The organism is Agromyces sp. NPDC058064, from assembly GCF_042885275.1.
GTDB lineage: Bacteria > Actinomycetota > Actinomycetes > Actinomycetales > Microbacteriaceae > Agromyces.
The window spans coordinates 348971-405677 of the sequence record NZ_JBHVSE010000002.1; the positions used below are offsets into that span (position 1 = coordinate 348971).

Consider the following 56707-nt stretch of genomic DNA (forward strand, 5'->3'; position numbering starts at 1 on the left):
CGCATTCGGCGAGGCGAAGGCCGAGGCCGTGGCCGCGGCGGTCGAGGGCTGCGTCTCGGCGAGCCAGCCGGGTTCGGCGATCCAGCTGCACCCCCACGCGACCGTGATCGTCGACGCGGCGGCCGCGTCGCGGCTCGCGAATCTCGAGTACTACCGGCACGCCTGGGCGAACAAGCCGGCCTGGCAGGGCATCTAGCGACGGCGCTGCGAACGACGAGGATGCCCCGGGCGGGATGCCGCCCGGGGCATCCGTCGTTCAGTGGGGGAGCGTCGCCGGGAGCTCGGCGAGGTAGCCGTCCTCGTCGAAGTCGTCGAAGAGCTGGCGCTGGATCATGAAGCCCTGGCCGAGCGCCATCATGATGGGCAGGGTGCGAGCGAGCCGCACCTCGGCCTCGTCGGCCGGGTAGTTGGCGGCGAACCACGGCCGGATCGCGTCGCCGAAGGTCTCGCGGATCGAGCGGACCGGGCCCCGGATCGTGTCGCCGAGCTCGGTGTCGGTGGCCGCCGCGGCCCAGAGCTGCACCAGCAGCCGGGTGTCGAAGTGCGCGCGCATGCCGCGCAGCACGGTGGCGAGCACCTCGCCGGGCGTGAGCGGCGCCTCGCCCTCCGCCTGGCGCGCGTCGACCTCGAGGCGGCGCTGGCCGAGCGTGCGCTGGGCGACGGCCGCGAGGAGCTCGACCTTGCTCGGGAAGTGGCCGTAGATCGCGCCGGCGGAGAGCCCGGACTCGGCGATGATGTCGGCCATCGAGGCGCCGTCGAGACCCTTCGAGGTGAAGGCGCGCAGCGCGGCGTCGAGGATCTCGTCGCGCCTCGCCGCGCGGTACTCGTCGCTCACCTTGGGCATCGGCCGCCTTCCGCTCGGAAAACCGAATGATCGTTCTTGACAAGCATAGGAGTCCGGCGCATTCTTATAAAGAACGAATGTTCGTTTTTATTCGACTCCGGAGGAGACCATGGCGCACTCGGATGCCACGCAGTCCCACACCCCGCTCGCGCGCGTCGTCGGCGTGGGCCTCGCACTCGCGGCGGTCGTCGCCGTCATCGTGCTCGCGTTCGCCTGGCCCTCGGTGACGGCCGAGGCGAAGGACCTGCCGATCGCGATCACCGGGCCCGCCGAGGCCGTCGCCGCCGCGGAGGAGGCGGTCGACGCGCAGCAACCCGGCGCGATCGCCTTCGTCGAGGTCGACGACCGCACGGCCGCGGTCGACGCGATCGAATCCCGTGAGGTGTACGGAGCCGTCGTGCTCGGCGCCGAGCCCGAGGTGCTCAGCTCGTCCGCCTCGAGCCTCGTCGTCGCGCAGCTGCTGACCGGCATCGCGAGCGGGCTCGAGGAGGGCGTCAACGCCCAGGCGGCCGCAGCGGCGGCCGCTGCGGGTGCGCCGGCAGCCCCGCCGCACATCGACGTCGTCGTCACCGACGTGGTGCCGCTCGCCGAGACCGATCCCCGCGGCACGGGGCTCGCGGCCGCGCTGTTCCCGCTCGTGCTCGGCGGGATGCTCGGCGGGATCGCGATCTCGCTCGCCGTCATCGGCGCGATGCGCCGGGTGCTCGCCGTCGTCGTCTACTCCGTGGCCGGCGGGCTCGCGCTCACCGGGATCCTGCAGGGGTGGTTCGGCGCGCTGCAGGGCGACTACTGGGTGAACTCCGCGGCGATCGCGCTCGCACTCGCCGCGATCGCGGCGCCGATCACCGGGTTCGTCGCCCTCATCGGGCGAGCGGGCATCGCGGTCGGCCCGGTGGTCATGCTGCTCTTCGCGAACCCCATCTCCGCGGCCGCGATGCCGAAGGAGTTCCTTCCCGAGCCGTGGGGCGACGTCGGCCAGTGGTTCCCGCCGGGGGCTGCCGCCACGCTCGTGCGCGAACTCTCCTACTTCCCCGCCGCGGACACGACGTTCCCCTGGCTCGTGCTCGCAGGCTGGGCCGTCGGCGGGCTCGTGCTCTCGGTGCTCGGCCACTTCCGCACCGCGGGCGGCGCGGAGAGCGACGCCGAGGCCGATGCGGTGGCCGATGCCGAAGCCGCGGCGCGCGTCGAGGCCGCCTGACGCGCGCCCGGCGAGGTCAGCCCGCGAGTTCCTTGCGCCCGTTGATGATGCCGCTGACCGCGGCGACGACGGCGAAGACGATGGCCACGACGGGCTGGCCCAGCATCCACCACCCGATCGCCGCGGCCGAGAAGATCGCGATCTCGACGAGCGCCTTGCCGAAGGGGTCGATGCGGAAGACGGCCTTGGGCGACATGAACAACGCCCACGCGATGATCGCGAGCGCCGGCGCCCCGAGCCCGATCAGCACGCCCGGCCACGGCAGCGGGAACGCCATGAAGCCCCAGATGCCGAGCGACACGAAGGCGAACAGCTCGAGGAAGAATCGGAGGATGTCGTTGGGGCCGATCTTGGGCTGGGCCTGCTGCGGGGTCTCGGGTGCGGTGCTCACAACCCTCTAGCGTACCCGGGCCTCGGCGGGCGGCTCAGCGGAAGATGATGGTGCGGGCTCCGTCGAGCAGCACGCGGCGCTCGGCGAACCACTTCACCGCCTGGCTCAGCGTGCGGCTCTCCTCGTCCTGACCGATCGCGACGAGCTCGGCCGGGCTGCGCGAGTGGTCGACGCGCACGACGTTCTGCTCGATGATCGGGCCCTCGTCGAGGTCGCTCGTCACGAAGTGCGCGGTCGCGCCGATGAGCTTCACGCCGCGGGCGTGCGCCTGGCGGTACGGATTCGCGCCCTTGAAGCCCGGCAGGAACGAGTGGTGGATGTTGATGCACCTCCCGGCGAGGGCGTCGCACAGCTCGGGGGAGAGGATCTGCATGTAGCGGGCGAGCACGACGAGCTCGATGTCGTGCTCGTCGACCGCGGCGAGGAGGCGCCGCTCGAACTCGGCCTTCGACGCGGGGTCGGTCACGGCGGCGGCCTCGAAGGGCACGCCGTAGAAGTCGACGAGGTCGCGGAGGGTGCCGTGGTTCGAGAGCACCAGCGGGATCTCGACGGGCAGCTGGCCCGCGCGCTGCCGGAAGAGCAGGTCGTTCACGCAATGGCCGGCGGTCGAGGCGAGCACGAGGGTGCGCAGCGGCCGCCCGACCTCGTCGAGGTGCCACTGCATGCTCCAGCGCTCGGTGACCGGCGCGAGCGCCGCCTCGAACTCGGCGCGCGTCGCCCGCGACTCGACCTGCAGGCGCATGAAGAAGCGGCCGGTGTCGAGGCTCGCGAACTGCTGGCTCTCGGTGATGTTGCCCCCGGAGGCGACGATGGCGCCCGAGATCGCGTGCACGATGCCGGGTCCGTCGGTGCAGCTCAGGGTCACGACCCAGTGGTACAGGTGATCGGGGGCGGCATCGGTGGTCATCCGCCCAGATTACCGGTGCGAGGATGCCTCAGCCGACGAGCCCGTTCACCCACTCGCGCACGGTGCCCTCGCGGAGCGGTCCGACCCGGCCGTCGCTCGTGTACCGGATGCCGAGACGGTCGCTGTTGCGGATGCCCTGCACGTACCAGTCGGAGGTCCCGGCGCGGTCGAGCTCGACGATCCGGCTCGCCCACGGCACGGTGAGCAGGAGGCTCGCGCCGGGCCGGCCCGTGAAGGCGAGGTCGTAGCGCTGGCCCCGGCCAGAGACCTCGAGCCCCGGTGTCTCGAGCGAGAACGCAGCCTCGTCGGAGAAGGCCGAGACGTTGCCGGCGACGTCGATCTGCCGGGCCGCGACCGCGTGCCCGCCCGCGGCGAGCCCGTCGTACTCGTGCGACCACCGGCCGTCCGAGTCGGCGACGAGCGCCGTGGTCGCCCCGTCGAGCACGAGCTCGACGTCGGCTCCGGGCTCGGCGGTGCCCGAGACGATCGGGTCGACGAGTCCGCCGGCGGTGTCGATCGACGAGATCACGGGGGCGAGCGCCTCGGTGTCGCCCGGCGTCGGCGTCGGCGTCGGGGTCGGGGTCGGGGTCGGCGTCGGCGTCGGTGTGGGGGTCGGCGTCGGTGTGGGGGTCGGGGTCGGCTCGGCCGTCGGGGTGGGCGTCGGCGTCGGCGTGGCCTGGGGCGGCTCCGCCACGGGCGCGCCGGGGTCGACCGGGGTCGACGGCTCTTCGGCGACGACGTCGTCGATCACGGCGACGGGCGGGGCCGGCTGCTCGGCGAGCGGGGCGGGGTCGGCCGCATCGGCCGGTTCGGCCTCGGGCTCCCCGTCGACCACCTCGCTCGTGGGGGCGGCGATCGGCTCGTTCGTGGGGGCGAGGCTCGGGGCGACGACGGCGACCGCGACGACGGCGGCGGTGAGCACGAGCGCGCCGGCGCCGATGGCGACGCCGGTACCGCTGACGGCCCCCACGAGCCCGGTGCCCGCGGCACCGCCGCCCGCACCGCCTGCGCCGGCGCCCGAGGCACCCGCCCCGGCTCCGGCTCCGCCGGCTCCGGACGCTCCTGCGCTCCCGGAGACGCCCGCCGCGCCGGCGGCGATGCCGCCCGCGCCCATCGCGTACTCGGCGACGGGCACGCCCTGCGACAGCCAGGCGGAGTACGCGGTCGCGCCGCCGACCCCGGCGGCGAGCGGCAGCAGCACGAGTGCGAGCTTCGAGCCCACCTCCCTGGCCTCGGCGGCGACGATCGTGCAGCGCGCGCAGTCGTCGAGGTGCGACTCGAGCTTCGCGGTGTCGCGGGGGCGAAGCTTGCCGCGCGTGTAGCTGCCCAGGCGATCGATCGTCCACCGGCACTCGGGCTCGGTCGAGTTCTTGAGGTGCGCGCGGATCCACGCCTGGCGGAGGCCCTCGCGTGCGCGGTAGGCGAGCGCGGCCGTGCTGTTCGCGCTCATGCCCACGAGCGGTGCGACCTGCTGCGGGCTCATGCCCTCGACCTCGCTGTACCAGAGCACCTCCTGCCAACGGGTCGGCAGCGAGCGGAACGCCTGGGCCGTGGTCGACCGGTCGAGGGCGTCGAGCGTCGCCGCCTCGTTCGTCTCGGGATCCTCGAACGACTCGAGGGTCTCGAGGTTGGTCTCCTGGCGGGCCCGGCCCCAGCTCGCCGCGGTGTTGCGGATCGTGGTGAAGAGGTAGGGGCGGAACGCGGCCGTCGGCCCCTTGCCGGCGAGGATCGCGTCGTAGATGCGCGTGAACGACTCGGCGACGAGGTCGTCGGGGTCGAGCGAGCTGAACGAGCGGGCCACGGTGCGGCCGGAGGCCGCATGTCGCTGCCAGAGCTCGGCGTAGGCGGAAGGGTCGCCGCGGCGGGTCCGCTCGATGAGCGCGGCATCGGCGGTGTGATCGGTGCGCACGGTGGGCACGCGCGGCTCCTTCGGGGTTCGGGTCGGTCCACCTGAGAGACGCGTCGAGGCGGGGATCATGACGCGGATCGGGGGTTCCGGATCATTCCACCAGATTTTTCCGGGAATCGCGTCATAGATCCGCCCCGGTGACGTCTTCTCCTGTGAGGGCGTGCACTGCGCCCTCGCCTCCGCCGTCCCGGAGACCCGAACTCCGAGACGGAAGCCGGGTACCCGCCGGCGGGACGAGGCGCCCGGGGGAAAGGGCGGCTCGATTCGAACGGCCGGGCTCCGAGACGATGGGGAACACGTCTCGGGGCCGGCCCTTCTCCCAGTGCTCGCGCCGGGCGCGGCTCAGGCCAGTCGGCCGCCCGCCGCCCAGACCGCCTGCACGTCGAGCTCGTCGCCGAGCAGCACCGCGTCGGCGGCGTAGCCGCGGTCGAGCCGGCCGAGATCGTGCGCGCGACCGATCGCGGCCGCCGGCACGACCGTGAGCGCGGCGATCGCCTGGTCGAGCGGGATGCCGCTGTCGACGACGGCGCGACGCAGCGCCTCGTCCTGCAGGAGCGTCGATCCCGCGATCGAGCCGCCCTCGCGGAGGCGGGCGACGCCCTGGTCGACGACGACCTCCAGCGTGCCGAGGAGGTACTCGCCGTCGGCGGATCCGGTCGCCGCCATGGCGTCGGTGATGAGCGCGACGCGCCCCGGTGCACCGGCGAAGGCGAGCTTCACGACGTCGGCGTGGACGTGCACCCCGTCGTTGATGATCTCGAGGGTGACGTGGTCGGCGTGCATGGCCGCGACGACGGGGCCCGGCGCACGGTGGTGGATGCCCCGCATGCCGTTGAAGGCGTGCGTCAGGATCGTCGCGCCCGCACCGAACGCGGCGAGGGCGGTGTCGAAGTCGGCCCCGGTGTGCCCGACCGCGACCGCGACGCCCGCATCGACGAAGCGGCCGATGGCCTCCGTCGCCCCGGGATGCTCGGGCGCGATCGTGATCTGGCGCAGCGTGCCGTCGGCCGCGGCGAGGAGCCGATCGACGGAGTCGGCGTCGGCGGTGCGCAGCAGCGACGGGTCGTGGGCACCGCGGTAGGCGTCGTCGAGGAACGGACCTTCGAGGTGGGAGCCGAGCACGCGCGGGTCGCGACGCGAGAGGCCTGCGATCATCGCGACCTGCTCGGCGAGCCGGTCGACGGGTGCCGTGACGAGCGAGAGCACCGTGCGGGTCGTGCCGTGGGCGTTGTGCACGGCGAGCACGCGCTCGATCGCCGCCTCGCCCTCGTCGGCGGACGCGCCTCCGGCGCCGTGGCAGTGGATGTCGATGAACCCCGGGACGAGGAATCGCCCCGAGGCATCCGTCACGCTCGTGTCGGGGGTGAGGTGCTCGCGCCAGGCGTCGCCCAGCCCGCGCTCGGCGACGCTGCCGCCCTCGAAGCGCACCCAGGCGTCGGGCACCGTGTCGAACCCGCTCACGATCCGCGCCGAATGGATGATCGTGGACCCGTTCGGGGCGGAGGCGGGTGCGGTCGGGAGGACTGGGGTGCTCACCTAAGCAACGATAACGTCGTAGCCGTGGTCGGCCAGCCGCGCCAGCTGCGCCTCGGTCACGCCCGAGTCGGTGATCAGGGTCGAGAAGAGGCGCCGTGAGCCGATCGCGGCGAACGCCCGCTTGTCGAGCTTCGACGAGTCGGCGACGAGCACCGGATGGGTGGCGCGCGAGGCCATGAGCGCGTTCACCGCCGCCTCGCGCTCGTCGTGCGAGGTCGGGCCGATCGCCGGGTCGATGCCGTTCACGCCGATGAAGGCGTAGTCGAGCGTCACGCTGCCGAGCACCGCGTCGGTGTACGCGCCGACGAGCTCGTACGAGCGCGCATGCACGACGCCGCCGGTCACGACCGTCTTGATCTGGGGCCGGATCGCGAGCTGCATGGCGATGTTGATCGCGTTCGTCACGACTGTGAGGCTCGGGTCGTTCGCCGGCTCCATGATGTCGGCGCGCGACATGAGCGCCTCCACGATCGCCGTGGCCGTCGTGCCGCCGCAGAGCCCGATGACGGCGCCCCGAGGCACCATCGCGCTCGCCGCACGGGCGATCGCGGCCTTCGACTCGGGGTTCTGCTGGTTCTTGTAGCGGATCGGCAGGTCGTACGCGACCGAGTGGGCGACGGCGCCTCCGCGGGTGCGGGTGAGCAGCTGCTGGCTCGCGAGCGCGTCGAGGTCGCGCCGGGCCGTCGCCGGCGACACCCCGAGCTGGTCGACGATCTGCTCGACCTCGACCTGGCCGCCGTCGGCGAGCAGGTCGAGGACGGCGCTCAGGCGCTCCGCGCGATTCATCCGATCCCGTCCCTTCCGGTGGTGCCCGCCGTCGCCGGCGAGGCGAACAGCCTCAGCATGCGGCCCGCTTCGATGCGCACCGCGTCGCGGCCCGCCGCGAGGTACTTGCGAGAGTCTACGGCCGTGGGGTGCTCCGCGAGGTAGTCGCGGATCGCGCCGGTGAAGGCCGCATTCAGGTGCGTCGACACGTTGATCTTCGTGAGGCCCGCTGCGATGCCCGCGACGATGGTCTCGTCGGGCACCCCGGACGAGCCGTGCAGCACGAGCGGCACCGGCACGGCGGCGTGCAGCCGCGCGATGAGCTCGAGGTCGAGCGCCGCGACCCGCTCGGTCATCGCGTGCGACGAGCCGACCGCGACCGCGAGGGCGTCGACCCCGGTCTCGGCGACGAACTGCGCCGCCTCGGCCGGGTCGGTGCGGACGCCGGGCGCGTGCGCACCGTCCTTGCCGCCGATCTCGCCGAGCTCGGCCTCGACGAGCACGCCCGCCTCGGCCGCGTGCGCCACGACGCGCCGGGTGGTCGCGACGTTGTCGGCGAAGTCGAGCTTCGCGCCGTCGTACATGACCGAGCCGAAGCCCCCGTCGATCGCGCGGAGCGCGAGCTCCACGTCCTCCGCGTGGTCGAGGTGCACGGCGACGCGGGCGCTCGAGGCCTCGGCGACGGCGAGCGTCGCGCGAGCGATCGGCTCGAAGGCCCCGTGGTAGTTCACGCAGTTCTCGGAGAGCTGCAGGATGACCGGCAGGCCGGTGTCCTCCGCGGCGCCGACGAGGGCCTCGGCCGTCTCGAGGTGCAGCACGTTGAACGCGCCGATCGCGGTGCCGGCCGACGCGGCGGCCTCGAGGACGGTGCGGGTGGGGATGAGCGTCATGCGGTGGTCCTCGGGTCGGTCGCGGGCGCCTGCTGCGCCCGCTCGGTGTTCGCCTGGTCGGCGGCGGATGCCTCGTGGTCGCCCGTGACGACGACCTCGGCCTCGAGCCGCACGTGGTCGGGCGAGAGCGCGCCCGCGACGGGCATCAGCACGGCCGAGGCCGACCACGCCGTCGCGCGCCGCGCGAGCGCGGCCCGTGCGGCGACGCCCTCGCGGCCCGGGTCGCTCACGAGCGACGGGGTGGTGGCCACGGCGGCGGCGATCGCCGCGACGGCCGCATCGCCCGCACCGGTCGCGTTGCCGTGCAGCGGCCGGGGCAGCCGGGCGCGCACGCCGTCGGAGCGGTCGGCGTGCGAGAGCACGAGCAGCCCCTCGGTGCCGAGCGAGACGAGCACGAGCCGGGCGCCCGCGTCGAGCAGCGCTCGGCCTCCGGCGACCGGATCGTCGTGGCCGGTCACCTCGGCGAGCTCGTCGCGGTTCGGCTTCAGCACCGTCGCACCCGCGCGGGCGGAGGCGAGCAGCCCCGGTCCGCTCGTGTCGACGATCACCGGTGCGCCCGCGGCGACGAGCTCGGCGACGAGCCCGGCGAGCTCGTCGGGGCCGAAGCCGGGCGGCAGGCTGCCGCTGATGACGACGACGTCGGCGCGTCGCCCGAGGCGGGCCGCCTCGGCGAGGAGGGCGTCGGCCTCGGCATCGGCGAGGGGCGCGCCGTGCTCGTTGAGGATCGTGGTCTCGCCGCTCGACTCGTCGACGAGTGCGAGACTGCGTCGCGTCTCGCCGCGTACGGGAACGAGCCGGTGGGGGATGCCGCTGCGTTCGAGGTCGTCGGCCAGTCGCGTGCCGGCTGCGCCGCCCGCGGTCGTGAGCGCCAGCACGTCGTGCCCCTCGGCGGCGAGCACCCGTGCGACGTTCAGGCCCTTGCCGCCGGCGCGCGAGACGCCCGTCGGCACTCGGAGGGTCTCGCCCGGGCGCAGCTCGGCGAGGTGCCAGGTGAGGTCCTCTGCGGGGTTCGGGGTGACGGTGAGGATCACGGCGCCGCCGTTCCGGCCGCGCTCGCGGCCTTGGCCGCGGCGAGGTCGCGCGCGGCGAGGGCGGTGCCGAGCAGGCCGGCGTCGTCGCCGAGCTCGGCGCGCAGGAGCACCGGACGGCGGTGGAAGCTGAGGAGGGCGTCGACCCGCGCGCCGAGCGGCTCGAAGAGCGCGGGCCCGGCCTGCGAGAGGCCGCCGCCGATGACGATCGCCTCGGGTGCCAGGGTCGCGACGAGCCGGGCGATGCCCTCGGCCAGCGCCTCGATGGCGGAGGTCCAGATGTCGTCGGCGAGCGGGTCGCCCGCGCGTGCGGCCTCGAGCACGGCTCGGGCCCCCGAGACGTCGCGACCGCTCGCCGCACGGTACCGCCGGGCGATGGCGCCGGCCGAGGCGACCGTCTCGAGGCAGCCGATCGCGCCGCAGGGGCAGCGTTCGCCGCGGGGGTCGGCCAGCGAATGCCCGAACTCGCCCGCGTAGCCGCCGGCCGAGTACGGCTGGCCGCCGATGAGCATGGAGCTCGCGATGCCGGTGCCGATCGCGAGCACCACGGCGTCGTCGTAGCCGCGTGCGGCCCCCAGCCGGTGCTCGGCGTCGCCCGCGGCGCGGACGTCGTGGCCGAACGCGACCGGCAGTCCGAGCGCGTGCTCGGCGAGGTCGCGGATGGGGGCGTCGCGCCAGCCCAGGTTCGAGGCGAACAGGCCGAGCCCGCGCACCTCGTCGACGAGCCCGGGCACGCTCACGCCGGCCGCGACGACCTCGACCCCGGGGTGCTCGTCGCGCAGCGTCTGCGCGAGGCCGGCGAAGGAGGCGGCGACCGCGCGCGCGGAGTCGACGGGATCGAGCGCGGTCGGGGTGCGCCGGAGCCCGAGCACCCGCCCCGCGGCATCCACCATCGCCGACTTCGTGTCGGTGCCGCCGACGTCGAAGGCGAGGACGGCGGCGCCGGGGCCGAGCGGTGGCGCGAGGTCGTTCATCGGGTCAGCCTTCGAGGATCACCGAGCGCGTCAGGTTGCGCGGCTGGTCGGGGTCGAGGCCGCGCGCGAGGGCGCGGGCGAGCGAGACGCGCTGGGCGCGGACGAGGTCGGCCATCGGGTCGAGCGCGCTCGTCTCGAAGCGCGCACCGGTCGCGGCGACGTCGCCCGCGAGGCCCTCGGGGGCGGGGCCGAACTGCCAGGTCACCCGGCCGGGCGCGGCGATCGAGATCGGGCCGTGACGGTACTCCATGGACGGGTACGACTCGGTCCAGGACTGCGAGGCCTCGCGCATCTTCAGCGCCGCCTCGTGGGCGAGGCCCACCGAGAAGCCGCGGCCGAGGAAGGTGTACTGCTCGGCGTCGACGAGCGCCGGGTCGAGCTCTTCGGCGAGCGCCAGCTCGGCGTCGGCGATCACCGGCGCGAGGTCCTCGCCGAGCGAGGCGCGGAAGAGGGCGAGCGCCGTCGTCGCGAACCGGGTCTGCACGACCGACTGCTCGTCGGCGAAGGGGAGGGTGATCGCGTCGTCGACGAGCTCGACGAGGGGCGACTCCGCGTCGCCGATGACGCCGATGGTGCGGACCTGCCCGCGGACGTCGCCGACGAGCTGGAGCACCTCGGTCGTCGTGCCCGAGCGGGTGAGCGCCACGACGGCGTCGTAGCCGCGCAGCGGGAAGGCCTCGGACGCCGCGAACGCGTCGGTCTCGCCGTGGCCGCCGGACTCGCGGAGCCAGGCGTACGACTGGGCCATGAACCACGAGGTGCCGCAGCCGACGACGGCGACGCGCTCGCCGCGGCGCGGGAGTCGCGACTGCTCGTCGCGGAGCTCGGCCGCGCGCGCCCAGGTCTCGGGCTGCGAGGCGAGCTCGGCGGCCATGTGGGCGGCGGGGGCGGAAGCGGAAGGCAGGCTCACGTGGGCTCCAGTCGGGGTGGTGCGGCCGTCGAGTGACGACGATGACGCCTCAATGATTGCAGATGACTGCAATACGTGTCCAACGATCATGGAAAAGATCGTTTACTGCACTGTCCCGCATTCGAGGGGTTTAGTGAGGGATCCGAACAAAATCCGGTAACAAATGGCTCTCCAGCCTTGACGGCCGAGTGGGGAGCGGAATAGATTTCCCAGCGTCGAGTGAACGTACCTGATCGTTTGCTCGGTCAAACGTTCATCAAATTGCACGGATCTTCGAGATCGGTGCAGGATGGGCGATACGCATCGGCGCGTTGAGACCTGCTCTCGTCGATGCGCCACCCAACACAGTGAGGAAGCATCCAATGAAGAAGTCTCTGCGCCTCGGCGCCGCGGTCGCGCTCGCCGCCACCGCCTCGCTGACGCTCGCCTCGTGCGGATTCGGCGGCGGTGACAGCGGCGGCGACGCCGGCGGCAAGACCACGCTCGACCTGCTCGTGCCCAGCTACTCCGACAACACCGAGAAGCTCTGGAACGACGTCATCGACGGCTTCGAAGCCGAGAACGAGGACATCGACGTCAAGCTCGAGGTCCAGTCGTGGGACAACCTCGAGAAGGTCGTGACGACGAAGATCCAGGGCGGTGAGGCCCCCGACATCTACAACGGCGGTGCGTTCGGCGGCTTCGCAGCCGATGGCCTGCTGTACCCGGCCGAGGACGTGGTCTCGCCCGACACCTTCAGCGACTTCCAGGACTCGTTCATCGCGAACGCCGAGGTCGACGGCACCGCCTACGCCCTGCCGCTGATCGCGTCGGCGCGCGCGCTGTTCGTGAACAACACGCTGCTCGAGCAGGCCGGCGCGACCGCGCCGACCAACTGGGACGAGCTGCTCGACGCCGCGACGAAGGTCTCGGCGCTCGGCGGCGGCGTGGCCGGCTACGGCATGCCGCTCGGATCGGAAGAGGCGCAGGCCGAGGCGGCCGTGTGGCTCTGGGGCGGCGGCGGCACCTTCGGCGACGCGGACGCGATCACGGTCGACGACCCCGCCAACCTTCCCGGTGCCGAGCAGATCAAGAAGATGATCGACGCGGGCGCGACGCAGGCCGACCCCGGATCGACCGACCGTTCGCCGCTCATGGACATCTTCATCCAGGGCAAGATCGGCATGCAGGTCGGCCTTCCGCCGACCGTCGGCCAGATCGAGGAGAACAACCCCGAGCTCGACTACTCGATCGTGCCGATCCCCACGCAGGACGGCTCGCCCTTCACCCTCGGCGTCATGGACCAGCTCATGGCCTTCAACAACGACGACGGCGCGAAGCAGGACGCGATCACGAAGTTCTTCGACTACTACTACTCGGCCGACGTGTACGTGCCGTGGGTGCAGACCGAGGGCTTCCTCCCCGTCACGAAGTCGGGCGCCGAGGCGCTGCAGGGCGAGGAGGCGCTCGCGCCGTTCCTCGAGGTGCTGCCGAACGCCCAGTTCTACCCGAGCACCAACCCGAAGTGGCAGGCCACGGACGGCGCGTTCAAGTCGCTGTTCGGCCAGATCCAGACGAAGCCCGCTCAGGACGTGCTGACCGAGATCCAGGCGCAGGTCGACGCGAGCTGACGCTCGCTCGATGAAAGACGGAAGGGTTCGGTGATCCCCGCACCATGAGTTCCACGACCGAAGCATCACCGAACCCGGCGGGGGCGACCACTGGTCGCCCCCGTTCCGGGGGATCGGCCGCGGGCGGCGCCGCCCGCGGCCGGCCCGGCGGGCGCGACCTCCTCGTCGCCCTGCCCTGGATCGCGCCCGCGCTCCTGCTCATCTTCGGCGTCGTGCTGTTCCCGGCCGGCGTCATGTTCTACAACTCCACTCGAGACATCTCGCTCTCGGGCCTCGACAAGGGCTCGGTCGGCTTCGACAACTACGTCGAGGTGTTCAACTTCCCGTACTTCTGGCCGATCTTCTTCCGCACAATCGTGTGGGTGGTCGTCGTGGTGGCGTTCACCGTGCTGATCTCGCTCGGCCTCGCCCAGATCCTGAACAAGGCGTTCCCTGGCCGCCGGCTCGTGCGCCTCGTCGTGATCATCCCGTGGGCGGCCTCGGTCGTCATGACGACGATGGTCGTCTACTACGGCCTCGAGCCGTACTTCGGCATCATCAACAAGTTCCTCGTCGACATCGGCCTCGTCGACACCCCCGAGGGCTACGGCTGGACGAAGAACCCGACGACCGCCTTCATGTGGGCGATCATCGTCGCGATCTTCGTCTCCCTGCCGTTCACGACGTACACGATCCTCGCGGGCCTCGCCACGGTGCCGACCGACACGCTCGAGGCGGCCCGCATGGACGGTGCCGGCCCCATCCGCACCTACTTCACGGTCGTGCTGCCGCAGCTCCGCGGCGCGCTGAGCGTCGCCGTGCTGATCAACATCATCAACGTGTTCAACTCGCTGCCGATCCTGAGGGTCATGACCGGGTCGATACCCGGCTACGACGCCGACACGATCATGACGATGATCTTCAAGTACATCCAGAACCAGCACAAGGTCGACGTCGCGAGCGCGCTCTCGGTCGTCGCCTTCCTCATCGTCATCGTGATCGTCGCGGTGTACGTGAAGGTCGTCAAGCCCACGCGGGAGATCTGATGAGCGTCACCGAAACTCGCGCCATGCTCGCCGCCGACGCCGGCCGGGGGGCATCCCGCGGCACGGCCGCCCCTCGCAAGCGCCGCTACACGGAAGACCAGGTGCCGCTCGGCAGCGTACTGCTGCGCATGCTCGCCGGGCTCGTCGTGCTCGCGGTGTTCATCGTGCCGTACCTCATCATGTTCTTCGGCTCGGTGAAGACGAAGGCGCAGATCCGCTCGGTCGATCCCACCTACTTCCCCACGGAGTGGCACTGGGAGAACTACATCAACATGTGGTCGACGCCCGAGACGCCGCTGCCGCAGAACATGGTCTCGACGATCGTGATCTCGGTGTTCGCGACGCTGCTCGTGCTCGCCGTCGCGCTGCCCGCGGCGTACTACACGGCGCGGTTCCGCTTCCCGTTCCGCATGGTGTTCCTGTTCCTCGTGATCGTCACGCAGATGCTGCAGCCCGCGGTGCTCACCTCGGGCCTCTTCCGCCAGTTCACGACGCTCGGCATGATCGACACCTGGGCGGCGATGATCTTCATCAACGCGGCATTCAACCTGTCGTTCGCCGTCTGGATCATGCACTCGTTCTTCGCGGGCATCCCGAAGGAGGTCGACGAGGCCGCGCAGATCGACGGCGCCGGCCGGCTCACGGTGCTCTTCAAGATCAACCTGCCGCTCGTGTGGCCGGGCATCGTGACGGCGATCGTGTTCACCTTCGTCGCGTGCTGGAACGAGTTCGCGGCTTCGCTCGTCATCCTCTCGACGGCGGGCAACCAGCCGATGTCGGTCGCCCTCACGAAGTTCGTCGGACAGTACGAGACGAGCTGGCACTACGTGTTCGGCGTCTCGATCGTCGCGATCATCCCGGTGGTCGTGCTCTTCATGCTCATCGAGAAGCGCCTCGTCGGCGGCCTCACGGCGGGCAGCGTCAAGTAGCGCTCGATACGCGACACGACAGGCGGATGCCTCGGGCTCGACCCCGGGGCATCCGCCTTCGTCGTCCGTGCACGTCGTGCGACGGCCGACCGCCTGCGGCTCGGCGCGATGCGGTGCTTGACGGTCGTGCCGAGCGTCTCCTATGGTCGGGGGAACTTAGTTTACTCACTCACTGAAGTGGGGTTTCGAGACAAGGAGGTCTCCGTTGGACGACAGGATTCCACCCGGCACGATCCGGGCACGATTGCGGCGAAACACCGCGGTGGCGACGACGATCGCGACGGCGGGTGCGCTGCTCGCCCTCTCGCCGGTTCCGGCGCAGGCGGCGACGAACGCGGCTCCGGAGATCATCCCGGCCCTGCAGACCTGGACCGGCGGAGAGGGCGCGTTCGAACTCGCCCCGGGCGCCCGAATCGTCGCCGACCCGGAGCTCGAGGCCGTCGCGCACCAGTTCGCCGACGACCTGTCGTCCGTGACGGGGATCGTCGCGGACGTCGCGGTCGGCGGGGAGGCCCGAAGCGGAGACCTCCGGCTCGACCTCGACGCCGACCTCGAGTCCGCCGACGGCGGCGCCCTGTTCGACGCCGAGGGCTACCGCCTCACGATCGACCAGGAGGGCGTCGAGATCGCCGCGCCCGCCTCGCAGGGCGCGTTCTGGGGCACGCGCACGGTGCTGCAGGCGCTCGTGCAGTCGCCGCTGCGTCGCTCAGTGCCCGCGGGGGAGTCGATCGACTGGCCGAACCACAGCGTGCGCGGCTTCGCGCTCGACGTCGGGCGCCGGTTCTTCACCCCCGAGTTCGTCCGCGACTACATCACGATGATGAGCTGGTACAAGCTGAACCAGTTCCAGCTGCACCTCAACGACAACGAGATCGCGCGGCCGGCTGGCGGCTGGAAGGACGCGTACGACGGCTTCCGGCTGAAGAGCGACAACCCCGCGTTCGCCGGGCTCGCGTCCGAGGACGGCGCCTACGATCGCGCCGACTGGCAGAGCTTCGAGGACACCGCGGCCGCGCACGCCGTGACGATCGTGCCCGAGATCGACGCTCCCGCGCACTCCCGGTCGTTCATCCGCTGGAAGCCGCAGCTCGGCTTCAACGGCGGCGACTCGGACCACCTCGATCTCTCGAACCCCGAGTCCACCGAGACGATCAAGGCCGTCTTCGACGAGTTCGTGCCGTGGTTCGAAGGTCCCGACGTGCACTTCGGCGCCGACGAGTACCCGCGCTCGGGCGCGGACCAGTACCGCGAGTTCTTCAACACCATGGCCGAGCACATCCGCGGACTCGGCAAGCAGCCGCGCGCCTGGGGCAGCATGAGCGTGATGCACGGCTCGGCCGACGGCTACGACCGCGACGTCGTCATCAACTCCTGGAACAACGGGTGGTACGGCATGGCCAAGGCGGAGGCCGACGGCTACCGGTACATCAACACGAACGACGGCGACCTCTACGTCGTGCCGTTCGCGAACTACTACCACGGCAACGGCTTGAACAACGCCGGCCTCTACGCGACCTGGCTTCCCAACCGGCTCGGCTCGACGGCCGTCGTGCCCGAGGGGGCGCCCGAGGGGGCGATGTTCGCGGTCTGGAACGACCTCGTCCACGAGGACTACACCGAGCTCGACGTGCACGGGCTCGTCCGCGACTCGTTCCCCGTGATCGCCCAGAAGACCTGGGACTCGCAGACGCCCGCTCGTTCGTACGGCGACTTCGTCGACGTGCAGCGCCGGATCGGCTCGGGGCCGGGTCTCACGACGATCGACCAGACCGGAGTCGCCCGGCCGGGCGAGCTGAGCCTGGGCGCGACCGTCACCGCGTCGTCGAGCGACGACGGCATGACGGCCGCGTCGCTGACCGACGGACTCGCCCTCACGCGATGGGCGACGTCCGAGGACACGGCCGACGTCCGCATCGAACTCGCCGAGTCCGCGCCCGTCGGTCGGATCGAGGTCGAATGGGCCGGCGCGGCTCCGGCGAGCTACGACGTCGACGTCTCGGACGACGGCGTGTTCTGGCAGCGGGTCGCCGACGACGTCGACGGCGCGACCGCGTCGGTCGAGCTCGGCTCGCTCCAGGCGAAGTACGTCGCCGTCCGCGACATCCGGTCCGACGGGGCCGCCGGCGCCGTCAGCGCCTGGCGCATGTCGGTGTTCGCGCCCGAACCGCTCACGAGCGGCGCCACGGCGACCGCGTCGGGCGTCGAGGCCGCGGCGTTCCCGCCGAGCCTCGCGATCGACGGCGACGACAAGACCCGCTGGTCGGCGAACTACGTCGCGCAGCCGTGGATCGCCGTCGACCTCGGGGCGAAGCAGACGTTCGGCGAGGTCGTGCTGGCGTGGGAGGGGGCATCGGCGAAGGACTACGTCGTCGAGGTCTCCGACGACGGTGCGAGCTGGCGCACGGCCGCCACGAAGTCCGGGCAGGCCGTGGGAGCTCGAGTCGACACCGTGACCTTCGAGCCCGTCGAGGCCCGCCACGTGCGGGTGACCGTGACCGCGAAGAACCTGAGCCCGTACCTCAGCCTCTTCGAGCTGACGGTCCCGTCGACGGGCGGACCCGAGGCATGGATCTCGGCCGAGCTCGCCCCGGAAGCGCCCGACGCGGACGGCGGCTGGTACGCGACGGTGCCGACGGCGGAGTTCGCCGCGGGCGGCACGGCCGGCGAGGCCTCGGCGATCGAGTACCGGCTCGACGGCGGCGACTGGTCGCCGGCGGCCGGGGCCGTCGCGATCGACGGGCAGGGCGAGCAGCGGCTGGAGTACCGCGCGACCGTCGGCGACCGGCGCGTCTCCGGCTACGGCGTCGTCCGCGTCGACACCGCGGCGCCCTCGGTCGAGGTCGGCGCGAGCCGTCGGCCCGCAGTGAGCACGCCGAGCAACCCGGTGCGGTTCACGGTCGACGCGCGCGACGACGGCTCGGGCGTCGCCGGCGTGGAGGTCCGCCTCGACGGCGGTGCGTGGACCGCCTGGGACGGCGAGGACGTCGTCGTCGAGGCTCCCGGTCGGCACACCCTCGAGGCGCGGGCCACCGACGCGGTCGGGCACGTCAGCGAGATCGCGGCCTCGCCGGGGCCCGGTCGCGGCTGACCCGCGCGGCGCACTGCACACGGCGGATGCCTCGGGGCCGGCCCCGAGGCATCCGCCGTCGCCGTCCGAGGTGCGGGGCGTTCAGCCCTGCCAGTCGACCCCGCCGACCTTGCGGTAGGCGACGCCGAGCGCGTCGAGGTGCGCGCCGAGCGACACGAGCCGCGTGCGGAAGCCGTCCTCGTCGCGCGCGTCGGCGGGCGACCAGCCGACCTCGGCGATCGCGGCGATGCGCGGGAACACCATGAACTCGAAGTCGGGCACCGTCTCGATCGTCTCCGTCCAGATGGAGGCGGCGACGCCGAGGATGTCGGACTCCTCGAGCCCCTCGACCGTCTCCTCGGGGCGCCACGCGTAGGCCTCCTCGAGCGTGATCGTCGAGGCCCACCGCGTGCCGAGCTCGGTGCCGAGGGGACCGGCCGGACGGTCGGGGTACATCATGTCGAGGTAGGTCGTGTCGGCCGGCGCCAGCACGAGCCGGCCGCCCTGCTCGAGGAAGGAGCGCGCCTGCCCGGCCGACTCGGGGTAGGGGCGCACGGGCTCGTCGCGGCGGTTCGGCGCCATCTCGTGCGCGGCGGTGAGATCCCAGTAGTGCCCGATCGTGCCGGGCGGCAGCTCGCTCGACGCGCCCATCTCGTGGTACGCGATGACGGTCTTGCCGGTCGCCGCGGCCGCCGTCGTGATGCGCCCGACGAGGTCGAGGAAGTCGTCGTGCTCGGTGGCGAGCGGCTCGTCGCCGCCGACGTGGATCCAGGGGCCGGGCGTGAGCTCGGCGACCTCGGTCAGCACGTCGGTGAGGAAGCGGTCGGTGGCCTCGGCCCGGGCCGGATCGGCGCAGAGCGACGAGAAGCCGACGTCGACGCCCTCGTAGGGCTCGCGGGCGACCCCGTCGCAGTTGAGCTCGGGGTAGGCGCTGAGCGCGGCGTTCGTGTGCCCGGGCAGGTCGATCTCGGGCACCACCGTGATGAAGCGCTCGGCCGCGTGGTCGACGATGCGCCGGTAGTCGTCCTTCGTGTAGAAGCCACCGCCCCCGCCGCCGACCGACGTCGAGGCGCCGATGCCGGTGAGCTCGGGCCAGGCGTCGATCTGCAGCCGCCAGCCCTGGTCGTCGGTGAGGTGGAGGTGCAGCACGTTGAGCTTGAGCAGGGCCATGCGGTCGAGGTGGTCGAGCACGTCGTCGACCGCGATGAAGTTGCGGGCGACGTCGACGAGCGAGGCGCGATAGGCGAAGCGCGGCTCGTCGGCGATCGAGACCGCAGGCACCGGCCAGCCGCCGTCGGGGGAGCGCGTGGCATCCGTGTGCTCGATCTCGGCGGGCAGGAGCTGGCGCAGCGACTGCGTGCCCCAGTAGAGGCCGGCCGGCGCGCTCGCCGTGATGCGCACCCCGTCGGCCCCGCTCACGAGCGTGTAGCCCTCCTCGCCGAGGCCAGCCGTCGCGTCGATCACCAGTTCGACGTCGCGGCCGGTCGAGTCGTCGGATGCCCCGGCGTCGCCGTCGACCACCGGGAGCGGGAAGCCCGTGGCCGCCCTGGCGGGGGCCGCGAAGGTCTCGGCGACGGCTCGGGCGCCCTCGCCGACGGCGACGAGGCGCGCGGCGTCGGTGAGGGTGAAGGGGCCGCCGTCGGCGAGCTCGAACTCAGCCGGGGCGGGGACGATGCCGGTCACGACGACTCCGTTGCGGTCGGGTTCGCCGGTGCACGCCGTGAGGGCGAGCAGCGCTCCGACGAGCGCGGCGGCGACGAATGGGAAGCGGGGGAATGTGCTGCGGCGATGCATGCGACCTCGAGACCGAAAAGCAGGAAACTTGACGAATGGGGCGCACCACATCCTGCCACGTCGCCCGCCCGCGTGACAGCCCCCGTGGCCTTCCGAACCGCCGCACAACCCCGCCGAACCTCGTGGAACCGACCCCGAGGCGCCCGTGTCGCCGTGCGTCGCGGACGGCGGCGGCGCGGGGCATCCATTGCTATGCTTGCGATCGTCGCGACTGGCGTTGAGATGGATTCCCATCGGGGAGCGACTGCTACGGACCGACCGCACGCCTGGGCCGGTACGACTGCTTCCGCGCGAGTCGCGGAGGCAGCAACCCCACATAGGTCCGTATGTCATAAGGAGCCAGTCTTGGCCGAATCCATCTTCAACGCGCCCCTCTCCGAGGTCGACCCCGAGATCGCCGAAGTTCTCGAACTCGAACTCGGTCGTCAGCGCGACTACCTCGAGATGATCGCGAGCGAGAACTTCGTTCCGGTCTCCGTGCTCCAGTCGCAGGGCTCGGTGCTCACCAACAAGTACGCCGAGGGCTACCCGGGGCGCCGCTACTACGGCGGCTGCGAGTTCGTCGACGTCGCCGAGTCGCTCGCGATCGAGCGGGCGAAGTCGCTCTTCGGCGCCGAGTACGCGAACGTCCAGCCGCACTCGGGTGCGACCGCGAACGCGGCCGTGCTCTCGGCGATCGCCACCCCCGGCGACACCATCCTCGGCCTCGAGCTGGCCCACGGCGGCCACCTGACCCACGGCATGAAGCTGAACTTCTCGGGCAAGCTCTACAACGCCGTGTCGTACGGCGTCGACCCCGAGACCTTCCTCGTCGACATGGACGTCGTGCGCGACAAGGCCCTCGAGCACCGCCCGCAGGTCATCATCGCCGGATGGTCGGCCTACCCCCGCCACCTCGACTTCGCCGCGTTCCGCGCGATCGCCGACGAGGTCGGCGCGAAGCTCTGGGTCGACATGGCGCACTTCGCCGGCCTCGTCGCCGCGGGCCTGCACCCCTCGCCCGTGCCCTTCGCCGACGTCGTCTCGTCGACCGTGCACAAGACCATCGGCGGCCCGCGCTCGGGCTTCATCGTCTCGCGCGACACCGAGCTCGCGAAGAAGCTCAACTCGAACGTCTTCCCCGGCCAGCAGGGCGGCCCGCTCATGCACGTGATCGCCGCGAAGGCGACCGCGTTCAAGGTCGCCGCCTCGGCCGAGTTCAAGGACCGCCAGGAGCGCACCATCCGCGGCGCCCAGATCCTCGCCGACCGCCTCACCGCCCACGACTCGCGCGCCGCTGGCGTCGACGTGCTCACGGGGGGCACCGACGTGCACCTCGTGCTCGCCGACCTCCGCAACTCGAAGATCGACGGCCAGCAGGCCGAAGACCTCCTGCACGAGGCCCTCATCACCGTGAACCGCAACGCGGTGCCGTTCGACCCGCGCCCGCCGATGGTCACTTCGGGCCTGCGCATCGGCACGCCGGCGCTCGCGACCCGCGGCTTCGGCGACGCCGAGTTCACCGAGGTCGCCGACATCATCGCGCTCACGCTCCAGGGCGGGGCGGATGTCGCGGCGCTCCGCGGTCGCGTCGAGGCGCTCACGGCGGCGTTCCCGCTCTACCCCGGCTTGCAGCAGTAGGCCGCCGCCGGGCGGGGCGACCTGCCCCGCCCGGCCCCACTCCGTCGCATCCGACCGCCGCCCGCCACTCCAGGGAGCACCCATGACCGCCATCACGCTCGACGGGGTCGCCACGGCGTCCGCCGTGAAGCACGAGCTCGCCGCCCGCATCGCCCAGCTGAAGGCGAAGGGCGTGACGCCCGGCCTCGGCACGCTGCTCGTCGGCGACGACCCGGCCTCGCGCTCCTACGTCGCGGGCAAGCACCGCGACTGCGCCGAGGTCGGCATCGAGTCGATCCGCGTCGACCTGCCCGTCACGGCGACCGAGGCCGACGTGCGCGTGGCGATCCGCGACCTCAACTCGGCGGCCGAGGTGACCGGGTACATCGTGCAGCTGCCGCTGCCCGCCGGGCACGACGAGAACGCGATGCTCGAGCTCATCGACCCCGACAAGGACGCCGACGGCCTGCACCCGACGAACCTCGGCCGGCTCGTGCTCGGCATCGAGGGCGAGCTCCACTCGCCGCTGCCGTGCACGCCCGCGGGCATCGTCGAGATGCTGCAGCGCTACGACGTGCCGATCCGCGGGCGCCACGTCACCGTGATCGGTCGCGGCCTCACGGTCGGCCGCCCGCTCGGCCTGCTCTTCACCCGCAAGGGCCTCGACGCCACCGTCACCCTGACGCACTCGCGCACCCAGGACCTCGCCGCCGAGGTGCGCCGCGCCGACATCGTCGTCGCGGCCGTCGGCGTGCCGCACCTCGTGAAGCCCGAGTGGGTGAAGCCCGGCGCCGCGGTGCTCGACGTCGGCATCACCCGCGTGCAGGACGAGGAGACCGGCAAGGGCCGGCTCACGGGCGACGTCGACCCCGGCGTCGCCGCCGTCGCGGGCCACCTCTCGCCGAACCCCGGCGGGGTGGGCCCGATGACCCGCGCGATGCTGCTCGCGAACGTCGTGAAGGCCGCGGAGCTGCGCCTGGAGGCGTAACCCGCGCACCACCCGTTCACCCGACCGCAACGCGGGCGCCACCGGCGCGCCACCCGGGCTCCGTAGCCTGCCCGCATGGCCCTGCCGCACTCGGAACTGCATGACGTCGCCGTCGCGATCATCCCGGCGCGCGGCGGATCGAAGGGGCTGCCGGGCAAGAACCTGATGCGCCTCGGCGGGGTCTCCCTCGTCGGACGCGCGGTCGCCGCGGCGCGCGCAGCGCGCACGGTGGGCACGGTGCTCGTCTCGACCGACGACGAGGAGATCGCGCGGGTCGCCCGTGCGGCGGGCGCCGAGGTCGTCGACCGGCCGGCCGAGCTCGCCGGCGACGCCGCCTCCTCGGAGTCGGCGCTGCTCCACGCGCTCGACGAGCACTTCGACGGCGGAGCCGTGCCGCCGGTGACGCTCTTCATCCAGGCGACCTCGCCCTTCATCGACCCCTCCGACCTCGACGCCGCGGTCACGCGGGTCGCGAGCCACGAGGCCGACAGCGTGTTCGCCGCCGTCGAGAGCCACGCGTTCCTCTGGCGGGCCGCAGGCGACGGCGCGGTGTTCGGCGCGAACCACGACGCCGGGGTGCGCCGCCGCAGGCAGGATCGCGAGCCCGAGTTCCGCGAGACCGGGGCGTTCACCGCGATGCGGACCGCGGGTTTCCGGGCGGCGCGGCACCGCTTCTTCGGGCGCATCGCCCCGCAGCTCGTGCCCGCCCTGCACGGCGTCGACATCGACACGGCCGCCGACCTCGTCGTCGCGCGGGCCCTCGTCGAGCTCATCGACCGCCCCGCGGCCGTCGTCGACGTCGATGCGGTGGTCACCGACTTCGACGGCGTGCACACCGACGACACCGCCTGGGTCGACACCGACGGGCGCGAGCTCGTGCGCGTCAGCCGCAGCGACGGGCAGGGCGTGGCGCGCCTCCGCGCAGCGGGGGTTCCGGTGCTCGTGCTGTCGGCCGAGGAGAATCCCGTCGTCGCCGCGCGGGCGGCGAAGCTGCGGGTGGAGGTCCTCCAGGGGGTTCGCGACAAGGGGCCGGTGCTCGCCGAGTGGGCGGCGGCGCGGGGCATCCCGCTCGAACGCATCGCCTACCTCGGCAACGACGTCGGCGACCTGCCCGCGCTCGCCCTCGTCGGCTGGCCGGTCGCCGTCGCCGACGCCGTACCGGAGGTGCGCGACGCCGCGCGCGTCGTGCTCGAGGCCCGCGGGGGCGCGGGCGCCGTGCGCGAGCTCGCCGAGCTCGTCCTGGCGGCGCGCCCCGGCGCGCCCGCCCCGACTCCGTCACCACGAACCGAACACGAGGGAGCACTCGCATGACCGCCATCCGCATCGGCCGATCCGTGATCGGGCCGGGTCTCCCCGTCTACGTGATCGGGGAGATCGGCCTCAACCACAACGGCGACGTCGAGATCGCCAAGCGGCTCATCGACGTCGCCGCCGAGGCGGGCGCGCAGGCCGTCAAGTTCCAGAAGCGCACGCCCGAGATCGCGACGCCCGAGCACATGCGGGATGTCCCGCGCGAGACGCCGTGGGGCACGATGAGCTACCTCGACTACCGGTACCGGGTCGAGTTCGGCGAGGCCGAGTACCTCGAGATCGCGTCCTACGCGATCCGCGCTGGGCTCGACTGGTTCGCCTCCCCGTGGGACGTGCCGTCGGTCGAGTTCCTCGAGCGGCTCGACGTGGTCGCGTACAAGGTCGCCTCGGCGTCGGTCACCGACCTCGCGCTGCTCGAGGCCATCGCGGCGACCGGCAAGCCGGTCATCTGCTCGACGGGCATGTCGACGCTCGACGAGATCGACCGGGCCGTCGAGGTGCTCGGCACCCAGCGGCTCGTGCTGCTGCACGCGACCTCCAGCTACCCCATGCCGCCCGAGGAGGCGAACCTCCGCACGATCGACACGCTGCAGCGGCGCTACCCGGGCGTGCCCGTCGGCTACTCGGGGCACGAGCGCGGCCTCCAGATCTCGCTCGCTGCCGTCGCGCTCGGCGCGGTCGCCGTCGAACGGCACATCACGCTCGACCGTGCGATGTGGGGCTCCGACCAGGCGGCGTCGCTCGAACCGACCGGCTTCGAGCACCTCGTGCGCGACATCCGCGTCATCGGCGAGGCCATGGGCGACGGCGTGAAGCGCGTGTTCCCCGGCGAGGAGGCGCCGCGGGCGAAGCTCCGCCGGGTGCCCGCGCTGTGACGGCGCCGCGCCGGCGGCTCGTCGTCGTCGCCGACTCGGACTCGTACGTGAAGTGGGGCGCGGCGTTCGCCTCGCGCCTGCCCGACGGGTGGGGGTCCGAACTCGTCGTCCTGACCACACCCGTCCTGCCGAGCGATCGCCAGTTCGCCGCCGCGCTCGACGGCACCGGGTTCTCGGCGCGCTCGGTGCGACGGCTGAGCCTCGACGGGCTCGCCGCCCGGCTCGCGAGCCGCAGGCCCGACGCGGTCCTGCTCGCCCTCCGCGGTCCGCTCGTGCGGGTCGTCGCGCCGATCGTCGGGGCGCTGCCCGACCGCCCGGTGATCGTGAGCGGCTTCCCGGGGCTCACCATTCCGGCCGAGCCGAAGGCGATCGTCTACCGCGAGCAGGCCGACCTGCTCGTGCTGCACAGCCGGCGCGAGGTGCGCGAGTTCCGGGCGAACGCGCTCGCGCTCGACGTTCCGGTCGAGTTCTGCCTCGCGACGCTGCCGTTCCTGTCGGGGCGCGAGGCTGCGCTCGAGGCTGCCGACGTGGATGCCACGGGCCCGGCGCCTGCGGCGGCCGAGGGGCGGCACGGCGGCGACCTCGTGTTCGCGGCGCAGGCGAAGGTCCCCGCGCAGCGGGAGGACCGGATCCGGGTGCTGGGCTGGCTCGCCGAGGCCGCACGGAAGCGGCCCGGTCGCCGGGTGGTCGTGAAGGTGCGCGCTCGCCGCGGCGAGGCGCAGACGCACGCAGAGGCGTACGACTACGCCGAGCTCCTCGCCGACCCCGAGGTTCGAGCGGCCGTCGGCGGTGCGCCGCCGCCGAACCTGGTCGTGCTCGACGGTCCGATGGCGCGGTGCCTCGACGACGCGGCGATGCTCGTGACGGTCAGCTCGACCGCGGTGCTCGAGGCGGTCGCCGCGGGGGTTCCTGCGATCGTGGTCGACGAGTTCGGCGTCGAGCCGAAGCTCATCAACACGGTGTTCGCGGGCAGCGGCCTCTTCGCCGGGGCTGAGGCGATCACCGGATGGGCGCCGCAGCGCCCGGATCGGGCCTGGCTCGACGACAACTACTTCCACGGCGAGGCGGCCGACGACTGGGCCGAGCGGCTCGAGGAGCTCCTCCTGCTCCGGCAGGCCGGGGCCCTGCCGTTCCGGAGCCGTCGCTACAACCTGACCGGGGGTGCGCTGCGCCGCGCCTTCGAACGCAAGCGCATGCTCGGGCACTACGACCGATCGCTGGCGGGTTCGGTCTCGCTGGCGTTCGCGCTCCCGGCGCGCTGGGTCGTGCGGCGGGCGCGCGCCGCGCGACGCCTAGTCGCTCGCGGCGGTGTGCTCGTCGACGTGCGCGAGGTAGGCGGCGGCGTTGCGCCGGATGCCGTCGCGCTCCGCGTCGGTGAGCTCGCGGCGCACCTTCCCGGGGACGCCCGCGACCAGTGAGCCTGCGGGCACGACCGTGCCCTCGAGCACGACGGCGCCCGCCGCGACGAGCGAGCCCTCGCCGATGACGGCGCCGTTCAGCACGGTCGCGCCCATGCCGATGAGGCAGTCGTCCTCGACGGTGCAGCCGTGCAGCACGGCGCCGTGCCCGACCGAGACGCCCCGTCCCACGGTGAGCGGGTAGCCGGCGTCGACGTGGCACACGACGGTGTCCTGCAGGTTGGAGCCGGCGCCGAGCACGATCGGCTCGGCCTCGGCGCGCAGCACCGCGTTGTACCAGACGCTCGAGCCCTCCTCGAGGCGGACGTCGCCGACGATCACCGCGCCGGGGGCGACGAACGCCGAGTCGGAGATCACGGGCGCCGGGATGCCGGCGAGGGCGATGATGCGGGCGGAGGGGTCTGCGGCCATGCTCCGAGCCTATCGACGGCGGCGCGCCGCGGTGATGAGTCGCCAGCAGACGCCGACGATGAAGACGGCGACGCCGGCGACGATCGAGGTCGGCGGCAGGGTGACGACGAGCACGAGGCATCCGACCGCCCCGACCGCCGACAGCGCTCGGGGAACCCTGCGCTCGACGGCCGGCTGCGTGAGCGCCGCGAGGTTCGCGACGAGGTAGTAGCCGAGCACGCCGAACGAGGAGAATCCGATGGCCTCGCGGAGCTCGACGGTGAGCACGAGTGCGACGATGACGACGGCGACGACGATCTCGGCGACGTGCGGCACCCGGGTGCGCGGGTGAACGGCGGCGAGCCGGTGCGGCAGCTCGCCGTCGCGGGCCATCGCGAGGGCGGTGCGACCGATGCCCGCGATGAGGGCGAGCAGCGCGCCGAGCGCCGCCGCGGCCGCGGCGACCCGCACGAGGGGTGCCGCCGCCGGCCACCCAGCGGCCTCGACGAGGTCGACGAGCGGGGCGGTCGATGCCGCGAGGGCCGGTGCGCCGAGCGTGGCGAGCAGCACGAGCGCGACGAGCGCGTAGAGGAGGAGCGCGACGAGGAAGGCGATCGAGATCGCGCGCGGGATGGTGCGCGCGGGGTCGCGTACCTCCTCGCCGAGCGTGGCGATGCGGGCGTAGCCGGCGAAGGCGAAGAAGATCAGGCCCGCCGACTGGAGGATCCCGGGCCAGCCCGAGTCGAGGAGGCCCTCGAGCGGGATGCCGCGCTGCAGGACCTCGCCCGCGCCGGCGGAGACGACGAGGAGCAGCACGAGCACGACGAAGCCCACGATGATCGCCGCGACGCGTGCCGTCCGGGTGATGCCGCGCAGGTTGACCCCGGCCAGCACGACGACGGCGGCGGCGGCGAGCGGCCGCTGCCACTCGGTCGGCACGAGGTAGGCGGCGAAGGTCATGGCCATCGCCGCGCAGCTCGCCGTCTTGCCGATGACGAAGCCCCATCCGGCGAGGAACCCGGGCCACGCCCCGAGACGTTCGCGGCCGTATCGGTACGCGCCGCCCGACTCGGGATACCGCGCCGCGAGCTGGGCGGTCGAGCTCGCGTTGGCGAACGCCACGAAGGCCGCGATCGCGAGCCCGAGGAGGAGGCCGGAGCCCGCGGCCGCCGCGGCCGGTGCGAACACGGTGAACACCCCCGCGCCGATCATCGCGGCGAGTCCGATCACGACGGCATCGCGGGTGCCGAGGCGCCTGGCGAGTTCCGGTGTGGTCACGGGCGCACTCTACGCCACACGGGTATCGCGTCGGTGGCGCCCCTAGGATCGGAGGATGAGCTCGTCGACGCCCTCGTCCATGCCCTCGCACCCGGCGGTCGAACGCGTCGCCGCGTCGCTCTCCGCGCACGGCCTGGAGCCCGAGATCGTCTGGTTCGACGACGCGGTGACGACCGCGCCCCTCGCGGCCGCCGCGCTCGGGGTCGAGGTCGGCCAGATCGCGAACTCGCTCGTCTTCACCCTCGACGGTGAGCCCCTCCTCGTCCTCACCTCGGGTGCGCATCGCGTCGACACCGAGTGGCTCGGCGCCGAGCTCGGCGGAACGATCGGCCGAGCCTCGAAGGAGCTCGTGAAGCACGCGACCGGGCAGGTCATCGGCGGGGTCGCCCCACTCGGCCACCCGGCCCCGGTGCGCACGATCGTCGACACCGACCTCGCGGGTTACCCCGTCGTCTGGGCGGCGGCGGGCCACGCCAAGACCGTCTTCCCGACGACCTTCGACGAACTCGTGCGGATCACGGGCGGAACTCCCCGCCCGGTCGAGCCCGCCGCGTAGATCTCGAGGACCCGCTGCACGTGCTCTCTCGCCCGGCGTTCGCCCGCTCGCATGACCTGATGTCGAGTCGTTGGGCGCCGTGGCCCGCGGCCCCGGTGCTCTGACACTGAGTCGTCCGGTGGGTCGCCCCTGGCTCCCGCTCCCGTGGGCGTTCTGACACTGAGTCGCCGAACGACTCAGCGTCCGAGTCATCGGGTGCGGGCGTGAGCGCGAGGCTGAGTCGCCGGGCGGGTCAGTGTCGGAGTAGCGCGGACGTTGGTCGCCCGGGCGGCCGAAGGCCGCGATGCGGGCGCGTGATTCGAACCACGATGTCGGTGGTGCGGCCCACGATGGAGCTCCGTCGCCGAGGTCGGCGCGGGGGTGGAGACCGGAGGAGGCCGCCATGACGAACGAGGTCGCGAAGCATGGACAGCGGCTCGCGCGTGGGTGCCTCGACGTGGCGGGCCTGGTACTGCGTGTACGTCGCGCTGCGGACCTCAGCCAGCGCGAACTCGCAGCGGCCCTGGGCATCGGGCAATCGACGATCGCCCGGCTCGAAACCGGAAGGAGCGACCCCCGAGTCGGCGAGCTCGAGCGCGTGCTCGCGGTCGCAGGCATGCGCCTCGCCGTCGTCGACGCCGCGAACGAGCCTGTCGCCCCCGTCCCGTTCGACGAACTGCGCGATCACGGCGGTCGGCGCTCGCCTGCGCATCTCGATGCGCGGCCGCCGCACGATCCTCCGTGGCTTCGGTTGGCCGAGCCTCGTTACGACCGTCCGGAGCCGGGGGTCTGGTTCCACCACCGGCGTCGGCGCGACGAACGGAGGTCGGAGCTCGGTATCGGAGCCGAGCATGACCACCCGACGGCGCACGAGCTCCGCTCCCATCACGCGCGTTCACAGGCGGAGCGGTTGGAGCAGGCCCGACGACGAGGCCTTCGTGACTCGATCCGTCTGGACGACTGCGTGTGCATCGAGGCGTGCTGGCATGACGGGGAATGCGCCGCGGAGTGCGCCTGCGCCTGCGACGCCTGACCGCGACCGATCAAGCTCAGACGTCGCGGCGGGTTCCCTGCGAGGCGCGGACGGTGAAGATCGAGGGCTCGCGGTAGCCGTGCTCGGCGAACGCGGCAGCGACCTCGCGCGACACGATCGGCACCAGTGCGTCGATCATGAGCGCGATCGCCGAACCGCCGAACCCGCCTCCGGTCATGCGGGCGCCGATCGCCCCGTTCGCCTGGGCCGTGGCGACCGCGAGGTCGAGCTCGGGCACGGAGATCTCGAAGTCGTCGCGCATGGAGACGTGCGAGGCATCCAGGAGGGGGCCGATCGCCCCCGGCCCCTGCTCGTGCAGCGTGCGCACCGTGTCGAGCACGCGCTGGTTCTCGGTCACGACGTGCCGCACCCGGCGGAACGTCTCCTCGTCGAGCAGCTCGGCGGCACGTGCGAGGTCGCCCTCGTGGAGCTCGCGCAGCGACTCGACGCCGAGCGCCTCGGCACCCGCCTCGCACGAGGCGCGGCGCGCGGCGTAGCCGCCCGTGGCGTGCGCGTGCGACACGCGGGTGTCGATGACGAGGAGGCTCAGCCCCGCCGCGGCGAATCCGAGCGGGATCACCTCGGCGTCGAGGCTCCGGCAGTCGAGGAACACCCCGGAGTCGGCCTCGCCGAGCAGCGACGCCGACTGGTCCATGATGCCCGTCGGGGCGCCGACCACCCGGTTCTCGGCCAGGCGACCGACCTTCGCGAGCGTGGGGCGGTCGAGGCCGATCTCCCAGTGCTCGTCGAGCGCCAGGGCGACGGCGCTCTCGATCGCCGCCGACGACGACAGCCCGGCGCCGACCGGCACGTCGGACGCGACGTAGAGATCGACCCCGCGCACGGCCGAGAGGTCGGCGCCGAACTCGCCGAGCGCCCACGCCACGCCGAGCGGGTACGCCGCCCATCCGTCGACCGCCTCGGGCGTCAGCTGATCGAGGTCGATCTCGACCGCCTCGGGCGCGAAGCTCGTCGCGACGCGGAGCATCCGGTCGTCGCGCTCGCCGAGCGCGACCGCGGTGCGCTGCTCGATCGCGAAGGGGAACACGAACCCGTCGTTGTAGTCGGTGTGCTCGCCGATGAGATTCACCCGCCCGGGCGACGACCACACGCCGATCGGGCGCCGGCCGAACCACTCGGCGAAGCCGTGCTGCGCCTGCGCCACCGGGTCGATCGATCCCGTCGTCTCGCTCATTCCGATGCCCTCCCGATCGCGGCGCGCAGCGCCTCCGCCTGCGTCTCGGGGGGAACGTCCCCGATCCATGCTCCCATCGCGGCCTCCGAGCCGGCGAGGTACTTCAGCTTGTCGTGCCCGCGCCGCGGGCTCGTGAGCTGCAGCATGAGCCGCACCTCGTCGCGCCGCGTGTGCACGGGGGCCTGGTGCCAGGCCGCGATGTACGGCGTCGGGGTGTCGTACAGCGCGTCGACGCCGCGCAGCAGCCGCCGGTAGAGCACGGCGAGCTCGTCGCGCTCGGCGAGGCTCGTCCCCGCGAGATCGGGCACGTGCCGGTGGGGGAGCAGGTGCACCTCGATCGGCCAGCGCGCGGCGAACGGCACGAAGGCGCTCCAGTGCTCGCCCTCGAGCACGAGCCGGGGCCCGCCGCGCTCGCGCTCGAGCAGGTCGGCGAAGAGGGAGGGGCCGTAGGAGTCGATCGACGCGAGCAGCCGCTCGGTGCGCGGGGTCACGTACGGGTACGAGTAGATCTGCCCGTGGGGGTGGCCGAGGGTCACGCCGATCTCGCGCCCGCGGTTCTCGAACGGGAACACCTGCTGCACCCCCGGCAGTGCCGAGAGGGCCGCGGTGCGTTGCGCCCAGGCCTCGATCACGGTGCGCGCGCGCGTCACGGTCTGGGTGCCGAAGGAGCCCTCGTGCTCGGGGCTGAAGCAGACGACCTCGCAGCGGCCGACCGACGGACGGCGGCGTTCGAGCCCGACCCGGCGCAGCTCGCCGAGTGCACCCTTCGGGTCGGCGTCCCCGGCCGCACCGAGCTCGGGACCGAACGAGGGAGAGCGGTTCTCGAAGACGGCGACGTCGTAGCGGCTCGGGATCTCCGACGGGTTGCCGGGCGACTGCGGCGAGAGCGGGTCGAGCTCGGCGGGCGGCAGCACGACGCGGTGCTGGCGGGCGGCCGCGATCGAGACCCACTCGCCGGTCAGCGGATCCTGCCGCATCTCGGCCGTCGGGGGCCGTGGCGCGAGCTCGCGCGCGTCGATCGCGCGCTCGGCGGGCAGTCGCGTGCCGGCGTCGTCGAAGTAGATGAGCTCGCGGCCGTCGGCGAGGGTCGTCGGGCGCACGGCGATGCGCGGGTCGATCACGGTCGCGGATGCCTCGCCGCCGGGGTCGCTCGTCAGGGTCACGCGGCACACGATACGCGACTTTCGTTCTGCAAACAAACGCCTTTCGTATTGCAAAGTGGGCCTCGTGCCCGGATGATCGAACCATGGACGACGACCCGCAGCTCGACGCGCCCCGCCGGCGCGAGCTCGCCCTCGCGCTCGTCGCCGAGCGGGGGTTCGTGCGCGTCGCGGAGCTCAGCCGCGCCTTCGGCGTGACGACCGTCACCGCCCGCGCCGACCTCGACGCGCTCGAACGCCAGGGCGGCATCCGCCGCGTCCACGGCGGGGCCGTGCCCGTCGGCGCCGCCCTCGGCGATGCGCGCCCCGAGCGCGAACCGAGCTTCGAGGAGGCGCTCGAGGCATCCGTCGAACCGAAGCGGCGCATCGGCGAGCACGTCGCGGGCCTCGTGCGCAGCGGCCAGAGCCTCATCCTCGACGTCGGCACCACCACGCTGCAGGTCGCGCGGGCCCTGCGCCGGCGCACCGATCTCGACGACCTCGTCGTGTTCACCAACGGCCTCTCGATCGCGCTCGAGCTCGAGGCCGAGATCCCTCGATTCCAGGTCGTCGTGACCGGCGGCACGCTGCGCCCGCGCCAGCACTCCCTCGTCGACCCGCTCGCCGGTTCGCTGCTGCAGAGCGTGCACGTCGACCTCGCCGTGATCGGCTGCAACGGCGTCGACCCCGTGCACGGCGTCACCAACGCCAACCTCCCCGAGGCCGGGGTGAAGTCGCTCATGCTGCAGCGCGCGGCACGCGCCGTCGTCGTGGCCGACGGCTCGAAGCTCGGCGAGGTGCACCTCGGTCGCGTCGGCCCGGTCGACGCGTTCGACGCCCTCGTCACGGATGCCGCGGCACCCTCCGCGGTCGTGGCCGAGCTCGAGGAGGCCGGACTCGCGGTGGTCACCGCTCACGGCCCCGACGCAGCCCATAGAGTTGAGGCATGACCCAACCCACGGGCGAGCAGTTCGTGCTCGAGACGACGACGTCGAGCGGCCAGATCAGGGCCACCGTCACCGCGGTCGCCGCGGGGCTTCGCACGCTCAGCATCAACGGCATCGACCTCGTGCCGCCCTACGGCGAGGACCAGTCGCCGCCGATGGCCGCCGGCATCGTGCTCGTGCCGTGGCCGAACCGCATCCGCGACGGTCGGTGGAGCCACGACGGCGTCGAACACCAGCTCGCGATCACCGAGCCCGCGCGCGGCAACGCCATCCACGGGCTGCTCCGCCACACCGAGTACCAGCCCATCGCGCGCGACCGCGACTCGGTCACGCTCGCCGCCCGCATCTACCCGCAGTCGGGCTACCCGTACCTGCTCGGCACCGCCGTGCACTACGAGCTCGTCGCCGACGGGCTCAGGGTCACGCACTTCGTCGAGAACCTCGGCGGCGAGGCGGCGCCGGTGGCGATCGGCACCCACCCCTACCTCAAGATCGGCGGCGTGCCGACCTCCGAGCTGACCCTGCGCCTCGACGCCGCGAGCCACATCGAGGTCGACGAGCGGCTCCTGCCGACCGGCGAGGTGCCGGTCGACGGCACCGAGTGGGACTTCCGCGAGGGGCGCCGCGTCGGCGAGCTGCAGCTCGACGACGCGTTCGGCGAGCTCGCGAGCGACGACGGGCAGGTGCTGCACTCGCTCACCGCACCCGACGGACGCAGCGTCTCGGTGTGGGCGGACGACGAGTTCGGCTACGTGCAGGTGTACACCTCGCGCGCCTTCCCCGGCGAGGACGGCGAGATCGCGATCGCGATCGAGCCGATGACCGCGCCGGCCGAGGCGTTCAACTCGGGCCGCGGCCTGCGCTGGCTCGGTCCGGGCGAGGAGTGGCAGCTCAGCTGGGGCATCCGCTTCGAGGGCTTCAGCGCCGACTGACCCGGCTCAGGCCGCGCACGCCCCCGAGTCGACCGCCTCCGTGAGCGTCGGCGCCGTCTCTGCGAGCGGTGCGAGCGTCGAGATCGGGATGGCGAAGCCGACCGTCGCGACCGACTCCGATCGCGCGAAGACGACCCCCGCGACCTCGCCGTCGGCCGACAGCACGGGGCCGCCCGAGTTGCCGTGGTCGACGTCGGCCGAGAGCGTGAGCACTTCGCGGGTCGAGGTGCGTCCGCCCTCCTGCAGGGTGAGCGGGCCGCTCGCGGCCACTCGGCCCGGCCGGAGCTCGAGCGGCCCGCCGAAGGGGTAGCCGGCGACCGCGACCTCGTCGCCGAGCGCGGGCTCGTCGAGCGGGAGCGGCGCCGCGGCGAGCCCGTCGACCGCGATCACCGCGAGGTCGTGCTCGGCGTCGAACGCGACGACGCGGCCCGCGACGGCCGGCAGCCCGGGCGCCTCGACGATCGGCTCGTCGACCCCCGCGACGACGTGGGCGTTCGTGACGATCCGGTCGTCGGCGACGACGAACCCGCTGCCCGAGAGGTTCGCACCGCATTCGAAGGCCGTGCCGGTGATGCGCACGACCGAACGCGAGGCCGCGGCGAGGGCCGGGCTGTCGATCGTGCCGCTCGGCGGAGGTTCGGTCGGCAGGGGGGTGTCGAGCACCTGGACGAGCCAGGGCAGCGCCTCGCCGAGCGCGGCGGTGCGGAGCTCGGCCATCACCGACTTGGCGGGGGCAGGGGTCACCTGGTCGAGTGCGCGCAGCACGTTCGAGCCGGCGACCGCGGGCGAGAGCACGGGCACGCCGAGCGCCGAGACCCCCGAGGCGACGAGCGCGACGACGAAGGCGGTGACGAGGAGGTTGCCGATCGCCCCGAGCACCCGGTCGAGCACGCCGAGCTTCACCGCCCGCGCGCCGCTGCGCAGCGCCCGGCCGACGATCGCGCCGAGCCAGGCGCCGAGCGACAGCAGGATCAGCGCGGTGACGAGCGCGACCGGCGCCCGCCACTCGGGGGCGGGAACCAGCCCGGCGACCCAGGGCATGACGAAGTAGGCGGCGACGCCGCCGGCGACGAGGCCGACGAGCCCGGCGGCGGTGCGCAGGAGCCCGGCGCGCGCGCCGTGGACGACCGCGCCGATGAAGACGAGCACGAGGAGCAGGTCGAGCAGCAGGCTCCAGAGCATCGCACCTCCAGACGGGGATCGGGGTCGGGTCCAGCCTGAGACATCCACCTCTGAGACTGCTGCGAGCCCCCGGCGCCGTCTGCGTCGGCGATGGACGGGGCGATCGTCGACCGCGCGGCCCGGGGTTGTGCGCTGCCCACTCGACAGCGCGGGTGCGTCGCCGCGCGGTGGTGGAACCCGCACAAGCGGCGCGGCCGTCCCGAGCCCGTCGCGTAGGGTCTGAGGTGCCCGCGCGCACCCGCCGGGCAGCCCCGACGAAGAGGAGTCACGGATGCGCGTCGGCATGTTCCTGAACTACGCGGGCGGCTTCCGCGAGGCGGCCGACGAGGTCGCCGAGCTCGAGGCCGCCGGTGTCGACCTCGTCGTCGTGCCCGAGGCGTACTCGTTCGACGCGGTCAGCCAGCTCGGGTTCCTCGCGGCGCGCACCGAGCGGATGACGCTCATGAGCGGCATCCTGCAGCTCTACACGCGCACGCCCACGCTCACGGCGATGACCGCAGCCGGCCTCGACTACGTCTCGGGCGGCCGCTTCGAGCTCGGCATCGGCGCCTCGGGGCCGCAGGTGATCGAGGGGTTCCACGGCGTGAAGTACGACGCCCCGCTCGGCCGCGTGCGCGAGATCGTCGAGGTCTGCCGCATGACGTGGCTGCGCGAGCCCGTCGTCCACCAGGGGCGCAACTACACGATCCCGCTGCCGGCGGGCGAGGGCACCGGACTCGGCAAGCCGCTGAAGCTCATCAACCACCCGGTGCGCGAGCGCATCCCGATCACCGTCGCCTCGCTCGGGCAGAAGTCGGTGGCGCAGACCGCCGAGATCGCCGACGGCTGGCTGCCGATGTTCTACCACCCCGAGCGGGCCGCGGAGGTCTGGGGCGACGCGCTCGCCGCCGGCACCGCGAAGCGCGCTCCCGAGCGCGCTCCCCTCGACGTCTTCGCGAGCCCGGCGCTCGCGATCACCGAGCAGCCCGAGCTCATCGCCGCCGCCATCGACGCGGTGAGGCCCCAGCTCGGGCTCTACATCGGCGGAATGGGGGCACGGGGCAAGAACTTCTACAACGACCTCATCGCGAGCTACGGCTTCGCGGCGGAGGCCGCCCGCATCCAGGACCTCTACCTCGACGGGCGCAAGGCCGAGGCGATCGCCGCGGTGCCCGACGAGCTCGTGCGCGCGGTCTCGCTCATCGGGCCGGCGGGGCACGTCGCCGAGCGGGTCGCCGCGTTCGCCGAGTCGGGCGTGACGACGCTCGCCGTCACGCCCCTCGGGCGCACCTCGGCCGAGCGCGTCGCGCTGATGGCCGGGCTCCGCGCGATCGCGGGCTGAACGGGCCGTCGCCTCGAGCCGCGCGCCCGTCGCGGGCGGGGGTCGCCGGGCGGATGTCCCGGGCCCCGCGTGTCCCCGAAGTGGGGGCCGCAGGCTCTGGTGTCGAGGGGAACTCATGGCTAGCGTTGGAGCTGCACGCGAGGTTGCGTGCAGGGGAACCAATGGGAGGGGCCGCCATGGCGGGAACGTTCGAGCTCTCCACGGATGCGAGCGGCGAGGTCCGCTTCCGTCTGGCGTCCTCCGGCAGGCGGGTGATCGCCGCCTCGCAGGGCCGCACGACGGGGGCCGCCGCGCACGACGGGATCGGCTCGGTGCGCACGCGCGCCACCGTCGCCGAACCCGTCGACCGCACCGAGTGACTCGAACGACCGCCGGGCGGTGCCCATGGCCTCGCCGGTGCGGTGGTGCGCGACCGGCGACGGGTCAGCCGAGCGCAGCCGCGTCGCCCGTTCCGCTCTCGCCGCGCCGCTCGGCCGCGTAGGCCCACACCGCGAGGGCGAGCATCGGGCCCCAGAACCAGAGCGGCAGCACGAGGTCGAAGACGATGACGTCGACGATCGAGTCCGCGCCGAGCGACAGCATGAACACCGGCACGGCCGAGATCGTGATGATCGTCGCGGCGGCGAGACCCGGAACAACGGCGAGCCGCGCCGGCACCGGCCGGCCGCCGAGCCCGGGCATCCACCGCGGGAACACGCGGCCCCAGGGCAGGATGAGGCCGAGCGTGAGCACGCACGCCGCGGCCGCGCCCGCGCCCAGCATGAGCCCGGTGGCGAGCACGGGCGGTGACAGCTCGCCCTCCGCGGGCGCGAAGAGCGGCCACGGGGTGAGCCAGCTCGCACGCACGACCGCGTACGGCAGCGGCCCGAGTGCGGCGAGCACGGTGAGCGCGCGACGGTGCCGGACGAGCCACGACTCGACGGCGCGCATCTCGCGCGTGGTCCGTCCCGCGACGACCGCGACGGCCGTCCACGCGAGCACCGCGGCGACCGAGACGGCCGAGACGGCGATGGGCAGCGCGTTGTCGACGAGCCCCGCACCGAACCTCGCGAGGAAGCTCGCGACGCCCTCCCATGTCAGCCCCGCCCACCACACCGCGACCCCGACGACGGCGAGGAGGAGCACGAGGAGCGGGACGCCGAGCCGCGGCGCCCGCACGAGGAGCACCGCCGTGGTGAGCACCCCCGCGACGACGGCGGCGAAGCCGAACAGGTACCCCGCGAAGGTGATGGTGCCGGCGTCGCCGAGGACGACGACGGTGGTCGCGGCGAGCACGGCCGCGGCACCGGCGACGAGGCGGGCGCGTCTGCCGAGCGCTTCCCTCGACAGGGCCGCGCCGGCGAGGAGGAGGCCCACGGCACCCGTCGCGACGACGACGGCGGCGAACCGCGCCGGCTCGAGCAGTGCGTTCGCGAGGCTCAGCGAGCCCGGCGCGGTGTACGGGTTCGCGGCGGGCACGAGCCACCAGGCGAGACCGATCGCCGTGATCGCGGCGGAGGCGACGAGCGCGAGCACCGCGAACGGGCGGAGCAGCCGGACTGCGGCATCCGGCGGGGCGGCGACCGATCCGGTCGCGGCTGGTCGGGTGGAGGTCATCGTGCACTCCTCTGCATCGGCGTCGGGGGAGCCCGTGGAGGCCCGGTCCCTGCGTCCCCGCCGACGTTCGGCCGGGTCGTCGACAGCGTCCCGCCTCGGGCGGGTCGCCCGCCTCACCCGATCGGGTGAGATGCGCACCGGCGACCCGCCGGTAGCGTGGGGCCGGTGATGGATGCCGCGACCGTGCGCCGAGCACCGGGCCTCGCCGACTGGGTGTGGGCCGCGGTGGGTGCGGCGGCGCTGCTGCCGATCACCGTCGCCGAGGTGCTGCGGGAGGCCGGACCCGCCGGAGCCGTGGTCTGGGCGGGCGTCGCGATCGCGCTGTTCGCGCTGCTGCACCTGTTCGTCGCGCTGCGGCGGCGGTGGCCTCGGGCGACGATCGCCGTGGCATCCGCGCTCATGCTGGGGCTCGCGGCCCTGAGCCTGCCCGGCATGCCCGGGCTCGCCGTGCTGCAGGCCAGTTCGCTCGTCTACCTCGTGTTCGTCTACGCGGCCGCGGCGAGCGACGACCGCATCGCCGGCATCGCCGGGCTCGCCCTCGGGCTCGCCGGCGCCGGGATCATCACGGGCCTCATGGTCCTCTCGGACCGCTCGAGCGACATCGGCATGGTCGCCACCCCGGGAGCGCTCCTCGCGCTCGCCGGATCGCTCGCCGCCGGGGTGGGCGTGGCCTGGGCGCTCGGACGCTACCGCCGTGAGACGCTGCGCAAGCGAGCCGCGCAGGAGCTCGCGCTCGCGCAGGCCGCCGAGCTGCGCCTGCAGGGCGAGCTGCGCGCGGTCGCCGAGGAGCGGCGCCGGATCGCCCGCGAGCTGCACGACGTCATCGCGCACTCGCTCGCGGTGATGGTCGCGCAGGCGGAGGCGTCGCGGCTCCTCGTGGGGCGCGACGACGAGCGGGCGCGCGGGGCGGTCGAGCACGTCGTCACGACCGGCCGTGCGGCGATGGCCGACATGCGCGGGCTGCTCGGGGCCCTCGCCGAGTCGTCGCGCGGCGACGACCGGGCGGTCCGCGAACCGAGCCCCGGCCTCGAGGCGCTGCCGCAGCTCGTCGAGCGCGCGCAGGCGCCGGGGCGCACCGCCGAGTCGGTCGTCGTCGGCGTCCCGGCGGAGGTGCGGCCCGGGGTCGGCCTGGCCGCGTACCGCGTCGTCCAGGAGTCGCTCACCAACACGATCCGGCATGCGCCGCCGCCGACGTACTCGCGGGTGACGCTCGACTGGGGCCCAGCTGCGCTCACCGTCACCGTCGACGACGACGGGCGCGACGTCGGGCACGATGCCGGCAGGGTGCCGCGGGACCCCGGCCCCGGCCGCGGCCTGCGCGGCATGCGCGATCGCGTCGAGCAGCTCGGCGGCGCCTTCGAGGCCGGCCCCAGGGAGGATGCCGCGGGCTGGCGCGTCGTCGCGCGGCTTCCCGTCGGCAACGGCCCCGCGACGGAGGTGCCAGGTGACCGGTGACCCGCGGATCCGCGTCGCGCTCGCCGACGATCAGGAGCTCATGCGCTCGGCGCTCGAGATCATGCTCGAGGACCCGCCCGACCTCGAGCTCGTCGTGCAGGCCTCCGACGGCGTCGAGCTGCTCGAACTGCTGCGCGCGCACCGCGCCGACGTGGTCGTGATGGACGTGCGGATGCCCCGGCTCGACGGCATCGAGGCGACGCGGCGGGTGCGGGCGGAGCATCCCGGCACTCGTGTGCTCGTGCTGACGACCTTCGATCTCGACGAGCTCGTGTTCGCCGCCATTCGAGCCGGTGCCAGCGGGTTTCTGACCAAGGACGCCTCCGCCGAGGAGCTGGCGGCGGCGATCCGGGCCGTCAACGCCGGCGACGCGACCCTCGCGCCGCGTGCGACGGCCAGCCTCGTCGACTTCGTGGCGAAGGCGCCGGCCGCCCCCGACGCCGAGGCACTGCTCGCGCCGCTCACGGCGCGCGAACGCGACGTGCTCGCCGAGCTGGTCGTCGGTGCCTCGAACGACGAGATCGCCGAACGCCTCCACCTCACCGGCAACACCGTGAAGACGCACGTCAAGGCGATCCTCGCGAAGCTCGGGCTGCCCGATCGCGTGCACGTCGTCATCTGGGCGTACGAGCAGGGGCTCGTGGCGCGCTGAGGGCGGCCGTCCGCTCGGGACAGGATGTCGGTGGTCGAAGATATCTTCGAACGAAGGAGGTCGTCGATGACAAACGCCCGTGCTGTGGAGCCCGACCCTGGTGGTGCCCCCGGGGAATTCCGACATCCCGACCCGCTGATTAAAAGTCAGCTGCTCTGCCTCTGAGCTACGGGGGCGTGAACGTGACGCAGAAGCGCTGCTACCGCTGCAAGCAGTCTAGGCCACTCGACGAGTTCAACCGGCTCAAGTCGGCTCGAGACGGTCTGACCAAGCTCTGCAGAGAGTGCAATCGTCAGAAGGCCCGCGAGTACTACGCCAAGAATCGCGAGGCACATGTGCGCGTGATCATGGCGAGGAAGGCGCAGCAGCGGCGGCTCGCCCTCGACGCCGTCGGCGCGTACCTCAGCGCGCACCCGTGCCTCGACTGCGGCGAGTCCGACCTCAGGGTGCTCGACTTCGACCATCGCGCGGGGTGCGACAAGTCCGCCGAGGTGATGCGTCTCGCGCAGAACGGCTACTCGGTCCGCAAGGTCATGAGCGAGATCGCGAAATGCGACGTGCGCTGCCGCAACTGCCACGCGAAGATCACCTACGAGCGCTCCGGTGAGAACTGGCGCACGGCGTTCATGCGGCGGGCCGCCGACGGCGGATGAGCCGCTCCCGGCGCGGCGAAACGGCCGGCCACCGGCTTTCACCGGTGTCCGGCCGCTCGCCACCTCGGGCCGGGTCGCAGCTTCAGCCTCGACGGCTGTGCGCGGTGCCCTTGAGCGGCACAACGGTCAGCTTGCCGCCCTCCTCCGAGAGTGCCTCGGTCGTCACGTAGAGCTGTTCGGCGCGCACCGAGACCGCCGCGGGCATCATGGCGTCGATCACGCCGGTCGCCTCGTCGGCCCCGGGGGCGACGATCGCGACCTGTCCCAGGCCCTCCGGGCCTCCGAACAGCTCGGCGACGTAGATCGTGCCGTTCGGGGCGACGGCGAGGTTGGTGGCTCCGTTGAAGCCGCTCGCCACCGGCACGATGTCGCCGGTCGCGGGGTTCACCTTCACGACGGTGCCGCGCGGTCCGAACGCCGGGCTCTCCTCGCCGCCGGGCAGGCTCGTGACGTACAGCCAGCCGTCGGGGCCGAGCTCGACGTCGGTCGGCACCGGCTCGGTGCGATAGGGGTGGCCGGCGACGCAGGCGGGCCAGCCGTACTGCGCGCCGAACCCGGGCGGCACCGTGATCGGCGCCGACGGGGGCAGCACGGCGACGGTCGACACCTCGCCGTCCTCGACCGCGAGGATCGCGTTGGCGCCCGCGTCGGCGATGTAGACGGTGTCGCCGACGACGGTCGAGCCGTACGCGTGGGTGTCGACGATGCCGGTGTAGTGCGGCTCGCCGATCGGCGGGAACTCCGGGAACCCGGTGAACTGCGCCTCGCACTCGGGCGACAGGTCCGAGAAGCCGTAGGTGTTGACCGCATCGGGGTTCTCGCTCGCCTCGTAGCCGGCGAGGTCGGCGACGAACGTCGAGGTGCCGTTCGTCAGCGCGTAGAGGCCCGCCTCGACGTGGTCGTGGCCGCCGCGCATGTAGTAGATCGTCGAGCCCGAGATCGCGGGGGCCGAGATCTCCTCGCCGGGTGCCACGGCGAGCGTCGACGCGGTGCCCTTCTTGTCGATGCCCGAGAGGAGGCCGGCGAAGTTGCCCGAGACCACGGCGCTGCCGTCGTTCGCGACGGCGAGCCCGAGCGGGCCGGGCAACCCGCTCGCACGGGTCTCGGGGGTGCCGGGTGCCGGTGCGGCGGCCGCGGGCGCGGCGATGGCGGCGGTCGCGACGAGCACGGCCGCCGCAGAGGCGGTGAGGATGCTTCGAGTACGCATGGTTCGCAGGCTATTCCCGTTGCCGTGGTGCCGACGCCCCCAGTGCGGGCGGCCCCAGTGCGGGGGATCACCCGTTCCGGGGGACAGTCGCAGGGAGCGCGGGTATCCTGTTCCGAATGGCCGCCGACTTCCACCGCCCCACCCGGTTCCCTCCCGCACTCTTCGACGGCTTCGTCGGCGGCGACGATCCGGCACGGCTGAACCGGGCGGCGCACGACACCGCGGCGGCGCTCCTCGCCCGCGTCCGGGCGAACCCCGACCCCGAGATCGTCGCGCGGCTGATCGCCTACACCGACCTGCACGGCATCGACGCGATCGCCGAGCTCTGGTCGGGCTCGTCGGCGAAGAGCCTGCCGGGCGCGCTCTGGCGCATCTACCTCCTGCGCACGCTCATCGGGCAGGACGCCGAGGCGCTGAGCCTCGCCTACCGACGCGGTGCAGAGGTCTCGCACACGATCGACCAGGTCGTGGCGGGGGCGGCCGCGCCCACCGGTCCCGACGAGGTGCGCGAGCTGGCCGACCGGGTGCTGCACGGGGTCTTCACGGGCGACTTCGCCGTCGCGCTCGAGCGCGCCGCGGCGTTCGCGAGGGTGACCTCGGCCGGGTTCACGAGTCTCGCCGACGACGCGGATGCCACGGATGCCGTGCACCCCGAGCGCTCGGGCGCGCTCACCCGACGAGCGCTGCGCCTCACCGAGCTCGCCGACGAGCTCGGCGCCTGCGCCCGCCTCTGGCGGCGTGACGCCCTCGACTGAGCCGCGTCCGACGGCGAGGCTCGTTCCGGTGCCGACTGCGATGGCCTCCGCTGACGCCGCCGGGAATGAACCGGCACTCGACGTCGTTTAGACTGTCTGAGGCCGGCCGCAGTAACCCCGGGCTCCAAAATTCGCCGCTCCGAGCGGCCTCGCGCCGAGAGGCGTTTCTGCGGCCGGCCTTTCGCATCCCCTCAGCGAACGCGAGCGCCGACTACGACCAGCGCGTCGTGCGCTCCACGAGGTCGGTCGTGCCGAATCGCCCCGAGGGCGAGGCGGTCGTGATCGTCCGCCCGACGCGGACGCGGGCGTCGTCGCGCCAGATCGCGGCGAGCGACTCCTCGGCCGCGTCGTCGCCCGAGTCGGCCGCGACCGTGAGCCGCGCGATCCGGTCGGCGAGCTCGATCGCCTCGGCCGTGAGCGGGCGCCGGGGCGCGTCCATGATGCCCCACCCGTCCCAGAGCAGCAGCTCGGTGCGCATGCGGTGGGCGAGGTCGCCGAGCACGTAGCCGTGCACGATCCAGGGACCGCCGATGTCGTGGCCGGGCGCGACGCCGTAGTCGGCGAGGTCGGTGCGACCCTCGCGGTGGGCGAGCCACGCTTCGGCGGCCGTCTCGAAGGGTGAGCCCTCGCCCGAGGGCATCTCGTGCACGTCGAAGTCGAAGTCGAAGCCGTCGTCGTCGCCGAGCTCGGGGTCGAACCGCACCCAGCGTCCCTCCCGGCGCAGCTCGACGACGACGTGGTCGTGGCGGAAGCCGGGTTCGAAGTAGGACGCGAAGCCGAGCCGGGTGCGAGCGGGAACCCCGTGCTCGCGCAGGATCGCGACGGCGAGCAGGGAGTGGTCGCGACAGCAGCCGCCGACGCGCTGGGACGGCGCACGGTCGGTGTCGAGGGGGCCGTCCGCCCGCTCGGCGGCGGCGTCGAGGATCGACGAGATCCACCGGCGGTCGACGTCGGCGAGCTGCACCGGCGTCGGCGGTGCCTCTCCGGCGCGGTAGTGGGTGATCGTGGCCGTCACGGCGCGGTGGATGGCACGCGGCTCGGGCGCGATCGCGGCGACGAGCGCTCGGTGCGACCCGGGGTCGGTGTAGGGGGAGTGGCGGGCGAAGTCACCGGCGGAGCGGGTGGCGGCGGAGTCGGTCATGCCGACATCGTGGAGTCTGCCCCGGGGGCGGAGTCAAGCGGTGCCGCCGCGGAGGCCGCGGGCGTCGGGATCGGGCGGGCGATGCGCAGGGCGATCGCCTCGGGGTCGTCGGGCCACGCTCCCGGATACCACTCCCGGGGCGGTCGTCCGGGGTCGCCCGGCGCGAGTCCGGAGGCGGCGCGCACCGCATCGTAGAAGCGCAGCAGCCCGGGGTACGCGATCTCGCGCGCGGCGAGGTCGACGACCGCGTGGTCGCCACCGGGTTCGACGCGCAGCAGGATGTCGCGGGTCGGCGTCGCGCGCCCGGTGAACGGCACCGCGGTCTCGATGCGGCCGGGCAGGCCCTCGCCGACGGGCTCGTGGAAGAGGACCCAGTGCGCGGGGTCGGCCTCGGCACCCTGCTCGGCGAGATGCCGGCGGATCTCGACGACGTCGGCGAGGAAGGTCGGGACGAGCTCGGACTGCTCGACCGTGCGGGCGATGCTCGCGACGACGCGGTCGGGCACCGACTCGACGCGCACGCGCGCGAGCAGTTCGGGCTGCGGCGGGCCGGCGGCCTCCTGCGACCCCGAGTCCGTCGCCGCGAGCAGGTCGATCGTCTGGCTGCGCCTGGCGAAGCCCTCGCGCTCCGAGGCCCACCACGCGCGCAGCCGCGCCCGTGCCTCGCCGGCGGGAGCGTCGAGCAGCTCGCCGATGACGGCGAGGGGGAGGTCGGCGCGGCGGAGGGCAGCGATCGAGCGGGCACGTTCGAGCTGCGCCGGCGCGTAGCGGCGGTAGCCGGTGCGGCCGTCGACGTCGGCGGGCACGAGCAGGCCGCTCGCGTCGTAGAGGCGCAGCGCCTTCGCCGACAGCCCGGAGGCGCGGCTCATCTCGCCGGTGCCGAGCGTCTGCATGCCGGTACGGTAGCGCATCGGCGGGCGGCATCCTGAATACCATTGGTGCATGGCCCCGACCGTGACCCTCCTCATCGAACCGCTGCCCGCCGACGCGTCCGCCGAGGGCGTCGACGCGACCTTCCACGAGGTGGATGCCTCGGAGCCGGCGCTGCGCGTCGGCGAGCTGTCGACGCAGCGCGGCGACGGCATCTTCGAGACGCTCGCGGTCGTCGACGGCCACGCGCAGGAGGCGCAGGCCCACCTCGTACGGTTGCGCAACTCGGCGGCGATCTGCGAACTGCCCGAGCCCAATCTCGAGCAGTGGCACGCCGCGATCCGTCGAGCGACCGCCGCCCTGCCGCCGACCGGCGAGTTCGCGCTGAAGCTCGTGCTGAGCCGCGGCGTCGAGCACGGGCCCGCGCCGACCGCGTGGCTGCACGCGGCGCCCGCGGCCGACTTCACCGTGCCGCGCGAGCAGGGCATCCGGGTCGTGACGCTCGATCGCGGCCTCGCGCACGACGCCGCGGCCAAGGCCCCGTGGCTCCTCCTCGGCGCCAAGACGCTGAGCTACGCGCCCAACATGGCGGCGCTCCGCGAGGCGAAGCGCCGCGGAGCGGACGACACGATCTTCGTCTCGTCCGACGGGTTCGTCATGGAGGGGCCGACCTCGAGCGTCATCCTCCGGCGCGACGGCGTCTACGCCACTCCGGCGCCGAGCGGCGCGATCCTGCACGGCACCACCCAGCAGAGCCTCTTCGACCACCTCGAGCAGTCGGGGGAGCGCACCGAGTACCGCGAGATCCCGGTGGCCGAGCTCGCGCTCGCCGACGCGATCTGGCTCGTCTCGAGCGTGCGGCTCGCCGCGGGCGTCACGGCGGTCGACGGGGCATCCGTCACCCTCGACGAGGCGACGACCCGGCGCTTCAACGAGTACCTGCTGAGCCCGCGCGACTGAGTCGGGCCCGCCCCCGAAGGGGGAGTTGCGCCCGACCCGGCGGGCACTCGCGCCGACTTTGTAAATGTTGCTAACATAACCCAACGCGACCGATGTAGTGAGCGGAGGGGCAATGGCGTCCACACCGGAACGGCCCCGCCAAGCCCCGCGTCATCGCTCGTCGACCGAGATCTTCGAAGACACCCGAGCGGTCGTCGAACTGCTCGCCAGGCATCGCCTCGTGGTCGCCCCGCACGTGGCCGCGCGGCTCGGCCTCGCGCTCAGCGGCGACGCCGACGCCATCATCGAGGTGGCCGGCCGCCTCCGCGCCGCGCAGCGCCTCGGGCACGCCGTGCTGCCCGACCCGCTGCCGCTCGTGCCGGCGATCGAGGCCGCCGTCGCCGCCGACGTGCTGCGGCTGGCGGAGTGGGAGCGCATGCTGCTCGTCACCGCCGCGGTCTGCGTCGACGATCGGGTCGACGTCCTGCTCGCGGCATCCGGCCGGCCGATGTCGGCACTCGTCGAGGGAGAGGCGAGCCGCCACCTCCTGCTCGTCGCCGGCCACTTCGCGTTCGCCGACCCGCGCATGCGCGTGTGGGCGCACGCCGTCGCCAGCCTCGCCGAGCGCACCGCGGCCCACGCCGGGCTCGCGCAGGCGTACGCCGAGCTCGGCTCCGACGGGCGGGCCACGTGGCACCGATCGCTCTCGACGCTCGAGGGCTCCGAGGAGTTCGTCGCCCCGCTCCTCGCGATCGCCGACGCCGCCGATGCCGCAGGCGAGCCCGAGTGGGCGCACGCCGTCGCCCGCGAGGCGGCGAGCCACGCCTCGGGCCGAGCCGAGATCGACGCCTGGCGCATCGCCGGCCGTGCCGCGCTGCACGGCGGCCACGTCGACGACGCCAGGTGCTGGCTCGGCGGGGTGCTCGAGCACGGAGACGAGGACGAGCGCGCCTCGGTCCTCGCCGACTACCTCATCGCGCGCGCCGCACTCGAGGGCGACGTGCCGCTCGGCGAGCTCGACGACCGGATCGCGGCGGCGACCGAGGACGCCGCCGACGGTTCGGGCGGGGCCGATGCGGCTGCCGCCCTCGCCGGGCGCTGGGCCGACCTCGCCCGTGCCTCAGCGACGGCGGCCGGCCTGCTGGCCGAGCGCGGCGCTCCGGCCGCCGCGGCGCGACGCCTCGCCGAGGCGGCCCGGGCGACCGCGCGGCACGGGCTCGACGACGGGCCGCTCCGCGCGGCCGCCGCGTGGTGCGCGATGTTCGGCGTCGGCAGCGCCGCCGACGGAACGGCGCCCTCGCCCGGTGCGACCGACGGCGCGACGGCCGGCGCCGTCGCGATCGCGCGCGCCATCGAGCAGGGACTCGGCGGCAACCCCGAACGCGCGGCTCGCTGGCTGGGCGCGCTGCGCGACACCTCGAGCGATCCGCGGGCCGCACGCGACGAGCGCGCACCGATCATGCGGGCCGCGCGCGCCGTCGCGGCCGCGCTGCTCGTGCTGTGGTCGGGCGAGGTCGCCCGTGCGGGCCAACTGCTCGCTCGCGCGGCGACCGACCTGCCGATCGCGCTGCCGTTCGGCGGCCTCGGCGCGACGCTCGCACGACGGATCGACGTGATCACCACGGGCGACATCGGCGCGTTCGCACGTGCGGTGGAGGCGGCGCAGCCGCCGTCGACCGTCTCGATCCGGGCCGAGGAGCTCGTCGACCGCGCGATCGCCGCGCAGTTGCGCGGCGCCCGTGCCGAGGCCACCACGCTCGTCGCACTCGCGGGCGAACGCGAGCAGGCCGGGGGCTGCGGCCTGCACGTGCCGGGGCTCGACGCGATCGCCGCACGGGAGACGCCCGAGCTCTCGCCCGGCTTCGAGGCCGCGGGAGTGCGGCGACCGCCCGACGCGCGCCTCGCGAGCGAGCTGCGGCGGCGCATGCGCAGCACCGACCGGCACCGCTTCGAGGCCGACTACCGCGTCGCGGTCGACGCCAGCCGCGAGATCGGCTCGCACTACGAGCGCGCGCGCACCGAGCTCATGCTCGCGAGGGCCTGCGGCGAGGCGGGCGCCGCCGATCGTGCGCAGCGGCACCTGCTGGCCGCCGAGCACCTCTTCGACGAGTCGGGCGCGCGGGCGTGGCTCTCCGTCGTCGACGGCGAACGCGGCCTGCTCGCGGTGCCGCAGGCAGCACCGGCCGTCTCCGCCGCCGAAGGACCGGTGCTCGGGGCGGGGCCGGGGTCCGTCGCCGAGGGCACGGCGGCGCCGGGTCCGGTGCCGCAGGGTGACGGGGCGGTGCGAGCGGGGGCGGGGGCGGATCCCGCGTCGCCGGCCGCGGCACCGGGGTCCGGCGCGTCCGCCGCGACCGGCGGGCCGCGCGCCGAGCGCGCCGAGCACGCCGAGCCGGCCGGTCCCGCCGATCTCGACGATCCGCTCGTCGTCTGCCGCGGCGTGTGGGCCGAGGTGCTCACCGAACGCGAGCTCGAGGTCGCCATGCTGGTCGTCGACGGGGCGTCCAATCGCGACGCCGCGGCCAGGCTCTTCGTGTCCGTGCGCACCGTCGAGGTGCATCTCGGCCGGGTCTTCACGAAGCTCGACGTGCACTCGCGCGTCGAGCTGGCGGTGCTCGCCTACCGCATGCGCGGGCTGTCGTCCTCGCGCGCGAGGTAGCCCGCCCGTCGTGCTGGTGCGGCGGCCGCTGCAGGCGCGGCGCCACTGCCGGTCGGCGGCCGCTCCGTTCGGTGCCCTACGTAGTCCTGCGTATGCGGGGTTGTGCGGATTCGGCCGCCCGTGCGTCGTCGATAGCGTCGGGCTGCCCGTGGACTGCGGGCTGACCACAGGCAGACAGGAACGAGATGCGAACACTGAAGTTCGGGCGCGGCTCGAAGGCCGCCGTCGCCGCCGCAGGGATCGGACTGCTCCTCGCAGCCCTCCTCCCCGCGGCGGTCGCGAGCGCCGCCGAGGCATGCGCCCCGGCGTGGAGCTCGACCGCCGTCTACACGGGCGGCGCGACCGCCTCGCACGGCGGCGTGAACTACACCGCGAAGTGGTGGACCCAGAACAACGAGCCGGGCACGGGCGAGTGGGGCCCGTGGGCGGCGGGCGCCGCCTGTGGCACCGGCACCCCCGAGCCGACCCCGACCCCGACGCCGACCCCGACCCCGACCCCGACCCCGACCCCGACCCCGACCCCGACGCCGACTCCCTCGCCGACTCCCGAACCGGGCACCCCGTGGACGTCGAACCCCGACGAGAAGTGCCGCCCCGACGGCCTCTACCAGACCCCGGGCGTCGATGTGCCCTACTGCACGATCTACGACGAGCAGGGCCGCGAGAAGCTGCCGAACGGGCTCGAGCACCGGGTGATCGGCTACTTCACGAACTGGCGCACGGGCCTCAACGGCCAGCCGCGCTACCTCGCGAGCGACATCCCGTGGCAGAAGATCAGCCACATCAACTACGCCTTCGCGCACATCGACGGCCAGGGCAAGGTCTCGGTGAACCAGGACGTCGCGGGCAACGCCTCCACGAAGATGACGTGGCCGGGCGTCGCCGGCGCCGAGATGGACCCGACCCTGCCCTACCAGGGTCACTTCAACCTGCTCACGAAGTACAAGGAGCAGAACCCCGGCGTGAAGGCGCTCGTCTCGGTCGGCGGCTGGGCCGAGACCGGCGGCCACTTCGACGCCGCGGGCGACCGCGTCGCCGACGGCGGCTTCTACACCCTGACCGACTCGCAGGCCGAGATCGACGCCTTCGCCGACTCGGCGGTGCAGTTCATCCGCACCTACGGCTTCGACGGCGTCGACATCGACTACGAGTACGCCAACTCGAACGGGAAGGCCGGCAGCCCCGACGACTTCGCCTTCTCGGAGCCGCGTCGTGCGAAGCTCTGGGCGGGGTACGAGTCGCTCATGAAGACCCTCCGCGAGAAGCTCGACCGCGCGGGCGCGGCCGACGGCACGCACTACCTGCTCACCGTCGCAGCCCCCGCCTCGGGCTGGCTGCTGCGCGGCGCCGAGGTCTACCAGGTGACCCCGTACCTCGACTACGTCAACATCATGAGCTACGACCTCCACGGCTCGTGGAACGACTACGTCGGCGGCAACGGCCCGCTGTTCGACGACGGCAAGGACCCCGAGCTCGCAGCCGGCGGCGTCTACGGCGCCTACAGCAACATCGGCTACCTGAACACCGACTGGGCCTACCACTACTTCCGCGGGGCGATGCCTCCCGGTCGCATCAACGTCGGCCTCCCGTTCTACACGCGCGGCTGGGACGGCGTGCAGGGCGGCACCGACGGGCTCTACGGCAAGGCGCCGCTCGCCGACCAGACCAAGTGCCCCCCGGGCACCGGACCGACCATCGGCGGCACCTCGAAGTGCGGCAACGGCGCGGTCGGCATCAACAACCTCTGGCACGACCTCGACAAGACCGGGGCCGAGGTCGGGGCGGGGGCGAACCCGATCTGGCACGTGCTGAACCTGCAGAAGGGCGTCGTGGGCGACTACACGGCCTCGTACGGCGCACCGACGTCGATCAACGGCACGTACACGCATCACTTCGACCAGACGACGAAGACCGAGTGGTGGTGGAACTCCACCACCAGGACGTTCCTCTCGGGCGACTCCGACCAGGCGATCAGCGCGAAGGCCGACTACATCGCCGACAACGGCATCGGCGGTGCGATGATCTGGGAGCTCGCGGGCGACTACGAGTACGACGCGCAGAAGGGGCAGTACGAGATGGGCTCGACGCTCGTGTCGATCCTGCACGACCGCCTCGCGGCATCCCAGCCGTACGACGCGGCGAAGGCGAACGTCGCGATGCCGACGAAGGCGATCGACCTGCGGGTGTCGTTCGGCGACTTCGCGCTCGGCGACAGCAACTACCCGATCAACCCGAAGGTGACCTTCGCCAACCGGTCGAAGACCGCGATCCCCGCGGGGTCGACGATCACCTTCGACACCGCGACGAGCGATACCGGCGCCCTCGGCGAGCAGAACGGCTGGGGCATCACGAAGGTGTCGAGCGACCACACCGGATCGAACGTGGGAGGCCTCAAGGGCGACTTCCACACCTACACGATCACGGTGCCCTCGGGCGGCATCCCCGCCGGCGGCAGCGTCTTCACGAAGCTCTCGTGGCGCCTGCCCATGGCGGAGATCTCGAACCTGCGGGTGAAGATCGGCACCGAGACCTTCGCGACGCTCTCCGACCTGCCGCGGGGCGTCACGGTCGTCGAGCCCTCGACGGGCACCGGCGGCGGCACGGGCGGCGGCACCGGCACGTGCGACGCCCCGGCCTGGAACGCCACGGCGGTCTACACCGGCGGCCAGCAGGTCTCGTACAACGGCGCCGAGTACACCGCGAAGTGGTGGACGCAGGGCAACACCCCCGGCACGAACGACGTCTGGGGCCAGCCGGTCGCCTGCTGACCCGGTCGCGCCGTCGCGCCGTCGAGGCGCCCGCGACGCTGCGACGCGGATGCCACGGGCGGGGGTTCCGGCGACGGAGCCCCCGCCCTTCCACGTGCGGGGCGTACGTGATCCTACGTACGCCCCGCACGCGCCCGCCGGATCATGTGGATCGTGCGGACGCCCGACCGCGGCATCCGTTCGTAGCGTGAGCGTGTCCAAGGGCGCACGCGCCCGTTCAGTTCCCCTTCACCGAAGGACGTCATGAAGAATCAGAGAACTCCGGGGCGCGGACTGCGCCGGGCGATCGCCGCCCTGGCGACCGGCGCGATGGTCGCCGGCCTCGCCGCGATCGGCACCGCACCGGCCGTCGCGGCCGAGCAGTCGCCGAGCGCCGTCAACGGCTACCGCAACGTCGGCTACTTCGCCCAGTGGGGCGTCTACGGCCGCGACTTCAAGGCCAAGCAGCTGCAGACCTCCGGCACCGCGGCCGACCTCACCCACATCAACTACGCGTTCGGCAACATCCACTACCAGGACCTCACGTGCTTCATCGCGAACAAGGCGCAGGGCACGGGGCCGAACGGCTCCGACGGCGCCGGCGACGCCTGGGCCGACTTCGGCATGGGCTACACCGCGGCGAACTCGGTCGCAGGCACCGCCGACACCTGGGACCAGCCGCTCGCCGGCTCGTTCAACCAGATGAAGCAGCTGAAGGCGAAGAACCCGAACCTCAAGGTCATGATCTCGCTCGGCGGCTGGACCTGGTCGAAGAACTTCTCGAAGGCGGCCGCGACGGACGCCTCGCGCAAGAAGCTCGTGAAGAGCTGCGTCGACCTCTACCTGCGCGGCAACCTGCCCGTCATCGACGGGCGCGGCGGCACGGGCGCGGCGGCCGGCGTCTTCGACGGCATCGACATCGACTGGGAGTGGCCCGGCTCGCAGAACGGCGAGGTCGGCAACCACGTCGACGAGGTGAACGACAAGGCGAACTTCACCCTGCTGCTCAAGGAGTTCCGCACGCAGATGGACGCCCTGAGCGCTGAAAACGGCCACCCGTACCAGCTCTCCGCGTTCCTCCCGGCGAACCCCGCCGACATCGCCTCCGGCGGCTGGAACAACCCCGAGAACTTCCGGTACCTCGACTACGGCAACGTGCAGGGCTACGACCTCCACGGCGCGTGGGACCCGAGCCTCACCGGGCACCAGGCGAACCTCTTCGACGACCCCGCCGACACCCGGCCGGCGTCGAAGAAGTTCAGCGTCGACAAGGCGGTGAAGGAGTACCTGAGGACGGGCATCGACCCGAAGCAGCTCGGCATCGGCCTCGCCGCCTACGGCCGGGGATGGCAGGGCGCGACCTCGGCGAACGCGTGGGGCCCCGCGACGGCCGCCGCACCCGGCACCTGGGAGAAGGGCAACGAGGACTACGACAAGCTGAAGACCCTCGGCACCGACCACTACGACCCTGCCATCGGCGCGGCGTGGCGGTACGACGGCAACCAGTGGTGGAGCTACGACAACGCGCAGTCGACGACCCGCAAGGGCCAGTACATCGCCGAGCTCGGCCTCGGCGGCGGCATGTGGTGGGAGCTCGACGGCGACCGCAACGGGCAGCTGGTCGGCACCCTCGCCGACAAGCTGCGCGCCTCGGCCACCGGGCCGGCGACCGACCCCACCGGTCCGACGGACCCGACGGATCCCACTGACCCGACCGACCCGACGGACCCCACCGACCCGACCGACCCCACGGGCTGCACCGCAGCGGCGTGGAGCGCGACCGCGGTCTACACCGGCGGCCAGAAGGTGTCGTACGCCGGCAAGGAGTACACCGCGAAGTGGTGGACGCAGGGCAACACCCCGGGCACCGACGACGTCTGGGGCCTCGTCGGCCCGTGCACGACGGACCCGACGGATCCCACCGACCCGACCGACCCGACGGACCCCACAGACCCGACCGGCTGCACCGCCGCGGCATGGAGCGCGGCGACCGCCTACTCGGGCGGGGCGACCGTGAGCTACTCGGGCAGCGAGTACAAGGCCAAGTGGTGGACGCAGAACAACACCCCGGGCGCCGAGCAGTGGGGCCCGTGGGAGCTCGTGAAGGCCTGCTGACCGGGTAGGCGCGACGAGCCGCGTCGAGACGGCGGCACCCGAGAACACGGATGCCCCGGAGCGAACCTCGCTCCGGGGCATCCGTCATGCCGTGGCCGGCGCGCCCCCGCGCGCCGGGGCGTCGATCACCCGAAGCGACCCGAGACGTAGTCCTCGGTCGCCTGCACGGAGGGGTTCGAGAAGATCGTCGTGGTGTCGGCGTACTCGATGAGCTTGCCGGGCTTGCCGGTGCCCGCGATGTTGAAGAAGGCGGTCCTGTCGCTCACCCGCGAGGCCTGCTGCATGTTGTGGGTCACGATCACGATCGTGTACTCCTGCTTGAGCTCCTCGATGAGGTCCTCGATCGCGAGGGTCGAGATGGGGTCGAGCGCCGAGCACGGCTCGTCCATGAGGATGACCTCGGGGGAGACCGCGATCGCGCGGGCGATGCAGAGGCGCTGCTGCTGGCCGCCCGAGAGACCCGACCCGGGGCGGTCGAGGCGGTCCTTCACCTCGTTCCAGAGGTTCGCACCGCGCAGCGAACGCTCGACGAGCTCGTCGGCGTCGGACTTCGAGATGCGCTTGTTGTTGAGCTTCACGCCCGCGAGGACGTTCTCCTTGATCGACATCGTCGGGAACGGGTTCGGCCGCTGGAAGACCATGCCGACCTGCCGGCGCACGAGCACCGGGTCGACCGCCGGGTCGTAGAGGTTGTTGCCGTCGATGAGCACCTCGCCCTCGACGCGCGCACCGGGGATGACCTCGTGCATGCGGTTCAGGGTGCGGAGGAACGTCGACTTGCCGCAGCCCGAGGGGCCGATGAAGGCGGTGACGCTGCGGGGTTCGATCTCGAGGGTCACGCCCTCCACAGCGAGGAACTTGCTGTAGTAGACGTTGAGGTCGCGGACTTCGATGCGCTTGGACACGGGTTTCCTTCTTGCTTTCGGTCGGGCTCAGCGGCCGAGCTTCGGCGCGAACAGACGGGCGACGAGCCTCGCGATGAGGTTCAGCGCCATGACGATGAGGATGAGGGTGAGGGCGGCGGCCCAGGCGCGGTCGAGGAAGGCCTCGGCCGGGTTGCCCTGGTTCGCGTACTGCGTGTAGACGAACACCGGCAGCGACTGCATGCGGCCCTCGAAGAGGTTGTAGTTCATGCTCGCGGTGAAGCCGGCGGCGATGAGCAGCGGGGCGGTCTCGCCGATGACGCGGGCGATCGAGAGCATGATGCCGGTCGTGATGCCCGCGATCGAGGTGGGCAGCACGACCTTCACGATCGTCAGCCACTTCGGCACGCCGAGCGCGTAGGCCGCCTCGCGGAGCTCGTTCGGCACGAGGCGCAGCATCTCCTCGCTCGAGCGGACCACGACGGGGATCATGAGCAGCGACAGCGCCACGGCGCCGGCGATGCCGGTGCGGGTGCCCGGGCCCCAGAAGATCGCGAAGAGCGAGTACGCGAACAGGCCGGCGACGATCGACGGGATGCCGGTCATGACGTCGACGAGGAAGGTCACGCCGCGTGCGAGCTTGCCGCGGCCGTACTCGACGAGGTAGATCGAGGTCATCAGCCCGATCGGGATCGAGATCAGGGCCGCGGTGCCGGTCATGAGCAGGGTGCCGACGATCGCGTGCAGGGCGCCGCCGCCCTCGCCGGTGACGTTGCGCATCGACATCGAGAAGAAGTCGGCGTCGAATCGCGCGAGGCCGAAGGTCACGACCGTGATCGTGAGCGAGACGAGCGGGATCATCGCGAGGAGGAACGCGCCGGTCACGAGCGCCGTCACGAGGCGGTCGGTCGCGCGACGGGCGCCCTCGACGAGGCGCGAGAAGAGCCAGATCGCGGGGATGTACAGCAGGGCGCCCACGAGCAGGGCGCCGCCCCAGTCGAAGCCCGAGCCCGAGCCGATCGCGACGACGCCGAAGACCGCCGCGGCCACCGCGACCGCGGTGCCGAGGATCACCCAGGGGGCGGAGGAGGGGAGGCGGCCCGCAGTGAGCGAGTTCGCGATCGGGGTGCCCGTCTCGGGCGCGGGGGTCATGGTCTGCAGGGTCATCAGTTCGCTCCCGAGAATTCCTTGCGGCGACTGATGATCCAGCGCGCGAAGGCGTTGACCGCGAAGGTCACGACGAAGAGGATGAGGCCGGTCGCGATGAGCACGTTCACGTTGAGGGCGTAGGCCTCGGGGAAGCTCAGCGCGATGTTCGCGGCGATGGTGGTCGGGTTGACCGAGGTGAGCAGGTCGAAGGTCACGACGTGCGCGGCCGAGAGCACCATCGCGACGGCCATCGTCTCGCCGAGCGCGCGACCGAGGCCGAGCACCGAGGCCGAGATGATGCCCGAGCGCCCGAAGGGCAGCACCGCGACGCGGATCATCTCCCAGCGGGTCGCGCCGAGGGCGAGCGCCGCCTCCTCGTGGAGGACGGGGGTCTGCAGGAACACCTCGCGGCAGATGGCGGTCATGATCGGCAGCACCATGACGGCGAGGACGAGCGCGGCGGTGAGGATCGTGCGGCCGGTGGCCGAGACGGTGCCGCCGAAGATCGGGATCCAGCCGAGGTTCTCGTTGAGCCAGGTGTAGGCCGGCACGACGGCCGGCGCGAGGACACCGATGCCCCAGAGGCCGAAGACGACCGAGGGCACGGCGGCCAGGAGGTCGACGACGTAGCCGAGCACGGAGGCGAGCCGGCGGGGCGCGTAGTGCGAGATGAAGAGCGCGATGCCGATCGAGATGGGCAGCGCGAAGAGGAGCGCGAGCGCCGCGGCCCAGACGGTGCCGAAGACGAGGGGGCCCACGTACTCCCAGAAGTTCGTCTCGAGGATCGAGGCGTCGTCCTTCGTGGCGGAGAGCGCGGGGATGCTCTGGACGATGAGGAAGACGGCGACGGCGGCGAGCGTCACCAGGATCATCGAGCCGGCGAAGACCGCCGAACGGGAGAAGACGAGGTCGCCGACGCGGAGCTTCGCCTTGATCGGGGCTGGTGCGGAGGTCATCAGGTGCGATCCTCGGGGGTCGGGTTGCGGTTCTGGGGTGCGCCGCCCGGACGAACCGGAGGACGCGGCCGTGCCCGACCCCGTCGTTCCTCGCGGAACTCGGGGGTCGGGCACGAGGTCATTACTTGATCGAGTCGATCGCGGCGGTGACCTTCTCGCGGAGCGTGTCCGAGATCGGGGCGGAGCCGGCGTCGGTCGCGGCCGTCTCCTGGCCCTCGGGGCTGGCGAGGTAGGAGAGGTACGCCTTCACGAGCTCGACGTTGTCGGACTCGGCGTACTCGCCGCAGGCGATGAGGTAGCTGACGAGGACGATCGGGTAGACGCCGGCCTCCTCCGAGGTGCGGTCGATCTCGATCGCGAGGTCGCCCTCGGCACGGCCCTCGGCGAACGGCGAGTGGTCGACGATCGCGGCAGCGGCCTCGGGCGAGTAGGGCACGAACTCGTCGCCGACCTTGATCGACACGGTGCCGAGGTCACCGGCGCGCGAGGCGTCGGCGTAGCCGATGGTGCCGTTGCCGTTGGTCACGGCGTCGACGAGGCCCGAGGTGCCCTGAGCGGCCTCGCCGCCCTCGAACGGCCACACGCCGTCGGCCTCCCAGGTCCAGACGTCGGCCGCGGCCGCACCGAGGTACTCGGTGAAGTTCTCGGTCGTGCCCGAGTCGTCGGAGCGGTGGACGGGGGTGATCGCGAGGTCGGGCAGCTCGACGCCCTCGTTCGTCGCGGCGATCGCCGGGTCGTTCCACTTGGTGATCGTGCCGGCGAAGATGCCCGCGACGGTCGCAGCGTCGAGGTCGAGCGAGTCGACGCCCTCGACGTTGAAGATGACCGCGATCGGCGAGATGTAGAGGGGGAGCTCGACGATCGTCGAGTCGGGGGCGCACTTCTGGAAGCCGCCCGCGGCGAGCTCGTCGTCCTTGAACGCACGGTCGGAACCGGCGAAGTCGCTCGCGCCCGAGAGGAAGGTCTCGCGGCCGGCGCCCGAACCCGAGGGGTCGTAGTCGATCGTCACGTCGGGGTTCGCGGTCTGGAAGCC

The 56707-nt window shown here is 72.9% G+C and carries 48 protein-coding genes, 1 tRNA gene and 1 pseudogene (2 of these 50 cut by a window edge); 25 read left to right on the forward strand and 25 right to left on the reverse strand.

Annotated features, from left to right (window positions below; translation table 11 throughout):
* A protein-coding gene (gene nagB / locus ACFVSL_RS07430; RefSeq protein ID WP_386939817.1) for a glucosamine-6-phosphate deaminase crosses the window boundary here: on the forward strand, window positions 1-196 show its final stretch. 590 nt of this gene lie to the left of the window's left edge; 196 of the gene's 786 nt are visible here — the last part of the coding sequence; the start codon falls outside the window, past its left edge; the stop codon is at window positions 194-196.
* 60 nt (window positions 197-256) lie between these two features.
* Here the strand turns inward: nagB and ACFVSL_RS07435 are convergent, their stop codons facing one another.
* Window positions 257-844: a TetR/AcrR family transcriptional regulator gene (locus tag ACFVSL_RS07435; RefSeq protein ID WP_386939819.1), complete on the reverse strand. Its 588-nt coding sequence runs from the start codon at window positions 842-844 to the stop codon at window positions 257-259.
* Window positions 845-953: 109 nt separating this feature from the next.
* Here ACFVSL_RS07435 and ACFVSL_RS07440 point away from each other — a divergent pair, with 109 nt between their 5' ends.
* Window positions 954-2042, forward strand: coding sequence for a hypothetical protein (locus ACFVSL_RS07440; protein WP_386939821.1), 1089 nt, complete (start codon window positions 954-956; stop codon window positions 2040-2042).
* A gap of 16 nt (window positions 2043-2058) precedes the next feature.
* Here ACFVSL_RS07440 and ACFVSL_RS07445 read toward each other — a convergent pair whose 3' ends face one another.
* The 9 genes from ACFVSL_RS07445 to ACFVSL_RS07485 form a co-directional block, all read right to left on the reverse strand.
* Window positions 2059-2433, reverse strand: a complete 375-nt coding sequence (locus tag ACFVSL_RS07445; protein WP_386939823.1) for a YrdB family protein — start codon at window positions 2431-2433, stop codon at window positions 2059-2061.
* A 34-nt stretch (window positions 2434-2467) separates the two neighbouring features.
* A complete protein-coding gene (purU, locus tag ACFVSL_RS07450; protein ID WP_386939824.1) occupies window positions 2468-3340 on the reverse strand; it encodes a formyltetrahydrofolate deformylase in 873 nt (290 codons plus the stop codon).
* Between the two features lie 28 nt (window positions 3341-3368).
* Window positions 3369-5258: a sigma-70 family RNA polymerase sigma factor gene (locus ACFVSL_RS07455; RefSeq protein ID WP_386939825.1), complete on the reverse strand. Its 1890-nt coding sequence runs from the start codon at window positions 5256-5258 to the stop codon at window positions 3369-3371.
* A gap of 333 nt (window positions 5259-5591) precedes the next feature.
* A complete protein-coding gene (locus ACFVSL_RS07460) occupies window positions 5592-6785 on the reverse strand; it encodes an N-acetylglucosamine-6-phosphate deacetylase (RefSeq protein WP_386939827.1) in 1194 nt (397 codons plus the stop codon).
* The gene (locus ACFVSL_RS07465; RefSeq protein ID WP_376944423.1) at window positions 6786-7571 is read right to left on the reverse strand and encodes a DeoR/GlpR family DNA-binding transcription regulator; all 786 of its coding nucleotides are present in this window, start codon (window positions 7569-7571) and stop codon (window positions 6786-6788) included.
* A complete protein-coding gene (locus tag ACFVSL_RS07470; protein ID WP_386939828.1) occupies window positions 7568-8440 on the reverse strand; it encodes a ketose-bisphosphate aldolase in 873 nt (290 codons plus the stop codon). Before ACFVSL_RS07470 ends, ACFVSL_RS07465 begins: the two co-directional genes overlap by 4 nt.
* Window positions 8437-9471: a 1-phosphofructokinase family hexose kinase gene (locus tag ACFVSL_RS07475; protein ID WP_386939830.1), complete on the reverse strand. Its 1035-nt coding sequence runs from the start codon at window positions 9469-9471 to the stop codon at window positions 8437-8439. The genes ACFVSL_RS07470 and ACFVSL_RS07475 overlap by 4 nt, the downstream gene beginning before the upstream one ends.
* Window positions 9468-10442, reverse strand: coding sequence for an ROK family protein (locus ACFVSL_RS07480; RefSeq protein WP_386939831.1), 975 nt, complete (start codon window positions 10440-10442; stop codon window positions 9468-9470). The genes ACFVSL_RS07475 and ACFVSL_RS07480 overlap by 4 nt, the downstream gene beginning before the upstream one ends.
* A 4-nt stretch (window positions 10443-10446) precedes the next feature.
* Complete coding sequence (locus ACFVSL_RS07485) at window positions 10447-11316, reverse strand: SIS domain-containing protein (RefSeq protein ID WP_386941124.1); 870 nt, start codon at window positions 11314-11316, stop codon at window positions 10447-10449.
* Window positions 11317-11714: 398 nt separating this feature from the next.
* Here ACFVSL_RS07485 and ACFVSL_RS07490 point away from each other — a divergent pair, with 398 nt between their 5' ends.
* The 4 genes from ACFVSL_RS07490 (at window position 11715) to ACFVSL_RS07505 (ending at window position 18004) form a co-directional block, all read left to right on the forward strand.
* The gene (locus ACFVSL_RS07490; RefSeq protein ID WP_386939833.1) at window positions 11715-12962 is read left to right on the forward strand and encodes an extracellular solute-binding protein; all 1248 of its coding nucleotides are present in this window, start codon (window positions 11715-11717) and stop codon (window positions 12960-12962) included.
* A gap of 44 nt (window positions 12963-13006) precedes the next feature.
* Entirely contained in the window at window positions 13007-13987 is a 981-nt protein-coding gene (locus ACFVSL_RS07495; protein ID WP_386939835.1) for a carbohydrate ABC transporter permease, read from the forward strand.
* Window positions 13987-14916, forward strand: a complete 930-nt coding sequence (locus ACFVSL_RS07500; protein WP_386939837.1) for a carbohydrate ABC transporter permease — start codon at window positions 13987-13989, stop codon at window positions 14914-14916. Before ACFVSL_RS07495 ends, ACFVSL_RS07500 begins: the two co-directional genes overlap by 1 nt.
* A gap of 262 nt (window positions 14917-15178) precedes the next feature.
* A complete protein-coding gene (locus ACFVSL_RS07505; protein WP_386939838.1) occupies window positions 15179-18004 on the forward strand; it encodes a discoidin domain-containing protein in 2826 nt (941 codons plus the stop codon).
* Between the two features lie 81 nt (window positions 18005-18085).
* Here ACFVSL_RS07505 and ACFVSL_RS07510 read toward each other — a convergent pair whose 3' ends face one another.
* A complete protein-coding gene (locus ACFVSL_RS07510) occupies window positions 18086-19777 on the reverse strand; it encodes a beta-N-acetylhexosaminidase (protein ID WP_386939840.1) in 1692 nt (563 codons plus the stop codon).
* A 345-nt stretch (window positions 19778-20122) separates the two neighbouring features.
* Here ACFVSL_RS07510 and glyA point away from each other — a divergent pair, with 345 nt between their 5' ends.
* From glyA to ACFVSL_RS07535, 5 genes and pseudogenes are all read left to right on the forward strand, one after another.
* The gene (gene glyA, locus ACFVSL_RS07515; protein ID WP_386939842.1) at window positions 20123-21397 is read left to right on the forward strand and encodes a serine hydroxymethyltransferase; all 1275 of its coding nucleotides are present in this window, start codon (window positions 20123-20125) and stop codon (window positions 21395-21397) included.
* Window positions 21398-21479: 82 nt separating this feature from the next.
* Window positions 21480-22364, forward strand: coding sequence for a bifunctional methylenetetrahydrofolate dehydrogenase/methenyltetrahydrofolate cyclohydrolase (locus ACFVSL_RS07520; RefSeq protein ID WP_386939844.1), 885 nt, complete (start codon window positions 21480-21482; stop codon window positions 22362-22364).
* Window positions 22365-22439: 75 nt separating this feature from the next.
* Entirely contained in the window at window positions 22440-23675 is a 1236-nt protein-coding gene (locus tag ACFVSL_RS07525; protein WP_386939847.1) for a cytidylyltransferase domain-containing protein, read from the forward strand.
* Window positions 23672-24550: an N-acetylneuraminate synthase family protein gene (locus ACFVSL_RS07530; protein ID WP_386939849.1), complete on the forward strand. Its 879-nt coding sequence runs from the start codon at window positions 23672-23674 to the stop codon at window positions 24548-24550. Before ACFVSL_RS07525 ends, ACFVSL_RS07530 begins: the two co-directional genes overlap by 4 nt.
* A pseudogene (locus tag ACFVSL_RS07535) lies at window positions 24547-25638 on the forward strand (DUF6716 putative glycosyltransferase); the annotation flags it as partial. The gene ACFVSL_RS07530 and the pseudogene ACFVSL_RS07535, both read left to right, overlap by 4 nt.
* A 204-nt stretch (window positions 25639-25842) precedes the next feature.
* On the opposite strand, the gene ACFVSL_RS07540 reads toward ACFVSL_RS07535, so the two are convergent.
* On the reverse strand, window positions 25843-26379 hold the full coding sequence (locus ACFVSL_RS07540; RefSeq protein WP_386939851.1) for a gamma carbonic anhydrase family protein: 537 nt from the start codon (window positions 26377-26379) through the stop codon (window positions 25843-25845).
* Between the two features lie 9 nt (window positions 26380-26388).
* Entirely contained in the window at window positions 26389-27636 is a 1248-nt protein-coding gene (locus tag ACFVSL_RS07545; RefSeq protein ID WP_386939853.1) for an APC family permease, read from the reverse strand.
* 55 nt (window positions 27637-27691) lie between these two features.
* Here ACFVSL_RS07545 and ACFVSL_RS07550 point away from each other — a divergent pair, with 55 nt between their 5' ends.
* Together ACFVSL_RS07550 and ACFVSL_RS07555 are read left to right on the forward strand one after the other, a co-directional pair.
* The gene (locus tag ACFVSL_RS07550; protein WP_386939854.1) at window positions 27692-28192 is read left to right on the forward strand and encodes a YbaK/EbsC family protein; all 501 of its coding nucleotides are present in this window, start codon (window positions 27692-27694) and stop codon (window positions 28190-28192) included.
* Between the two features lie 382 nt (window positions 28193-28574).
* On the forward strand, window positions 28575-29204 hold the full coding sequence (locus ACFVSL_RS07555; protein ID WP_386939856.1) for a helix-turn-helix domain-containing protein: 630 nt from the start codon (window positions 28575-28577) through the stop codon (window positions 29202-29204).
* A gap of 16 nt (window positions 29205-29220) precedes the next feature.
* On the opposite strand, the gene galK is transcribed toward ACFVSL_RS07555, so the two are convergent.
* A complete protein-coding gene (gene galK / locus ACFVSL_RS07560) occupies window positions 29221-30399 on the reverse strand; it encodes a galactokinase (protein ID WP_386939858.1) in 1179 nt (392 codons plus the stop codon).
* Window positions 30396-31556, reverse strand: coding sequence for a galactose-1-phosphate uridylyltransferase (gene galT / locus ACFVSL_RS07565; protein ID WP_386941125.1), 1161 nt, complete (start codon window positions 31554-31556; stop codon window positions 30396-30398). The genes galK and galT overlap by 4 nt, the downstream gene beginning before the upstream one ends.
* Before the next feature lie 89 nt (window positions 31557-31645).
* On the opposite strand from galT, the gene ACFVSL_RS07570 reads away from it, so the two are divergent.
* Window positions 31646-32488 carry a DeoR/GlpR family DNA-binding transcription regulator gene (locus ACFVSL_RS07570; protein ID WP_386939860.1) on the forward strand — a complete coding sequence of 281 codons (843 nt, stop codon included), beginning with the start codon at window positions 31646-31648 and terminating at the stop codon, window positions 32486-32488.
* On the forward strand, window positions 32485-33417 hold the full coding sequence (locus ACFVSL_RS07575; protein WP_386939862.1) for an aldose 1-epimerase family protein: 933 nt from the start codon (window positions 32485-32487) through the stop codon (window positions 33415-33417). Before ACFVSL_RS07570 ends, ACFVSL_RS07575 begins: the two co-directional genes overlap by 4 nt.
* Before the next feature lie 6 nt (window positions 33418-33423).
* On the opposite strand, the gene ACFVSL_RS07580 is transcribed toward ACFVSL_RS07575, so the two are convergent.
* A complete protein-coding gene (locus ACFVSL_RS07580; protein ID WP_386939864.1) occupies window positions 33424-34599 on the reverse strand; it encodes a MarP family serine protease in 1176 nt (391 codons plus the stop codon).
* 271 nt (window positions 34600-34870) lie between these two features.
* On the opposite strand from ACFVSL_RS07580, the gene ACFVSL_RS07585 reads away from it, so the two are divergent.
* Window positions 34871-35920 carry an LLM class F420-dependent oxidoreductase gene (locus ACFVSL_RS07585; RefSeq protein WP_386939866.1) on the forward strand — a complete coding sequence of 350 codons (1050 nt, stop codon included), beginning with the start codon at window positions 34871-34873 and terminating at the stop codon, window positions 35918-35920.
* Between the two features lie 176 nt (window positions 35921-36096).
* Window positions 36097-36279, forward strand: coding sequence for a YegP family protein (locus ACFVSL_RS07590; RefSeq protein WP_386939867.1), 183 nt, complete (start codon window positions 36097-36099; stop codon window positions 36277-36279).
* A gap of 64 nt (window positions 36280-36343) precedes the next feature.
* Here ACFVSL_RS07590 and ACFVSL_RS07595 read toward each other — a convergent pair whose 3' ends face one another.
* The gene (locus ACFVSL_RS07595; RefSeq protein WP_386939869.1) at window positions 36344-37516 is read right to left on the reverse strand and encodes a hypothetical protein; all 1173 of its coding nucleotides are present in this window, start codon (window positions 37514-37516) and stop codon (window positions 36344-36346) included.
* A gap of 168 nt (window positions 37517-37684) precedes the next feature.
* Here ACFVSL_RS07595 and ACFVSL_RS07600 point away from each other — a divergent pair, with 168 nt between their 5' ends.
* The gene (locus tag ACFVSL_RS07600; protein WP_386939870.1) at window positions 37685-38971 is read left to right on the forward strand and encodes a sensor histidine kinase; all 1287 of its coding nucleotides are present in this window, start codon (window positions 37685-37687) and stop codon (window positions 38969-38971) included.
* Window positions 38961-39623 carry a response regulator gene (locus tag ACFVSL_RS07605; RefSeq protein ID WP_386939871.1) on the forward strand — a complete coding sequence of 221 codons (663 nt, stop codon included), beginning with the start codon at window positions 38961-38963 and terminating at the stop codon, window positions 39621-39623. The genes ACFVSL_RS07600 and ACFVSL_RS07605 overlap by 11 nt, the downstream gene beginning before the upstream one ends.
* A gap of 101 nt (window positions 39624-39724) precedes the next feature.
* Here the strand turns inward: ACFVSL_RS07605 and ACFVSL_RS07610 are convergent.
* Window positions 39725-39799: transfer RNA gene (locus ACFVSL_RS07610), tRNA-Lys, on the reverse strand.
* On the opposite strand from ACFVSL_RS07610, the gene ACFVSL_RS07615 reads away from it, so the two are divergent.
* Entirely contained in the window at window positions 39800-40276 is a 477-nt protein-coding gene (locus ACFVSL_RS07615; protein WP_386939872.1) for a hypothetical protein, read from the forward strand.
* An 82-nt stretch (window positions 40277-40358) separates the two neighbouring features.
* Here ACFVSL_RS07615 and ACFVSL_RS07620 read toward each other — a convergent pair whose 3' ends face one another.
* The gene (locus tag ACFVSL_RS07620; RefSeq protein WP_386939874.1) at window positions 40359-41483 is read right to left on the reverse strand and encodes a ScyD/ScyE family protein; all 1125 of its coding nucleotides are present in this window, start codon (window positions 41481-41483) and stop codon (window positions 40359-40361) included.
* A gap of 116 nt (window positions 41484-41599) precedes the next feature.
* On the opposite strand from ACFVSL_RS07620, the gene ACFVSL_RS07625 reads away from it, so the two are divergent.
* On the forward strand, window positions 41600-42238 hold the full coding sequence (locus ACFVSL_RS07625) for a DNA-directed RNA polymerase subunit beta (protein WP_386939876.1): 639 nt from the start codon (window positions 41600-41602) through the stop codon (window positions 42236-42238).
* Between the two features lie 211 nt (window positions 42239-42449).
* On the opposite strand, the gene ACFVSL_RS07630 is transcribed toward ACFVSL_RS07625, so the two are convergent.
* Both ACFVSL_RS07630 and ACFVSL_RS07635 read right to left on the reverse strand, forming a co-directional pair.
* On the reverse strand, window positions 42450-43379 hold the full coding sequence (locus ACFVSL_RS07630) for a transglutaminase-like domain-containing protein (protein WP_386939877.1): 930 nt from the start codon (window positions 43377-43379) through the stop codon (window positions 42450-42452).
* Window positions 43376-44290 (reverse strand): MerR family transcriptional regulator, encoded by a 915-nt coding sequence (locus tag ACFVSL_RS07635; protein ID WP_386939879.1) that lies wholly within the window; start codon window positions 44288-44290, stop codon window positions 43376-43378. Before ACFVSL_RS07635 ends, ACFVSL_RS07630 begins: the two co-directional genes overlap by 4 nt.
* Window positions 44291-44321: 31 nt before the next feature.
* On the opposite strand from ACFVSL_RS07635, the gene ACFVSL_RS07640 reads away from it, so the two are divergent.
* From ACFVSL_RS07640 to ACFVSL_RS07655, 4 genes are all read left to right on the forward strand, one after another.
* The gene (locus ACFVSL_RS07640) at window positions 44322-45209 is read left to right on the forward strand and encodes an aminodeoxychorismate lyase (RefSeq protein ID WP_386939881.1); all 888 of its coding nucleotides are present in this window, start codon (window positions 44322-44324) and stop codon (window positions 45207-45209) included.
* A gap of 112 nt (window positions 45210-45321) precedes the next feature.
* The gene (locus ACFVSL_RS07645; protein WP_386939882.1) at window positions 45322-47844 is read left to right on the forward strand and encodes a LuxR C-terminal-related transcriptional regulator; all 2523 of its coding nucleotides are present in this window, start codon (window positions 45322-45324) and stop codon (window positions 47842-47844) included.
* Window positions 47845-48029: 185 nt separating this feature from the next.
* A complete protein-coding gene (locus tag ACFVSL_RS07650) occupies window positions 48030-50612 on the forward strand; it encodes a glycosyl hydrolase family 18 protein (protein ID WP_386939884.1) in 2583 nt (860 codons plus the stop codon).
* A gap of 243 nt (window positions 50613-50855) precedes the next feature.
* Window positions 50856-52706: a glycosyl hydrolase family 18 protein gene (locus ACFVSL_RS07655; RefSeq protein ID WP_386939886.1), complete on the forward strand. Its 1851-nt coding sequence runs from the start codon at window positions 50856-50858 to the stop codon at window positions 52704-52706.
* Window positions 52707-52831: 125 nt separating this feature from the next.
* Here ACFVSL_RS07655 and pstB read toward each other — a convergent pair whose 3' ends face one another.
* The 4 genes from pstB to ACFVSL_RS07675 all read right to left on the reverse strand — a co-directional run.
* Window positions 52832-53611 (reverse strand): phosphate ABC transporter ATP-binding protein PstB, encoded by a 780-nt coding sequence (gene pstB, locus ACFVSL_RS07660; RefSeq protein WP_386939888.1) that lies wholly within the window; start codon window positions 53609-53611, stop codon window positions 52832-52834.
* A gap of 27 nt (window positions 53612-53638) precedes the next feature.
* Window positions 53639-54736, reverse strand: coding sequence for a phosphate ABC transporter permease PstA (gene pstA / locus ACFVSL_RS07665; protein ID WP_386939890.1), 1098 nt, complete (start codon window positions 54734-54736; stop codon window positions 53639-53641).
* Window positions 54736-55674: a phosphate ABC transporter permease subunit PstC gene (pstC, locus tag ACFVSL_RS07670; protein ID WP_386939891.1), complete on the reverse strand. Its 939-nt coding sequence runs from the start codon at window positions 55672-55674 to the stop codon at window positions 54736-54738. The genes pstA and pstC overlap by 1 nt, the downstream gene beginning before the upstream one ends.
* A 121-nt stretch (window positions 55675-55795) precedes the next feature.
* On the reverse strand, window positions 55796-56707 hold the 3' portion of the coding sequence (locus tag ACFVSL_RS07675) for a phosphate ABC transporter substrate-binding protein PstS (protein ID WP_386939892.1). It continues 183 nt past the right edge of the window; 912 of the gene's 1095 nt are visible here — the last part of the coding sequence; its start codon lies beyond the right edge, outside the window; its stop codon occupies window positions 55796-55798.

What these genes read in the sequence shown, in the direction of transcription:
- ACFVSL_RS07655 (WP_386939886.1), top strand. Translation starts at nt 50,856, where the DNA reads ATGAAGAATCAGAGAACTCCGGGGCGCGGACTGCGCCGGGCGATCGCC.
- ACFVSL_RS07630 (WP_386939877.1), bottom strand. Translation starts at nt 43,379, where the DNA reads ATGACCGACTCCGCCGCCACCCGCTCCGCCGGTGACTTCGCCCGCCAC.
- ACFVSL_RS07580 (WP_386939864.1), bottom strand. Translation starts at nt 34,599, where the DNA reads ATGCTCTGGAGCCTGCTGCTCGACCTGCTCCTCGTGCTCGTCTTCATC.
- ACFVSL_RS07495 (WP_386939835.1), top strand. Translation starts at nt 13,007, where the DNA reads ATGAGTTCCACGACCGAAGCATCACCGAACCCGGCGGGGGCGACCACT.
- ACFVSL_RS07645 (WP_386939882.1), top strand. Translation starts at nt 45,322, where the DNA reads ATGGCGTCCACACCGGAACGGCCCCGCCAAGCCCCGCGTCATCGCTCG.
- ACFVSL_RS07650 (WP_386939884.1), top strand. Translation starts at nt 48,030, where the DNA reads ATGCGAACACTGAAGTTCGGGCGCGGCTCGAAGGCCGCCGTCGCCGCC.
- ACFVSL_RS07490 (WP_386939833.1), top strand. Translation starts at nt 11,715, where the DNA reads ATGAAGAAGTCTCTGCGCCTCGGCGCCGCGGTCGCGCTCGCCGCCACC.
- ACFVSL_RS07485 (WP_386941124.1), bottom strand. Translation starts at nt 11,316, where the DNA reads ATGGCCGCCGAGCTCGCCTCGCAGCCCGAGACCTGGGCGCGCGCGGCC.
- ACFVSL_RS07550 (WP_386939854.1), top strand. Translation starts at nt 27,692, where the DNA reads ATGAGCTCGTCGACGCCCTCGTCCATGCCCTCGCACCCGGCGGTCGAA.
- ACFVSL_RS07595 (WP_386939869.1), bottom strand. Translation starts at nt 37,516, where the DNA reads ATGACCTCCACCCGACCAGCCGCGACCGGATCGGTCGCCGCCCCGCCG.
- ACFVSL_RS07590 (WP_386939867.1), top strand. Translation starts at nt 36,097, where the DNA reads ATGGCGGGAACGTTCGAGCTCTCCACGGATGCGAGCGGCGAGGTCCGC.
- ACFVSL_RS07570 (WP_386939860.1), top strand. Translation starts at nt 31,646, where the DNA reads ATGGACGACGACCCGCAGCTCGACGCGCCCCGCCGGCGCGAGCTCGCC.
- ACFVSL_RS07625 (WP_386939876.1), top strand. Translation starts at nt 41,600, where the DNA reads ATGGCCGCCGACTTCCACCGCCCCACCCGGTTCCCTCCCGCACTCTTC.
- ACFVSL_RS07635 (WP_386939879.1), bottom strand. Translation starts at nt 44,290, where the DNA reads ATGCGCTACCGTACCGGCATGCAGACGCTCGGCACCGGCGAGATGAGC.
- ACFVSL_RS07600 (WP_386939870.1), top strand. Translation starts at nt 37,685, where the DNA reads ATGGATGCCGCGACCGTGCGCCGAGCACCGGGCCTCGCCGACTGGGTG.
- ACFVSL_RS07575 (WP_386939862.1), top strand. Translation starts at nt 32,485, where the DNA reads ATGACCCAACCCACGGGCGAGCAGTTCGTGCTCGAGACGACGACGTCG.
- ACFVSL_RS07530 (WP_386939849.1), top strand. Translation starts at nt 23,672, where the DNA reads ATGACCGCCATCCGCATCGGCCGATCCGTGATCGGGCCGGGTCTCCCC.
- ACFVSL_RS07480 (WP_386939831.1), bottom strand. Translation starts at nt 10,442, where the DNA reads ATGAACGACCTCGCGCCACCGCTCGGCCCCGGCGCCGCCGTCCTCGCC.
- ACFVSL_RS07470 (WP_386939828.1), bottom strand. Translation starts at nt 8,440, where the DNA reads ATGACGCTCATCCCCACCCGCACCGTCCTCGAGGCCGCCGCGTCGGCC.
- ACFVSL_RS07620 (WP_386939874.1), bottom strand. Translation starts at nt 41,483, where the DNA reads ATGCGTACTCGAAGCATCCTCACCGCCTCTGCGGCGGCCGTGCTCGTC.
- ACFVSL_RS07465 (WP_376944423.1), bottom strand. Translation starts at nt 7,571, where the DNA reads ATGAATCGCGCGGAGCGCCTGAGCGCCGTCCTCGACCTGCTCGCCGAC.
- ACFVSL_RS07525 (WP_386939847.1), top strand. Translation starts at nt 22,440, where the DNA reads ATGGCCCTGCCGCACTCGGAACTGCATGACGTCGCCGTCGCGATCATC.
- ACFVSL_RS07440 (WP_386939821.1), top strand. Translation starts at nt 954, where the DNA reads ATGGCGCACTCGGATGCCACGCAGTCCCACACCCCGCTCGCGCGCGTC.
- galK (WP_386939858.1), bottom strand. Translation starts at nt 30,399, where the DNA reads ATGAGCGAGACGACGGGATCGATCGACCCGGTGGCGCAGGCGCAGCAC.
- ACFVSL_RS07510 (WP_386939840.1), bottom strand. Translation starts at nt 19,777, where the DNA reads ATGCATCGCCGCAGCACATTCCCCCGCTTCCCATTCGTCGCCGCCGCG.
- ACFVSL_RS07500 (WP_386939837.1), top strand. Translation starts at nt 13,987, where the DNA reads ATGAGCGTCACCGAAACTCGCGCCATGCTCGCCGCCGACGCCGGCCGG.
- ACFVSL_RS07540 (WP_386939851.1), bottom strand. Translation starts at nt 26,379, where the DNA reads ATGGCCGCAGACCCCTCCGCCCGCATCATCGCCCTCGCCGGCATCCCG.
- ACFVSL_RS07520 (WP_386939844.1), top strand. Translation starts at nt 21,480, where the DNA reads ATGACCGCCATCACGCTCGACGGGGTCGCCACGGCGTCCGCCGTGAAG.
- pstA (WP_386939890.1), bottom strand. Translation starts at nt 54,736, where the DNA reads ATGACCCTGCAGACCATGACCCCCGCGCCCGAGACGGGCACCCCGATC.
- ACFVSL_RS07585 (WP_386939866.1), top strand. Translation starts at nt 34,871, where the DNA reads ATGCGCGTCGGCATGTTCCTGAACTACGCGGGCGGCTTCCGCGAGGCG.
- pstC (WP_386939891.1), bottom strand. Translation starts at nt 55,674, where the DNA reads ATGACCTCCGCACCAGCCCCGATCAAGGCGAAGCTCCGCGTCGGCGAC.
- ACFVSL_RS07640 (WP_386939881.1), top strand. Translation starts at nt 44,322, where the DNA reads ATGGCCCCGACCGTGACCCTCCTCATCGAACCGCTGCCCGCCGACGCG.
- ACFVSL_RS07555 (WP_386939856.1), top strand. Translation starts at nt 28,575, where the DNA reads ATGACGAACGAGGTCGCGAAGCATGGACAGCGGCTCGCGCGTGGGTGC.
- ACFVSL_RS07435 (WP_386939819.1), bottom strand. Translation starts at nt 844, where the DNA reads ATGCCCAAGGTGAGCGACGAGTACCGCGCGGCGAGGCGCGACGAGATC.
- purU (WP_386939824.1), bottom strand. Translation starts at nt 3,340, where the DNA reads ATGACCACCGATGCCGCCCCCGATCACCTGTACCACTGGGTCGTGACC.